Source organism: Ruegeria sp. Alg231-54, from assembly GCF_900143525.1.
GTDB lineage: Bacteria > Pseudomonadota > Alphaproteobacteria > Rhodobacterales > Rhodobacteraceae > Ruegeria.
On the sequence record NZ_FREZ01000014.1, the window covers coordinates 1 to 56,608 of the forward strand.

At 57.3% G+C, this 56,608-nt stretch carries 56 protein-coding genes and 1 pseudogene (1 of these 57 cut by a window edge); 28 read left to right on the plus strand and 29 right to left on the minus strand.

From position 1 onward, the window contains the following. Both DHN12_RS19685 and DHN12_RS19690 read left to right on the plus strand, forming a co-directional pair. Positions 1-265 (plus strand): annotated as a pseudogene (locus DHN12_RS19685) (bifunctional methylenetetrahydrofolate dehydrogenase/methenyltetrahydrofolate cyclohydrolase); the annotation flags it as partial. Positions 266-482: 217 nt separating this feature from the next. Beyond that, complete coding sequence (locus tag DHN12_RS19690) at positions 483-1,220, plus strand: LytTR family DNA-binding domain-containing protein (protein ID WP_108861710.1); 738 nt, start codon at positions 483-485, stop codon at positions 1,218-1,220. Positions 1,221-1,222: 2 nt separating this feature from the next. Here DHN12_RS19690 and pdeM read toward each other — a convergent pair whose 3' ends face one another. From pdeM to DHN12_RS19765, 15 genes are all read right to left on the minus strand, one after another. Beyond that, complete coding sequence (gene pdeM, locus DHN12_RS19695) at positions 1,223-1,885, minus strand: ligase-associated DNA damage response endonuclease PdeM (RefSeq protein ID WP_108861711.1); 663 nt, start codon at positions 1,883-1,885, stop codon at positions 1,223-1,225. A gap of 41 nt (positions 1,886-1,926) precedes the next feature. Next, positions 1,927-4,338 carry a ligase-associated DNA damage response DEXH box helicase gene (locus DHN12_RS19700; RefSeq protein WP_108861712.1) on the minus strand — a complete coding sequence of 804 codons (2,412 nt, stop codon included), beginning with the start codon at positions 4,336-4,338 and terminating at the stop codon, positions 1,927-1,929. Positions 4,339-4,378: 40 nt separating this feature from the next. After that, the gene (locus DHN12_RS19705) at positions 4,379-5,686 is read right to left on the minus strand and encodes an ATPase (RefSeq protein ID WP_108861713.1); all 1,308 of its coding nucleotides are present in this window, start codon (positions 5,684-5,686) and stop codon (positions 4,379-4,381) included. 116 nt (positions 5,687-5,802) lie between these two features. Beyond that, the gene (locus tag DHN12_RS19710) at positions 5,803-6,348 is read right to left on the minus strand and encodes a prepilin peptidase (protein ID WP_108861714.1); all 546 of its coding nucleotides are present in this window, start codon (positions 6,346-6,348) and stop codon (positions 5,803-5,805) included. A gap of 3 nt (positions 6,349-6,351) precedes the next feature. Further along, positions 6,352-7,203, minus strand: coding sequence for a lipopolysaccharide assembly protein LapB (locus tag DHN12_RS19715; protein WP_108861715.1), 852 nt, complete (start codon positions 7,201-7,203; stop codon positions 6,352-6,354). 30 nt (positions 7,204-7,233) lie between these two features. Then, a complete protein-coding gene (locus DHN12_RS19720) occupies positions 7,234-7,815 on the minus strand; it encodes a tetratricopeptide repeat protein (RefSeq protein ID WP_373455768.1) in 582 nt (193 codons plus the stop codon). Positions 7,816-7,822: 7 nt separating this feature from the next. After that, entirely contained in the window at positions 7,823-8,806 is a 984-nt protein-coding gene (locus DHN12_RS19725; protein WP_108861716.1) for a type II secretion system F family protein, read from the minus strand. Positions 8,807-8,816: 10 nt separating this feature from the next. Beyond that, positions 8,817-9,785: a type II secretion system F family protein gene (locus DHN12_RS19730; protein WP_108861717.1), complete on the minus strand. Its 969-nt coding sequence runs from the start codon at positions 9,783-9,785 to the stop codon at positions 8,817-8,819. A gap of 12 nt (positions 9,786-9,797) precedes the next feature. Continuing rightward, the gene (locus DHN12_RS19735) at positions 9,798-11,243 is read right to left on the minus strand and encodes a CpaF family protein (protein ID WP_108861718.1); all 1,446 of its coding nucleotides are present in this window, start codon (positions 11,241-11,243) and stop codon (positions 9,798-9,800) included. Positions 11,244-11,267: 24 nt separating this feature from the next. Continuing rightward, positions 11,268-12,503: an AAA family ATPase gene (locus DHN12_RS19740; protein WP_108861719.1), complete on the minus strand. Its 1,236-nt coding sequence runs from the start codon at positions 12,501-12,503 to the stop codon at positions 11,268-11,270. A gap of 199 nt (positions 12,504-12,702) precedes the next feature. Further along, complete coding sequence (locus tag DHN12_RS19745; RefSeq protein WP_108861720.1) at positions 12,703-13,329, minus strand: OmpA family protein; 627 nt, start codon at positions 13,327-13,329, stop codon at positions 12,703-12,705. Between the two features lie 17 nt (positions 13,330-13,346). Next, positions 13,347-14,753, minus strand: a complete 1,407-nt coding sequence (locus DHN12_RS19750; RefSeq protein ID WP_108861721.1) for a type II and III secretion system protein family protein — start codon at positions 14,751-14,753, stop codon at positions 13,347-13,349. 191 nt (positions 14,754-14,944) lie between these two features. After that, positions 14,945-15,820 (minus strand): Flp pilus assembly protein CpaB, encoded by an 876-nt coding sequence (cpaB, locus tag DHN12_RS19755; protein ID WP_108861722.1) that lies wholly within the window; start codon positions 15,818-15,820, stop codon positions 14,945-14,947. A gap of 159 nt (positions 15,821-15,979) precedes the next feature. Continuing rightward, positions 15,980-16,183, minus strand: coding sequence for a hypothetical protein (locus DHN12_RS19760; protein ID WP_108861723.1), 204 nt, complete (start codon positions 16,181-16,183; stop codon positions 15,980-15,982). 90 nt (positions 16,184-16,273) lie between these two features. Next, on the minus strand, positions 16,274-16,519 hold the full coding sequence (locus DHN12_RS19765) for a Flp family type IVb pilin (protein ID WP_108861724.1): 246 nt from the start codon (positions 16,517-16,519) through the stop codon (positions 16,274-16,276). Between the two features lie 353 nt (positions 16,520-16,872). Here DHN12_RS19765 and DHN12_RS19770 point away from each other — a divergent pair, with 353 nt between their 5' ends. After that, positions 16,873-17,733, plus strand: a complete 861-nt coding sequence (locus DHN12_RS19770) for a lytic transglycosylase domain-containing protein (RefSeq protein ID WP_108861725.1) — start codon at positions 16,873-16,875, stop codon at positions 17,731-17,733. A 42-nt stretch (positions 17,734-17,775) separates the two neighbouring features. On the opposite strand, the gene DHN12_RS19775 is transcribed toward DHN12_RS19770, so the two are convergent. From DHN12_RS19775 to tldD, 5 genes are all read right to left on the minus strand, one after another. Beyond that, on the minus strand, positions 17,776-18,402 hold the full coding sequence (locus DHN12_RS19775) for a CoA transferase subunit B (protein ID WP_058276937.1): 627 nt from the start codon (positions 18,400-18,402) through the stop codon (positions 17,776-17,778). Then, positions 18,402-19,106, minus strand: a complete 705-nt coding sequence (locus DHN12_RS19780; RefSeq protein WP_108861806.1) for a CoA transferase subunit A — start codon at positions 19,104-19,106, stop codon at positions 18,402-18,404. The genes DHN12_RS19775 and DHN12_RS19780 overlap by 1 nt, the downstream gene beginning before the upstream one ends. Before the next feature lie 103 nt (positions 19,107-19,209). Further along, positions 19,210-21,849: a type I DNA topoisomerase gene (gene topA, locus DHN12_RS19785; RefSeq protein WP_108861726.1), complete on the minus strand. Its 2,640-nt coding sequence runs from the start codon at positions 21,847-21,849 to the stop codon at positions 19,210-19,212. 174 nt (positions 21,850-22,023) lie between these two features. Continuing rightward, positions 22,024-23,157 carry a DNA-processing protein DprA gene (dprA, locus tag DHN12_RS19790; protein WP_108861727.1) on the minus strand — a complete coding sequence of 378 codons (1,134 nt, stop codon included), beginning with the start codon at positions 23,155-23,157 and terminating at the stop codon, positions 22,024-22,026. Positions 23,158-23,397: 240 nt separating this feature from the next. Further along, entirely contained in the window at positions 23,398-24,819 is a 1,422-nt protein-coding gene (gene tldD, locus DHN12_RS19795) for a metalloprotease TldD (RefSeq protein ID WP_108861728.1), read from the minus strand. Positions 24,820-24,995: 176 nt separating this feature from the next. Here tldD and coxB point away from each other — a divergent pair, with 176 nt between their 5' ends. The 11 genes from coxB to DHN12_RS19845 all read left to right on the plus strand — a co-directional run bounded on the left by coxB (position 24,996) and on the right by DHN12_RS19845 (position 34,991). After that, positions 24,996-25,907, plus strand: coding sequence for a cytochrome c oxidase subunit II (gene coxB / locus DHN12_RS19800; RefSeq protein WP_108861729.1), 912 nt, complete (start codon positions 24,996-24,998; stop codon positions 25,905-25,907). 85 nt (positions 25,908-25,992) lie between these two features. Beyond that, positions 25,993-26,949: a heme o synthase gene (gene cyoE / locus DHN12_RS19805; protein WP_108861730.1), complete on the plus strand. Its 957-nt coding sequence runs from the start codon at positions 25,993-25,995 to the stop codon at positions 26,947-26,949. Then, positions 26,946-27,107 (plus strand): hypothetical protein, encoded by a 162-nt coding sequence (locus tag DHN12_RS24660; RefSeq protein WP_170561014.1) that lies wholly within the window; start codon positions 26,946-26,948, stop codon positions 27,105-27,107. Before cyoE ends, DHN12_RS24660 begins: the two co-directional genes overlap by 4 nt. Continuing rightward, positions 27,107-27,682, plus strand: a complete 576-nt coding sequence (locus DHN12_RS19810) for a cytochrome c oxidase assembly protein (protein ID WP_108861731.1) — start codon at positions 27,107-27,109, stop codon at positions 27,680-27,682. Before DHN12_RS24660 ends, DHN12_RS19810 begins: the two co-directional genes overlap by 1 nt. A gap of 22 nt (positions 27,683-27,704) precedes the next feature. Continuing rightward, positions 27,705-28,520 (plus strand): cytochrome c oxidase subunit 3, encoded by an 816-nt coding sequence (locus tag DHN12_RS19815; RefSeq protein ID WP_058272267.1) that lies wholly within the window; start codon positions 27,705-27,707, stop codon positions 28,518-28,520. Positions 28,521-28,690: 170 nt separating this feature from the next. Beyond that, positions 28,691-29,368, plus strand: a complete 678-nt coding sequence (locus DHN12_RS19820; RefSeq protein WP_108861732.1) for an SURF1 family protein — start codon at positions 28,691-28,693, stop codon at positions 29,366-29,368. Beyond that, on the plus strand, positions 29,365-30,753 hold the full coding sequence (gene thrC / locus DHN12_RS19825) for a threonine synthase (protein ID WP_108861733.1): 1,389 nt from the start codon (positions 29,365-29,367) through the stop codon (positions 30,751-30,753). Before DHN12_RS19820 ends, thrC begins: the two co-directional genes overlap by 4 nt. Then, positions 30,750-32,012 (plus strand): pitrilysin family protein, encoded by a 1,263-nt coding sequence (locus DHN12_RS19830; RefSeq protein ID WP_108861734.1) that lies wholly within the window; start codon positions 30,750-30,752, stop codon positions 32,010-32,012. The genes thrC and DHN12_RS19830 overlap by 4 nt, the downstream gene beginning before the upstream one ends. Next, positions 32,012-32,596, plus strand: coding sequence for a GNAT family N-acetyltransferase (locus DHN12_RS19835; RefSeq protein ID WP_058272263.1), 585 nt, complete (start codon positions 32,012-32,014; stop codon positions 32,594-32,596). The genes DHN12_RS19830 and DHN12_RS19835 overlap by 1 nt, the downstream gene beginning before the upstream one ends. 122 nt (positions 32,597-32,718) lie before the next feature. Next, positions 32,719-33,537, plus strand: a complete 819-nt coding sequence (locus DHN12_RS19840) for an MBL fold metallo-hydrolase (RefSeq protein WP_199913557.1) — start codon at positions 32,719-32,721, stop codon at positions 33,535-33,537. Between the two features lie 38 nt (positions 33,538-33,575). Next, positions 33,576-34,991 (plus strand): FAD-binding oxidoreductase, encoded by a 1,416-nt coding sequence (locus DHN12_RS19845; RefSeq protein WP_108861735.1) that lies wholly within the window; start codon positions 33,576-33,578, stop codon positions 34,989-34,991. A 34-nt stretch (positions 34,992-35,025) separates the two neighbouring features. Here DHN12_RS19845 and DHN12_RS19850 read toward each other — a convergent pair whose 3' ends face one another. Together DHN12_RS19850 and DHN12_RS19855 are read right to left on the minus strand one after the other, a co-directional pair. Beyond that, positions 35,026-35,508 carry a fasciclin domain-containing protein gene (locus DHN12_RS19850; RefSeq protein ID WP_108861736.1) on the minus strand — a complete coding sequence of 161 codons (483 nt, stop codon included), beginning with the start codon at positions 35,506-35,508 and terminating at the stop codon, positions 35,026-35,028. Positions 35,509-35,678: 170 nt separating this feature from the next. After that, entirely contained in the window at positions 35,679-36,218 is a 540-nt protein-coding gene (locus DHN12_RS19855; RefSeq protein WP_108861808.1) for an adenine phosphoribosyltransferase, read from the minus strand. Positions 36,219-36,517: 299 nt separating this feature from the next. Here DHN12_RS19855 and DHN12_RS19860 point away from each other — a divergent pair, with 299 nt between their 5' ends. Next, on the plus strand, positions 36,518-36,700 hold the full coding sequence (locus DHN12_RS19860; RefSeq protein WP_108861809.1) for a hypothetical protein: 183 nt from the start codon (positions 36,518-36,520) through the stop codon (positions 36,698-36,700). A gap of 4 nt (positions 36,701-36,704) precedes the next feature. Here DHN12_RS19860 and DHN12_RS19865 read toward each other — a convergent pair whose 3' ends face one another. Further along, a complete protein-coding gene (locus DHN12_RS19865) occupies positions 36,705-37,334 on the minus strand; it encodes a LysE family translocator (protein ID WP_108861737.1) in 630 nt (209 codons plus the stop codon). Positions 37,335-37,385: 51 nt separating this feature from the next. Further along, positions 37,386-38,402 (minus strand): DUF418 domain-containing protein, encoded by a 1,017-nt coding sequence (locus DHN12_RS19870; RefSeq protein ID WP_108861738.1) that lies wholly within the window; start codon positions 38,400-38,402, stop codon positions 37,386-37,388. Between the two features lie 212 nt (positions 38,403-38,614). Here DHN12_RS19870 and DHN12_RS19875 point away from each other — a divergent pair, with 212 nt between their 5' ends. Further along, entirely contained in the window at positions 38,615-39,481 is an 867-nt protein-coding gene (locus DHN12_RS19875) for an alpha/beta hydrolase (protein ID WP_108861739.1), read from the plus strand. Positions 39,482-39,490: 9 nt separating this feature from the next. Here DHN12_RS19875 and DHN12_RS19880 read toward each other — a convergent pair whose 3' ends face one another. After that, a complete protein-coding gene (locus DHN12_RS19880) occupies positions 39,491-40,363 on the minus strand; it encodes an S-methyl-5'-thioadenosine phosphorylase (RefSeq protein WP_108861740.1) in 873 nt (290 codons plus the stop codon). A gap of 200 nt (positions 40,364-40,563) precedes the next feature. On the opposite strand from DHN12_RS19880, the gene DHN12_RS19885 reads away from it, so the two are divergent. Beyond that, entirely contained in the window at positions 40,564-42,198 is a 1,635-nt protein-coding gene (locus DHN12_RS19885; protein WP_108861741.1) for a SulP family inorganic anion transporter, read from the plus strand. A 29-nt stretch (positions 42,199-42,227) separates the two neighbouring features. On the opposite strand, the gene DHN12_RS19890 is transcribed toward DHN12_RS19885, so the two are convergent. Together DHN12_RS19890 and DHN12_RS19895 are read right to left on the minus strand one after the other, a co-directional pair. Next, positions 42,228-42,869 carry a CatB-related O-acetyltransferase gene (locus DHN12_RS19890; protein ID WP_108861742.1) on the minus strand — a complete coding sequence of 214 codons (642 nt, stop codon included), beginning with the start codon at positions 42,867-42,869 and terminating at the stop codon, positions 42,228-42,230. Beyond that, positions 42,869-43,474, minus strand: coding sequence for a flavin reductase family protein (locus tag DHN12_RS19895; RefSeq protein ID WP_108861743.1), 606 nt, complete (start codon positions 43,472-43,474; stop codon positions 42,869-42,871). Before DHN12_RS19895 ends, DHN12_RS19890 begins: the two co-directional genes overlap by 1 nt. A gap of 71 nt (positions 43,475-43,545) precedes the next feature. On the opposite strand from DHN12_RS19895, the gene DHN12_RS19900 reads away from it, so the two are divergent. The 5 genes from DHN12_RS19900 (at position 43,546) to DHN12_RS19920 (ending at position 46,582) form a co-directional block, all read left to right on the plus strand. Continuing rightward, positions 43,546-44,040 (plus strand): GNAT family N-acetyltransferase, encoded by a 495-nt coding sequence (locus DHN12_RS19900; protein ID WP_058276957.1) that lies wholly within the window; start codon positions 43,546-43,548, stop codon positions 44,038-44,040. A 52-nt stretch (positions 44,041-44,092) separates the two neighbouring features. Next, positions 44,093-44,836: an EcsC family protein gene (locus DHN12_RS19905; RefSeq protein ID WP_058272251.1), complete on the plus strand. Its 744-nt coding sequence runs from the start codon at positions 44,093-44,095 to the stop codon at positions 44,834-44,836. Positions 44,837-44,960: 124 nt separating this feature from the next. Next, positions 44,961-45,425: an NUDIX hydrolase gene (locus tag DHN12_RS19910; protein WP_108861744.1), complete on the plus strand. Its 465-nt coding sequence runs from the start codon at positions 44,961-44,963 to the stop codon at positions 45,423-45,425. Between the two features lie 71 nt (positions 45,426-45,496). Continuing rightward, positions 45,497-45,940 (plus strand): DUF1178 family protein, encoded by a 444-nt coding sequence (locus DHN12_RS19915; protein WP_108861745.1) that lies wholly within the window; start codon positions 45,497-45,499, stop codon positions 45,938-45,940. A 3-nt stretch (positions 45,941-45,943) separates the two neighbouring features. Next, complete coding sequence (locus DHN12_RS19920) at positions 45,944-46,582, plus strand: SDR family NAD(P)-dependent oxidoreductase (protein ID WP_108861746.1); 639 nt, start codon at positions 45,944-45,946, stop codon at positions 46,580-46,582. Here DHN12_RS19920 and DHN12_RS19925 read toward each other — a convergent pair. Next, on the minus strand, positions 46,576-46,929 hold the full coding sequence (locus DHN12_RS19925) for a hypothetical protein (protein ID WP_108861747.1): 354 nt from the start codon (positions 46,927-46,929) through the stop codon (positions 46,576-46,578). The genes DHN12_RS19920 and DHN12_RS19925 overlap by 7 nt on opposite strands. Positions 46,930-47,094: 165 nt before the next feature. Here DHN12_RS19925 and DHN12_RS19930 point away from each other — a divergent pair, with 165 nt between their 5' ends. From DHN12_RS19930 to DHN12_RS19955, 6 genes are all read left to right on the plus strand, one after another. After that, positions 47,095-48,333, plus strand: coding sequence for an aspartate kinase (locus DHN12_RS19930; RefSeq protein WP_058272246.1), 1,239 nt, complete (start codon positions 47,095-47,097; stop codon positions 48,331-48,333). 46 nt (positions 48,334-48,379) lie between these two features. Then, positions 48,380-50,623, plus strand: a complete 2,244-nt coding sequence (ptsP, locus tag DHN12_RS19935; protein ID WP_108861748.1) for a phosphoenolpyruvate--protein phosphotransferase — start codon at positions 48,380-48,382, stop codon at positions 50,621-50,623. 117 nt (positions 50,624-50,740) lie between these two features. Continuing rightward, positions 50,741-52,186 carry a glucose-6-phosphate dehydrogenase gene (zwf, locus tag DHN12_RS19940; RefSeq protein ID WP_108861749.1) on the plus strand — a complete coding sequence of 482 codons (1,446 nt, stop codon included), beginning with the start codon at positions 50,741-50,743 and terminating at the stop codon, positions 52,184-52,186. Positions 52,187-52,188: 2 nt separating this feature from the next. Beyond that, positions 52,189-53,994 carry a phosphogluconate dehydratase gene (edd, locus tag DHN12_RS19945; protein ID WP_234416706.1) on the plus strand — a complete coding sequence of 602 codons (1,806 nt, stop codon included), beginning with the start codon at positions 52,189-52,191 and terminating at the stop codon, positions 53,992-53,994. Positions 53,995-53,997: 3 nt separating this feature from the next. Beyond that, positions 53,998-54,630, plus strand: coding sequence for a bifunctional 4-hydroxy-2-oxoglutarate aldolase/2-dehydro-3-deoxy-phosphogluconate aldolase (locus DHN12_RS19950; RefSeq protein ID WP_108861751.1), 633 nt, complete (start codon positions 53,998-54,000; stop codon positions 54,628-54,630). Positions 54,631-54,681: 51 nt separating this feature from the next. Further along, entirely contained in the window at positions 54,682-55,878 is a 1,197-nt protein-coding gene (locus DHN12_RS19955) for an alanine--glyoxylate aminotransferase family protein (protein ID WP_108861752.1), read from the plus strand. Here the strand turns inward: DHN12_RS19955 and DHN12_RS19960 are convergent. Beyond that, a protein-coding gene (locus DHN12_RS19960) for a pyridoxal phosphate-dependent aminotransferase (RefSeq protein WP_108861810.1) crosses the window boundary here: on the minus strand, positions 55,875-56,608 show its 3' portion. The gene runs 367 nt beyond the window's last position; the window shows 734 of its 1,101 coding nt (coding positions 368-1,101); the start codon falls outside the window, past its right edge — the gene reads right to left on this strand; the stop codon is at positions 55,875-55,877. The genes DHN12_RS19955 and DHN12_RS19960 overlap by 4 nt on opposite strands.

A 56,608-nucleotide genomic window follows, 5' to 3' on the forward strand; every position in this document is an offset into this window, starting at 1 on the left:
CGTTGGCCGCCCAGAAATGGTGCCGGGCGACTGGATCAAGGAAGGCGCCACCGTCATCGACGTGGGCATCAACCGCATTGAACGCGACGGCAAGAACAAGCTGGTCGGCGACGTCGACTACGCCAGCGCCGCAACACGCGCCGGCGCCATCACCCCGGTCCCCGGCGGCGTAGGTCCCATGACCATCGCCTGCCTGCTGGCCAACACACTCACCGCCTGCTGCCGCGCAAACAAACTGCCAGAACCAGAAGGCCTCACAGCCTGACCTGTTTCGCTGGGGCGCAAAAAATGCGCCCCAGCGAAACTCAATTTCGCACAAGTGTGAAAATTGGCCATGATGTCAACGTGCTAAATTTCCCCCCTTTAAGGTTTGAATGTCTGAATGGGGCGTGTTAGCCGGGATTTCCCAGCCGTTTGCAGTGTGTGAATGTTAGCTTTCCGGGGCTTTTGGCTGGGTCCCTGAAAGTGGTTTTTGATATGGTATGACTTCAAAGCTAAGACCCATCTTCAGCCTGTGCAGCCCACAACGCGTGGTGGCCGGAGCGTTCTTCCTTCCTATGCTGGCTTACGCTTTTCCGCCGTTCCAGATGTCGGATTTGCCGTTTGTCATAAGCTTCTTATTTTGGTTCGGGGTGATGGGCATCGCTGTAACGTCGACCTGGATGGCCCGAAAACTGATCCGCGAATCCGGGACTGTTCTGAACCTGCCGGTGCGTGACCTGGCAATCGCTCTGTTTGTATTGCTGTTGTTTATCCCGTCCCTTTGGGTGCTGGCCGTGGTTCTGTTTTCCATTGGGGGCCACTCCGCACCCGGCATTCCGCGGGTTGTTGGATACAGTGCGTTGTTTACCGCTGGCCTGATTCTGACCAGCCGGGCGGAACCCAAAAGCGCTCCACCATCATCCCCGGCACCGCGGCTTGCGCGACGGTTGCCTGCGTCTTTTCAGGGGCAAATTTATCGCCTGAGCTCGCGCAATCACTATGTGGATGTGGTCACATCAGAGGGCACCTTTGCGATCCGATTACGGCTCTCTGATGCGGTTGGGGAAATGGAGCCCTTGCGCGGGCATTGTGCGCACCGGTCCCATTGGATCGTGGATGACGCAGTCACAGGCACTGAGAAGGTGGCCGACAGAATCTATTTGAAGCTGGTAAACGGTGACCTGATACCTGTCAGCCGGAAGTACAAGCCGATGCTTGAGGACGACGGGTTGATATGATCTCAGCGTGGCATTGGGATGATTTGTGGATGAGGGCCGGTCAGGATGGCCATTGCCCGGTCGCTCATCAAGTCACTCAGAACTTTCTTGGAACTTCGCAGCCCGCCTGTATAGGTGCCATAGGCCGGCAGGATAAGTCGTGCATTATCCATCAAAAACGCAGGGCGTGTGATCGTCCGACCGCGTGCCCTAATGCGGGTCTTGGGATGATAGTGCCCCGAGATTTCGTCGTGACCACTGGGTTGGGCGATATGTCGGAAAACCAATGGGCCTGCCGTGTATTCAGCCAGATGTGTTCCGCTCAGATCTATTGGACCCGGGTCGTGGTTTCCTTCGATCCAAATCCATTGTCGGCCTGCTTGCAGGGCCGTCAACGAGAGCTTCTCGGCGGTGCCCAATGCAGCCAACGCATCCAAATCGTCAAAGCTGTCGCCAAGGCAAATGACAGTTTGCGCGCCGGTTCTGTCGATGTCGGCTGCCAGCCGGGTCAGGGTGTCCTGACTGTCATAGGGCGGCAAAGAGGGACCACCGCGCCGCGCCATACGTTCGGATTTGCCAAGATGCAGATCGCTGACGCATAACAGTTTCCGGTTTGGCCACCACAACGCACCAGATCCCAATGCGCGCAGGTCTTGTTCAGCAAAGGAAAACGCCAGCTCGTTCATGGTACGTTCTTCACCTGTTTTGATCCTTGGCGCAAGCTGAATTACTTCGCGTCTAGTCCCGCAGCCTGTAGCAACCGGGCGCTTTCCTCGGCCAACAGGCGTTCTTCGGCGGCACCTTTGACCGGTACTTTGCCAACCTCCAGAAACAACGGCGCGGCGAGGGGAGAGACCCGATCCAGCCGAACCAGATCTATCCGGTCACCAATTCGTTCAATCATTGTCTCGATACGTCCAAAATCCACTAGTCCGCGCATTGCTTCCTCGCGGGTGATCTGCATCAGCAGGTGGTCGGGATCATACTTCAGCAACGTGTCGTAAAGTATGTCCGAGGAAAACGTAGCCTGACGCCCGCTTTTTCGTTGCCCGCCTGTATTGCGCTCGATCAGGCCTGCGATCGTGGCTGAGGCGCGAAAGGTGCGTTTCATGACAGCGTTGCCCGCCAGCCATGTCTCAAGCCCGTCACGAAGTTCGCCCAGTTGGAACAGAGGGCGTGGGTCGGTCACAGCATCCAGGCCCCAAACCAGCGTCGCATAGTCGGTGGCAACAAAACCAAGCGGCGCCAGCCCGGTTTCCTCCATCCGTTTGGTCAATAAAAGCCCAAGGGTCTGTTGCGCATTGCGCCCGGCAAAGCCGTAAACACATAAATGTTCGCGGCCATCATTGGGAAAGCTCTCGATCAACAATCGGTCGCGTTGCGGCAATCGGGACATATCCCGCTGCAACGCTAACCACTCGGCTGTGTGTGCAGGTAGTTGTGGCCAGTCTGGCTGTGCGAACATGCGCAGGATACGGTCGCTGAGTTGGGTCGAGGTCGCGAACTTGGTGCCCGAGAACGTGGCGATTTTGGGTTTCTTGTCGGCCCGACGGCTGACTTCCACCACCATTTCGCGCAGCCCCTCGTACCGTACGATCTGTCCGCCAATCAGAAACGTGTCGCCGGGCGTCAGAGAGGCAGCAAATGCCTCCTCGACTTCACCCAGCGGTTTGCCCCCGCGATTGCGCTTTAGGCGGACCTTCAGCGTGTCTGTGTCCTGTATCGTGCCCAGGTTCATGCGAATACGCTGTGCTGCCCTTGGGTCTCTTAGCTGCCATTTCCCGTCTGGCCGCTGCAACAGCCGCTGCCAGCGATCATAGGCGCGCAGCGCGTAGCCGCCGGTTGCACAAAAGTCCAGACAAGCGTCGAATTTAGCGCGGTTGAGATCAGCGAATGGGCCTGCTGTTGTCATCTCGGCATACAATGCGTCCGCATCGAACGGACCCGCTGCGGCCGCAATTAAAACGTGCTGACACAACACGTCCCTTGGGCCCGGTCCGCGCGGTTCGCCATCCAGATCATGGGCCTTTGCCGCCTCCAACGCGGCGACGCACTCTACGACTTCAAACCGGTTCGCTGGCACTAATAGGGCTTTGGACGGGGCGTTGTAACGATGGTTGGCACGACCAATGCGCTGAACCAGACGTTTGACGTTCTTGGGCGCGCCAATCTGGATCACCAGATCCACATCGCCCCAGTCGATGCCCAGATCTAGACTGCCGGTGCAAACAATGGCACGCAATTCGCCACGCACCATTGCAGCCTCGACCCGTTCGCGCTGTTGCCGATCCAGGCTGCCGTGGTGAATGCCAATGGGCAGCCCGTCATCATTGGCAAGCCAGATATTGTGAAAGAATATTTCGGCCTGCGCGCGGGTGTTGTGAAAGATAAGCGTGGTCTTGTGCCGTTTGATCTGCTCAAGAACGGCGGGGATCGAATAGGCCGCCCCTCCGCCGGACCAGGGCGGCATCTCTTGCGTCTCAAGCATTTGGATATCGGGGTCGGGGCCGGGATCAGCCTGAATGATCTTGCAAGGATCGGGGTGGCGGGCCAAAAACTGCGCGATGGCGTCGGGGTCTTCGACTGTGGCCGACAGGCCGACGCGTCGCAGGTCAGGGCACAAGCTTTGCAAACGGGCTAGCGCCAACATCAACTGATCGCCACGCTTGCTTTCGGCCAGGGCGTGAATCTCGTCCACAATCACGCGTTGGACGCCTGCAAACATCCGCGGGGCGTCTTCGTACGAAGTTAGTAAGGCCAGGCTTTCAGGCGTCGTCAGTAGGATGTGCGGAGGGTCCACGCGCTGACGTTTCTTTTGGGTGGCCGAGGTATCGCCTGTCCGGTCTTCAATGCGGATGGGCAGGCCAATATCGTCCGCCGGGCCGCGCAGGTTGCGGCGAATGTCGGCTGCCAACGCTTTGAGCGGTGAAACATAGAGAGTATGCAGCCCGGGGCGATCATTTTCCGCCAACTCGGTCAGCGTCGGCAGGAAACCGGCCATCGTTTTACCACCGCCGGTTGGCGCAATAAGCAAAGTGGCCGGGTCCGCAGCCCGGTCAAACATCTCTTGCTGATGTGGATGGATGGACCAGCCTTTGGTGTCAAACCAATCCGTGATCCGGGTGGGAATCTGCGTCATGAACGCAGACTACCCGGCCTGTCCCGGAAATGGCACGGCGTTAATTTACGATTATCTCGTCTTTGACGAACATGTTAGCCCAGGCCCTGTCGATCAGGTCGGGGCTCATCTGATAGGGGATGCCCTCGAATTCGCAGATCGAGATCATCTGGTCGATCAGGAAGATCGGCTGATAGTTGGCATAAACGTTGTTGATGGTCGGGTACTTGACCTTCAGCAAGTGCACCAGAGCGGATTCATCCAGCGGCATGCCGCGTTTCCGCGCCACCATTGCAAAGATTTTTAGGAAGTCTTCTTGAACGGGACCACCGATCTTAATCTTGAAGAAGATCCGGCGCAGGGCCGCTTGGTCGAAGATCTCATTCGGGTGGAAGTTGGTCGAGAAGATGACCAATGTGTCAAACGGAACCTCAAACTTTTCGCCAGACTGCAGGCCAAGAATGTCCTTGTTCTCTTCCAGAGGAACAATCCAGCGGTTGATCAGCGCCTGTGGCGGTTCCTGCTGACGACCAAGGTCGTCCACGATAAAGATGCCGCCGGTTGATTTCAGCTGCAGTGGCGCCTGATAGGTACGTGCAGTCGGGTTGTAGACCAGATCCAGCATTGAAAGCGAAAGTTCACCACCCGTTACCACGGTCGGGCGTTCGCACTGAACATAGCGTGTGTCGAACCGCTTGCGACGGCGCAGGCTGTTGGGGTCATCCGCCTCTTGCTCGATCGCAGTGTGGACGATCGGATCATAGACCGTGATCACCTGACCTGCATACTCGATGGCACGGGGAACATAGACGTTGTCCCCCAGCGCGTCGCGAATACCGTTCGAGATTGAGGATTTACCGTTTCCCGGAGGGCCATACATCAGAATTGACCGGCCGGCGCTGACCGCGGGGCCCAGATGGTCCAGCAGGCTGTCGGGCAGAACCAGATGTCCCATCGCACCGGTTAGCTGATCGCGGGTCACCTGAATATTGCGGATTGACTGACGCTTGACCTGTTCCCGGTATACGTCCAGCGGAACCGGCATGGCACCGAAGTATTCAGATTGGCTCAGCGCGTCCAGAGCGCGGGCTTTACCGGCATCGGTAAGCTGATAGCCCATCTCGTTACCGCTGTTGGCGTTTAACGTACCGGTCGCTTCGAGCAGTTTTTGTTCGCGGGCAATGTCCACAAGTTCTTGCGTGACCGCACCAGGCAAACAGATCGCTTCCGCGATCTCCGTGACCGTATCCACGTTTTTTCGGAATATTGTCTTGAGCAGAATGTCCCGCATCATCACGATGGGCAGTTTCATTTCGGCCATACCCTTTGGGGCAGGGGGGGCCATAACCGAGGTCGTCTGCATATTCATGAGCGTTGCCCGTCTATCCACTAATCACGCCAAAAGCCCCACACGGGCCACTTGCGTAAAATCTTAACCTGATTTGTGTCAGCACCAAGGCACTGAAAAGGCGGACTGATGATAGTTTATGAGCCGGAAACAGTACCGAGAATCAGATAGATCGCCAAGCTGGCCCCCAAAGGAAAACCCATCGGAAATTTCTTGCCCCGATCCCAGCTTTCCCAGTCCGGGGCAATTGCCCTAAGGCGCGTGTGCTTGGCCAGCCTATGCGTCACATATGCACCCAGCATGGCACAAGTGGCGATTAGCGTCATAAGCAGATAGTCACCGGCCCAGACAAAGGCCGAGGCGGCAGCTAGAAACTTGGCGTCACCTGCGCCCATGGCACCAGCCGCGTTGAACAGGATGCCGAAAAACAGAACGACAAAGATGTGCAGCAATTGCCATAGATAGGGTGGCAGCGTCAGGGCAATCGGGCCCACGCCGCCGGTCGTCCACGCGGTGGACCAGGGCGGCAGCACAATCAATCCGACAACAGCAAAAATCGCGATCAAAGCGATCACGGCGTGATTTTTGATCAACATGCTACGCAGATCAGTGAAGGCCACGTAAAAGCAGATAGGCAACACAAATGGCAAAAACCATGCGGCTGCCGTCGCTGGGATATTCATGAATCAGGCCTCTTCAAGCGCGCGAAGCGATCGAACGGCTTCCTCATAGTGCTGCGGGTGGGTTGCGATGGCTTCGCGGAACAGGTTCTTGGCCGTTGTGATGTCGCCTTGTTTGATCGCAGAAATGCCCATTGTATTAAGCAACATGGCCCGCTCAATCTGCGTCAGAGGAACAACTGGCATGTTATAGTTGCCCTGCGCGGCCCTGGCCAACACGAGGTTGTTCTTAGCGGTGAACAGCGACTTGTCCTGACGGATTGCTTCGGAAAACAATCGTTCAGCATCGGCGTAGTCACCGCGCGACAGCTTGGAGTAGCCCCAGTTGTTCATAACGCTGCCAGGGCGCGTGGTCAGACCGACGGCTGTTTCGTAAAAGTGATCCGCGCGTTTCCAGTCTTTGCTGGAGTCTGCAACGACCGCCTCAAGACGGTAACGTTGGAACGTTTCATAGGTTGGAGGAACCGAATCCAGCGTCGACTTGGCTGTTGACCAGTCACCCGCGCGGACCGATGCGGCGGCGTATTCGACCCGGTCGACGTTGCTCGCGCCCTTCATGGTCGCCACTTTTTTCCACGCCGAAGCGGCTTCGGTCGTGCGTTTGGCGCGTGTAAGAGAAATCGCGAGGCCCCGTTGCAGGTCGATCCGGCCAGGGTTTTTTGCGGCGGCCCCTTTGAAATAGGTCACAGCCTCGTTCGGATCAGCCGCGGTCAGAAGAACCTCGTTCAGGTTGGTTTCGTCAATGACGTTCACCTCCTGATAGGTGCGTTCGACCTTTTCTTCTTCGGTTTCCTTTTCGCAGGCGGACAGAACCATCCCGCAGATCACTATCGTCGGAATCAAGAATTGTTGGCGCATTTTTTGCGTCCCTTACTGCTCTTGCCAATGTTACGGGAGCTTGCGCAGCATGAATTGCCCGTCGCCTTGCTGCTCCAGTTTATATTCTTGTTTTTCCGGGGTAGTATTAACAGGATTTTCCATTTTTGCGAGTGCTAAGCGCAGATTGTCCAAGATTGCGTCACTTTCGCCATTGTCCAAAGCAAAGGCGCGCCTGAACATCTGCTCTGCCTCAGGGTATTCGGCCTTTTCCATCAGCACAACACCCAGATTATTCCACGCAATGGGCCAGTCGGGTTCATCCTCTATCGCGCGGCGCAGCAGTTCTTCTGCTTGCCCCAAACGCCTGAGACCCAGGTTTGCAGTTCCCATTGACGTCAGAAGTTCCGTTGTCATCCCCTGATCCAGCGCGGCGCGGGAAAAGGAAGTCAGCGCAAGCTCATATTCGCCCGATACCATCAGTCGGTTTCCGACCGTAATCGGATCAACGGCATCGGCTTTGGGGTCAACGCCCGGAGCGTCCAGACCGTTTGAAAGGCCCATTTCTGTGCAAGAGGCCACCATGGCAAGAACCATGGTGGCCTGAAAAATGCGGCGCAGCCTGAAACTGGTACACCTGAGATTTATTTCCATCGGGACGTTATCCACCGGCTTTTGCAAACTCCGCGATACCTTTTGCCGACGGGCCGACGAGAATGACCAGCAACGGCGGTACCGTCAGCATCATTGTGGCAAGTGTCATTTTGGTTGGCAACTTATTCGCGGCCTCTTCGGCGCGCATAACCCGCTTGTCACGCATTTCACCGGCATAAACCCGCAGGGCTTCGGCGATTGACGTACCAAACGTGGCCGACTGGATCATAACAGTCACGAACGAACTGACGTCCTGAACACCGCAGCGTGTACCAAAGTCTCTGAGAACGCTGTCCCTGTCCTTACCTGCCTTCAGTTCGTGTGCGACAACCTCGAACTCCGAGGCAATATCCGGGTAAGAGACTTTCATCTCAGCCGCGACCCTAACAATCGCCTGATCCAGCGACTGCCCCGCTTCGACGCAGACCAGCATAAGGTCCAGAGTGTCGGGGAAACCTGCAACGATGGCTTCCTGGCGTTCGGCAACGCGTCGCGTAATCCAATAGCGTGGGAGGAAGTAGAACGCACATGCCGGGATCAAGACGCGCATGGCCATCTGGGCCGGGGTGAATTCCTGATCGCCGGCAAAAACCGTGACCAAAAGCACGCCAATCGAAATGCCGATCAAACCAAGGGCAAATTGAGCAAAGTGAAAAAAGCGGACCGCGTCCTTGGATTGATACCCCGCCTGGCGCAGTTTGAGCTCCATCGCGGACAGTTCTTCTTTGTTCTGTGGTTCCAGGAAATTCGCAAATTTCTGAAGCTGCTCGTTGCGGTTGGATTGTCGTAGTTTGTCCTTGTTGCCTTTCTTGCTTTCCTTGGGCGCTGCATGTGAACGCTGCAGTTTCTTGAGAGGGTCCTCAGGCTGGTTCAGCATCAGTGGCAAGGCCACAAGGATCATGAACAACCCCAGAACACCAACCACGATAAGGGGTCCAAACGGTCCCAAATGCTCCGTCAGGACTTCATTGATTCGAGTCAGAAATTCCATACTTAAGCCCTCAGACTTTGATATTCGTAAGAATGCGCATGACGATCAGGTTCAGTGTCAGCATGATGGCCACAAAGAAACACATCGGAATGAACCACTCATGGTCAACAACTTCGTCATAGTAGCCCGGATCTTTCACCAGAATAAACAACAGGCAGAATAGGGGGAAGCCAGACAGGAATTTGCCGGACCATTTGGCCTCGGCCGTGATCGCATTAACTCGGCGGAACAGGCGGAACCGAGCACGGATAACCTTGGCCAAGCCCGCCAAAATCTCGGCCAAGTTACCGCCGGCCTGTTGCTGAATTCCGACGGCGACGGACAAAAAGCGCAAATCCTGCATTCCCAGACGTTCTGCCATGTCCTTAAGGGCTTCACCGACGTCACGACCGTAGGCGCATTCGTCAGCAATCACGCCAAACTCTGTTCCAAGCGGATCCTGCACTTCATTTGCAACAATCTGAATTGTCGAAACAAATGGGTTGCCAACACGAAGAGATCGCACCATCAGCTCGACGGCGTCTGGCAGTTGTTCTTCCATCAAGCCCATACGTTTCGAGGCTTTGTGATTTACCCACGCATAGACACCACCAACACCAATCCCGATCGAAAGCGCAATCCGCAAAACCATCTCGGTTCCCGTGCCGATGCTCAATCCGACATAGGCAAAGCCAGAAACCAGCATCATGATCATGATCAATTGGCGCGGTGAAAAGGCGATAGCAGCTTTTTGTGCCTTGTCGGCCAACAGCGAATAGAGCGGGATGCTCTGGGATTTCATATGCTGCTGCATTTCCTTGCGCAGCTGTTCCAGGACCTGTTCGCGTCCGACGCCTTTCTCAAGCATATCCAGACGCCGGTTCACGCGGCTGTTCAGGCTGATGGACTTGCCAAATGCGACAAGATAGATGCCCTCGACTAGGAGAAGAACTCCGACGAAGATCACAACATAGATAAGAGCCTCTACGGGCAGTTGCATATCCGGATCTCCTTAGACGGTCGTAGGTTCGTAGATGGATGGAGGCAGATCAAAGCCCCACAGACGGAAGCGTTCGGAATAGTGGCTGCGAACACCGGTCGCGGTAAAATGGCCAATGATCTTGTTGTCTGGCGTCAGACCAACGCGTTGGAACTTGAATATTTCCTGCATAGAAATCACGTCACCTTCCATCCCGGTAATCTCGGTGATTGAGGTCATCCGACGCGAGCCGTCCTGCAAGCGGCTGGCCTGCACAATCAGGTTCACAGCTGATGAGACTTGGCTGCGGACTGCTTTGATCGGCATCTCGATCCCGGCCATTGCGATCATGTTTTCGAGACGCGAAATCCCGTCTCGGGCCGAGTTGGCGTGGATCGTGGTCATCGAACCGTCGTGGCCCGTGTTCATGGCCTGCAGCATGTCGATCACCTCGGCGCCACGCGTCTCGCCTACGATGATGCGGTCAGGCCGCATACGCAGGGCGTTTTTCAGACAGTCACGCGGGCTGACTTCGCCTTTGCCTTCGACGTTAGGGGGGCGGCTTTCCATCCGTCCCACATGGGTCTGCTGCAGCTGAAGTTCCGCCGTATCCTCGATGGTCAGGATGCGTTCGGCGTCATCAATAAAGCTGGACAAAGCATTCAGCGTCGTCGTTTTACCCGAGCCTGTACCACCCGAGACGATGATATTCAGGCGCGTTGAAACAGCTGCCTGCAAATAGGCGGCCATTTCTTCTGTAAAAGCGCCGAAATTGACCAGATCGTCGATGGCAAGCTTGTCTTTTTTAAACTTACGAATGGAAACCAGCGACCCGTCAACGGCGATAGGTGGCACCATTGCGTTGAAACGCGACCCGTCAGCCAAGCGGGCGTCAACATAGGGGTTGGATTCATCGACCCGACGACCCACGGCGGATACGATCTTGTCGATGATCCGCATCAGGTGCTTTTCGTCCTTGAACGTGACGTCGCTGATTTCTAGCTTTCCGTACCGCTCAACAAAAATCTGCTGAGGGCCGTTAACCAAGATATCGTTGACGCTGTCGTCTTGAAGCAGAGTCTCAAGGGGCCCCAGACCAGTGACTTCGTCATACAGTTCTTTGTTTAGCTGTGACCGGTCTTCGCGGTTTAGAACGATGTCACGGGATTCGAGAATCTCGCTCGAGATCGCGCTGATTTCCGCCCGAAGCTCTGATTCCCCGGCCTTTTCAAGCGCCGCGAGGTTCAGGTTTTCCAACAGCTCCCGATGCATCTCAATCTTGATTTCACCTAGGCGCTCTTTGCGCTTGCGATCCCGGTCCGAGCCGACCGGTTCAGCGGCCTTCTTTTGAATTGGGCGGCGTGCGACGGCGTTGTCAGTGGATGCTTTTTTCGGAGCAGGCGTTTGCGCCGCAGCCTCAGGCGTTGGAGCAGCCTCGACCGGCTGCGCTGCTGGCTGCTTCTTGTATCTTGAAAACACGGCGACTACCCCTCTGAAATACGGTTACGCGGCCTCGGCGCTGCTGCTGCCCAAACTGTGAAGCGATTTAGCAAGTTTTGCGATTTCCCGACGCAGCGGGTTTTTGGCGGCGGATTTGGCCAGCGGCAATCCGTGATCACCGCTTTGCATGACGGGTTTGCCACCATCCGGCAATTGCAGGTCAATTGAAATGCCCAGGCTTTCGCCCATGCGCTTGACCCGGCCTTTGCCATTCAAGTCAGTGAATTTCGGGGCTCGGTTCAGAGCGAACCGGAGCTTGTTGAACGGCAGTTCCTCGGCTTGAAGGGCGCGTTTCAACCGCAGCGCGTTCTGAGCGGATCGCATATCCAGTTCGATCATGGCAAAGTACACATGTGCAGCCTGAAGAACCGTTTCCGACCAATGAACAAGGGTTGTCGGCATGTCGACAACCACGTAGTCGAATTTCCTGCGGGCAATTTCGATGACGCGCTCGATGTCTTCGGGTGTGATCAGGTCCAACGGAACCATATCGGACGGTGCAGTCAGGACCTCAAGCTTTTCCTCATAGGTTTGTAGGGCCTGGGAGAAGACATCGTCATCCATCGAGTTTGTGTCCGACAGCATCTCAAATATGGTTTCGCGTCGGGGAAGGTCCAGATAGGTCGACACGCTGCCATATTGCAGATCCAGGTCGATGACGCACACAGAAGGTGCCTCTTTATCTGACGCAGTTGCCAGCTCCCAGGCGAGATTGACCGCCATAGTCGTTGATCCCACACCGCCTGCCAGCCCATGGACCACAAACAGCGCGCCTTCTTTCGAATCACCGTGAGCGGCAGGAGCTGTCGCAACCGCAGTCGCTGCTACCGGCTCAGGTTTGTTCATGCGCTCGATGGCTTCCTGCAGCTCTCCCTCGGGAAGAGGGTAGGGGACAAACTCGTCCGCGCCCTTGCGAAGTAGTTGGTGCAGAGATGCAGGTGTGACGTCTTCGGCGATCAGAACGATTTTTATCTTTTTCTCTTTGGCCTGCGAGATGATCTCGCCCATCAGAGAAAGGTTGTCCTCATCTTCTCCGTCAATGGCAAGCGCAACGAATTCAAGGCTTTCCGCCTCGGGTTGGCTGAAAAAAGCCAGGGCTTCGGCAAAGCCAAGGTCGCCCCAACGTTCGCCCAAAATGGTCTCCATGTCCTCGATCAGAAGATCAAAATTTTGGACGTCACGGCTGATCGTGCAGGCCAGAATGGCAGTTCCGTCATCTTGCGTTTTGGCGCTCGTCATTCACACAATCCTCGTCGTCTGGGCCTGCTCGCTGCCCGAACATGTCTGGTTCGGTTCAGTTCGCTGTTGCCCGGTCGCGGCCAATTCAGGCCGCACTTCACCTAATTGTTGAAAAGATGGCTTGGAACTTAGGCAAGATTTTGGCGCAAAAGAACCAATTGTAGGGAAATGGGCGACGATGCCGCCCATTTCTTATGGATTATTCAGAATCGCTGCCGCCAACATCGTCACGCTGGATGTAGCTTGCTCTCGTGGCGCTGTCGACATATTCGCGATAGACGATAGCTGCGTATTTTCCATCCAGTACCAGCGGGTTGCGTTCCATGAAGCCGGACACTTCAGTCACAGTACGCCTGTTGCGGCGATCTCGATTGGGGGTGTCGACCAGGGGCCGTGTTTTTCCGAAGGAAACAACAGCTTCCAGGCGTGAACGCGAAATCCCTTGCTGCGTCAGGAATGCAACAGCGGCGTTTGCGCGGCGTTGCCCAAGCGACTGGTTATACCCGGTAGAGCCTACAGCATCGGTATGGCCATAGACGCGGAACCTCACTTCGGGGAACTGCTTGATCCACGCCGCTTGCCGCAACAAGACCCGCTGTGCCTGAGCGTCCAGCTGAGAACTGTTAAACGCAAAATTGATCTGCGTAGGCACCTCTGCGGCAAACCGCCGGCTCAGGATTTGGGCGTATGTCAGCTCACCGTTCATGACTTGAACGTTGTTTAGCGTTGCGTTGCCAAAAGCGCCTTGGTCAACCTCGTACCCCGCTTCACGCGTACACGCGGCAACGGCGACCGACAGACCCAGCGTTATTATCCACTTCTGCATTGGTCCTATCCTCTCAATCATTCCAGGATGTAGCCGTAGGAGCTGCCAAAATCTTGTCTGGCGACTTCAGATGCGCCCCCCGAACCTACCCGTGTGGTTCGCGCCGTTTTTCCGTTCAGGAACAAGTCAAACTCAGTAGGCGGTTTGACGCGGTCGGTCGGCAGGGCCAGAGCTTCACCACGTGTGGGTGATACCAGATGTGCTGTGACGATGACGACCAGTTCAGATTGCTCACGCTGGTATTCCGCGCTGCGGAACAAAGCACCCAGCACAGGGATGTCGCCGACCCATGGGATTTGGCTGTTCAGGTCCGCGAAGTTGTCCTGAATCAGCCCTGCAATTGCAAAGCTCTCTCCGTCTCGCAATTCAACTGTCGTCTTCGTCTGACGCGCAATGAATGTTGGCACGTTGTTGCCTGCAATTGTAAAGTTGGAGTTTGGGTCAATAGTTGACACCGATGTTCCCAGCTCGAGGTTTATCAGATCACCGTCCACCACGCGTGGCGTAAAGAGGACCTGCACACCAAAATTCCGGTATTCAATTGCAATTTGGCCGTCATCGGCCGGAACCGGAATCGGGACTTGGCCACCCGCCAGGAATTCGGCTTCCTGACCCGACAGGGCTGACAAGTTGGGCTCCGCAAGAGTTCGGGCAAGCCCTTTGGTTTCAAGCGCTTCCAACAGCAAACGTACCTGTGTTGAACCCGCGCCGAAGCCAAACAGGATAGCTCCCGTATTTGTCTGTTGGATTGGGATGTTGTTGTTGAGCGCGTTCGCCAAAGAAGTGGCATTGTTCAGTGTGTTGAAACCGCCCGTCACGTCGCCACCACCAAAGCCCAATGATGTGGTCAGGCTTTTGGCAACCGACCTGTTCATTTCGGCAAAGCGAACTTTCAGCATGACCTGTTGAACACCGCCAACAGACATCAGGTTCGAAACCCGCTCGGGCGCGTAACGTTCTGCTAGTTCCAGGGCACGGGCCAATTTAGCCGAGCTGGAGATCGTGCCAGAAAGAACGATGCCGTCGTTGGCAGTACGCACTTCGATTGGCTCACCCGGTAGAATCTGCCGCAGCCTTTCTTTGAATTCAGACACATCCGGTGATACACGGACCCGAACATTGGCCAGCAGGTTGCCAGCCCCATCGAACAAAGTCAGCGTGGTCAGGCCAGGTGCCTTACCCAATACATAGATGGTACGATCAGAAAGCGACGAAATGTCAGCGATGCCTGCGTTGGCGATGCTGAGTTCCGCAAATGGTGTTTCGCTTTCAACGACAATTGCGCGGTTCATCGGAACGTCCAGCGTTTCCGCTGTACCGTTCTTAACCACGCGAAGTGTTTCAGCCTGGACAGCAGTGCTGGCCGAACTGATAACTAACGCCAACCCCAGAAGGGTTGCGTTGAACAAAGATTTTATTTTCATGTGACCTGCCTCTCCGATCACGCCTCGTTTTAGGTCTAACGCCTTATGTGTGACAACACTGCGCGAATTACGATTTTATTGCAATAATCAATGGTTTCTGGAATTTTCCTTATGTGGGTAATGCGCAACAATCGAAACGAAACAAGCCGCGCTGATGGCGCGGCTTGTGGCTTTAACGTTTTGATTTTACGCTAGTTTGTGCAGGGCGTTGGTATTCCGGTATCTACGATCTCGCCGCCGCGGCGCGCTTTGACTGTGCAAACCCTTTTCTGGACTTTGACTGGTGCGGGTGCTGCTTCTTCGATTCCCAGCAGTTTTCTTTGGTCGACTTCAATCGCTGTTGCTATGGTCTCATCCTGGACACCAACCAATGCCAGTGATAAACGACCTGTATTCTGAGCTTGGGCAAGAGCTGCAACTTGTTCAGGAGTTACAGCCACAGTGACCGTCCTAGCGATTGTTGTGCCGGTCACGTCCGATCCTGCAATCTGGTCCACAGCGAACAGTTCAATATTGTTCTGGATAAGCCGCGTGATTTCACCTTCACCGCCGGCACCTCTTAAGGATCCGGTCCAGTATATATCGACGCTATCGCCCGGGCGCAGGAATCCAGATACACCAGATGCGACATCTACACTGATTGCAAAGGCGCGCATGCCTTTTTCTAGGCGAGACGTCAGGCCGGCGGATTCGCCAGGTTGAGTGACTTTGACGGTCAGAAGAGCCTCGTCTTTTTCCATTGCACGCAGGATAAAGCGGTCACCTCTTGCATCCTCGGGGAACAATACTGCCATATCCGCAAAAGTCCCTTCGGGAATCGCGGCCTCTGGCCATTGCACGACGCGCACATCTTCCTGCGAAAGACGCTCTCCATATTTCATGGCCCGGTTTGCGACCATGACTGGAACTGTGGGAATGGTCTTAACATTTGCGAGCGCGTTTTGAGTCGCCAATCTTTCCCGCTCAAGTTCCGACTGGGTTTGTTTGATATAGTCTCGCGCCATGTATACGGCGCCACCGGCCAGAGCGACCCCAATAATCAGAACAAGTCCAAATACTAGCCGCATTCGCGTCCCCTCGTATTAGTCTATTTAAGTTAGTTCGTCATAGGCTCTACGACGAAGATCATCATTGATTAAAGGGAGATTGTGTCGAAAAGGGGGACAATCATGTACTTTTTTTCGAAGCCGTGGTATTGTCGACAACCTTCATGGTCTGGGTCTTTACTAGTTGTCGAAATCGAAAACGATTTCCTGAACCTCTATTTTGGACAGTGCGTCTCCGGTTTGAGAATCCACATGTTGAACCCCATCCGAAATGCTCAGAACGACAATCGTACCGAGGCCGACCAGGCCAGCCGTCAATATCACCCAATCGACGGTAATAGCCCCGTCTTCATGTTCTGAGAATTTTGCTATTCTGTTCAACATTGGAGTGCCAAGGTTTGAGATATTGAATCAAATAGGGCCAAGCCTAAAGAAGCTTGGCCCCACAGCAAATAATCTAGATTTGCATAGTTATTACGGGGTGCCGCCGGTGGTGGTGGTGGTGCTGCCGCCGCTGGTGGTTGATCCAGGAACTGCGTCCGCGGAAACCGAAATCCCGGTCAGTGCGGTGTTGATCTTACCGGACACGGCCTGAGTACCAGTACCGACCTGAGTGTATGCAACAGCGGCCAGGCCAACAACGGCTGCGGTCAGAACGACCCAGTCAACTGTTACGGCGCCGTCTTCGTCTTTGCGGAAGTTCTTGATGAACTTGATCATGTTACGTCCCTCCTAAAGGATCTAAAAAAGTCAATTAAACCTAGGCGTCTATCAGAGCTTTCTCTCTCAGTCCGCTCCCGATCGTCTCGGTATGGCACTATGATTGACCGCTGTGCGTGGCAGGAATTGGGCCAAACCCCATTTTTTTTTGATGAAGTTTAACTTTTTGGTAGTTATTCTGGTAAGTTTTTGAAAGAAAACAATAAAAAATTTCACCACTCAGAGGTTGCCTAGACGCCCCGATGCAAATTTGCGGCAAATGAGGCGAAATTGCCCCATTTCGCATTGTTTTTCTGGCCTTGCGGGCAAATTCGAGGTTCAACTCAACCAAAAGAAAAACATGAGGCAGGCAAATGAAACTCCGGCTCGCAATGACTTGCGCCGGTTTGGCGGCGTTGATGCTGTCTGGCCCAGTGCCAGTCGTGGCGAACGAGGTTGAGCCAAGAGGCGTTTACAAACGGGTCAAGGCCCCAAAGCCTGGCACGCGGCCACGCGTCACGGTCCAGATTACGCCCGATGAGCATGCGAAGACCCCGTCTGCCCCTAGTACAGGCGTAGAATTAGTCGAACCTGAAATCATCGCGCGCACGCGTGTCATACCGCCAACTCTTCCCGGTGCGGGCAAAAAACCGGTTGGTTCGTACAAGGCTTTCTGGGAAAGGGTGTCGCCATCATTGACCGAGGCCGGGTCCGGACGGCTGCACGATGCCATGAATGCACTGGCTGCCATCAACGTCGCGGCACCGCGTTTACAGACCCTGCAAAATATCGCCCAACAGCGCCGCGTGGATATTCTGCGCTCGACCGTGGGAACAAATGTCTCACCGGCATTGGTTCTGGCGGTCATTTCCGTGGAATCCGCCGGGCGCACTGACGCTGTAAGCTCGGCAGGGGCACAAGGATTGATGCAGCTGATGCCTGCAACCGCTAAACGTTTTGGGGTTCAGGACAGTACGCAGCCGTCGCAAAACATTGCGGGCGGTGTGAAGTACCTGAACTGGCTGATGGAAGAATTCGGTAACGACCCGATCCTCGTCCTTGCAGGGTATAACGCTGGGGAAGGGGCCGTACGTAAGCACGAGGGCGTCCCACCTTACGCAGAGACCCGTGATTACGTACCCAAGGTTCTTGCAGCGTTTCAGGTGGCGCGGGCGTTGTGTTCGACACCGCCTCAGCTGATTACGGATGGGTGTGTATTCCAATCGTTGAACTGAAAATGGCCCACCCGAAACGGTGGGCCTTTTCATTGGTGTGAATTAGTTGACGATGTTGGCTTCGGTCGCAGCGCGGATCTCGTCTTCGGTCACGCCTTCGGCAATCTCGATGATCTTCAGGCCGCCATCAACCACGTCCAGAACGCCAAGGTTGGTGATGATGCGGTTCACCACCTTCTTGCCGGTCAGGGGCAGGGTGCACTTCTTCAGCAGCTTGGACTTGCCGTGCTTGTTGGTGTGGTCCATCACGACGATTACGCGACGAACACCTGCAACCAGGTCCATCGCGCCGCCCATGCCCTTCACCAGCACGCCTGGAATCATCCAGTTGGCCAGATCGCCTTCTTCATCGACCTCCATCGCGCCCAGAACGGCGGCCGCGATCTTACCGCCGCGGATCATGGCAAACGATGTGGCACTGTCGAAATAGGCGGTGCGGGACAGCTCCGTGATCGTCTGCTTGCCAGCGTTGATCAGATCCGGGTCTTCTTCGCCTTCAAAGGGGAAGGGGCCCATACCCAGCATTCCGTTCTCGGATTGCAGGGTGATGTCCTTGTCGCCCACGTAGTTTGCCACCAGCGTCGGAATACCGATGCCGAGGTTTACATACATGCCGTCTTCCAGCTCTTGCGCCGCACGTGCGGCCATCTGATTACGATCCCAGGGCATTATGCTTCCTCCTTCTTACGGGTGGTGCGTTGTTCGATGCGCTTTTCATGCTGACCCTGAATGATGCGATGCACGTAGATGCCGGGCAGGTGGATCATATCGGGGTCCAGCGAACCACGCGGCACGATTTCCTCGACCTCGGCGATGCAGATCTTGCCACAGGTCGCAGCAGGTACGTTAAAGTTGCGCGCGGTCTTGCGGAAAATCAGGTTGCCGGTGTCATCGGCCTTCCATGCTTTGACAATGGCCAGATCGGCAAAGATGCCTTCTTCCAAGATGTAAGTCTCGCCATTGAAGTCTTTGTGCTCTTTACCATCGGCGATCACGGTGCCCACACCGGTCTTGGTATAGAACCCGGGGATGCCTGCGCCACCAGCGCGCATGCGTTCGGCCAGGGTTCCTTGCGGGTTGAATTCCAGCTCCAGCTCTCCGGCCAGATATTGGCGCATGAACTCGGCGTTTTCACCGACGTAAGAGCTGATCATCTTTTTGACCTGCTTGGTCTGCAGCAGGATGCCGATGCCGAAATCGTCAACGCCGGCGTTGTTCGAAGCAAACGTCAGATCTTGAGCGCCCGAGTTCTTGATCGCCTCAAGCAGCAGTTCGGGAATACCGCACAGGCCAAAACCGCCTGCCGCGATCATCATGCCGTCCGAAATCACTCCATCGAGTGCCTCGGTGGCATTGGCATAGACTTTCTTCATGGAAAACTCCCCCAATGACATGGTGATGGCGCAGGTTGTGCCGCCACGTCACGGGGAAGTCAATGAAACCAAGGGGTGGGTGGTATTTCTACCTAACCCCCTGTCAGGTGGCGGCCTTTTTGGTCGTCTTCTTGCCAGCAGCTTTCTTTTTCGGAGCCGCATTTTTCTTGGTGCCCTTTTTGGCTGCGCGTTCGTTGACCAGTTCAATGGCCATTTCCTGTGTCACGTCCTCGGGCTTGATATCTTTTGGAATGGTCGCGTTGACCTTTTCCCATTTCACGTATGGCCCATAGCGCCCATCCAGAACCTGCATCGCGCCGCCATCTGGGTGCTCGCCTAATTCCTTCAACGCTTTTGCCGCTGCGCGACGGCCACGCCCGGGGTTGGCGCGCTTTTCAGCCAGCAACTCGACAGCGCGGTTCATGCCGATTTCAAACACGTCGTTGGGGTCTTTGAGGTTGGCGTAGACCGGCTTGGCCTCATCCGCCAACTGATGCATCAGATAGGGACCAAACCGCCCGAAATTCGAACTAATCATGCCGCCCTCGGGGTGTTCTCCAATCTGGCGGGGCAGGGACAACAGCGTCAGCGCCTTGTCCAGATCCATGTCATCCTTGCTCCAACCACGCGGCAGAGACGCACGCGGTGGTTTCTTGTTCTCGGGCGTCGGTTCGCCGCGCTGAACATAGGGGCCAAAGCGGCCGGACTTCAGCCAGATTTCGTCCCCGGCATCTTCGCCCAGCAGGCGTTCCTCGCCTTCGGCACCTTCGCCGGCGATGGGGCGGGTATAGGTGCATTCAGGATAGTTTCCACACCCAACGAACCCGCCGGTTCGCGACGTCTTCAGGTGCAATTGACCCATTCCGCATTTCGGACAGACACGAGGGTCCGAGCCGTCTTCACGCGGCGGATAAAGCTGCGGCGCAAGGGCTTCGTCGAGTTTGTCTAGAACCTCGGAGATCCGCAATTCGGACGTCTCGCCGATAGCAGCCGAGAAATCGCGCCAGAACTTGCTCAGCAACTCCTTGTAGTCACGCCCACCGGCGCTGACGTCGTCCAGTTGTTCTTCCAGATTGGCGGTGAACTCATACCCCACGTACTGCCGGAAGAAGTTCAGGAGGAAGATCGTAACGATCCGGCCCTTCTCCTCGGGGATCAGCCGGTTCTTGTCTTTGCGCACATATTCCCGGTCCTGAATCGTGGTCACGATCGAGGCATAGGTCGACGGTCGCCCGATCCCCAGCTCTTCCATCCGCTTGACCAGCGTAGCCTCGGTGTAGCGCGGCGGCGGTTGCGTGTGGTGCTGCAGGGCCAGAACAGATTCGTTCTCGGACAGAATGGCCTCTTTTGCGGCCTTCTCGGTGCCCTCGCTGGTCGCTTTGGTGAAATGATCGCGCAGGGATGTTTTGGCAAACCGAGCCGGATCGCCCTGCATGATTTGCGGCAGGCGCTTTTCATCATCATCGGCTACGTCGTCGCGGCCTTCTTCATAAACGCGCATGAACCCGTCGAACAGAACAACCTGACCGGTGGCGCGCAGGCCGACCTGGCCGTCATCGCTGCTAATCTCGACCGTAGTGCGCTCCAGTCGCGCAGCAGCCATCTGGCAGGCAATGGTACGTTTCCAAATCAGGTCATACAGCTTGCGCTGATCCTCATCTGTGACCTTCAGGGCCTTGGTATCGCGGGACATATCCGTCGGGCGGATACATTCGTGCGCTTCCTGGGCGTTCTTGGCCTTGTTTTTATAGATACGTGGGCTGTCGGGCACGTATTCTGCACCGTAACGGTCCGCGATGGTGTCGCGGGTGGCCGCCACGGCCTCGGGCGCCATGTCGATGCCGTCGGTCCGCATATATGTGATGTAGCCCGCCTCGTAGAGGCGTTGAGCAACCTGCATCGCGTGACGCGCGCCCATTCCGAACTTGCGGCTTGCTTCCTGCTGCAAGGTAGAGGTCATAAAGGGCGCACTGGGGTTGCGCGCGGCGGGCTTGGCCTCGACCGAAGTAACGCTCAGCGCGCGGCTGGTGATGGCCTGCACCGCCAGTTCGGCCTGCGTGGCGTTGGCCAGATCATGTTTGTCCAGTTTCTTACCAGCCAGCGTGACCAGGCGTGCCTCGTAAGTCTGGCCGCGCGGTGTTTCGAACACTGCCTTCACAGACCAATATTCGACTGGTTTGAACGCTTCGATCTCCATCTCGCGTTCAACGATCAGGCGTAGACATACTGACTGAACGCGACCGGCAGATTTTGCGCCGGGCAGTTTGCGCCACAGAACCGGCGACAAGTTGAAACCCACCAGATAGTCCAACGCGCGACGGGCCAGATAGGCCTCGACCAACGGCATGTCGACCTGACGCGGGTTCTGCATCGCCTCGGTCACCGCATCCTTGGTGATCGCGTTGAAGGTCACGCGGCTGACAGGCGTATCTTTCTTGATCGAGCGGCGCTTGGTAAGGGCTTCTTGCAGGTGCCAGCTGATGGCCTCACCCTCACGATCAGGGTCAGTCGCGAGAATCAGAGCGTTGTCTTCTTTCAGCGCATCGGCGATGGCTTTGACATGTTTGCGGCTGTCGTTGCCGACCTCCCATTTCATCTCAAATTCATGCTCGGTATCGACGGATCCGTCCTTGGGCGGCAAGTCCCGGACATGGCCATACGAGGCTAGCACCGTGTAGTCGGGGCCAAGATATTTGTTGATTGTTTTGGCCTTGGCAGGGGATTCTACAACAACTACAGGCATTTAAGGGAAAACCTCGCTTGACGGAATTGGCGCCTTCTATGATCGTGCAAGATGTGGAGGGCAAGGGCGAATTGTCAATGCGTTCCTTTGAACACAGAATTTATGTTGTAATTTCAATCACGTAACCTGTGCATAAAAAGGACTTGGGCAGAAACCAGGCCTCAACGATGAAGATTATCCTGACAGCGACAGGAGGCCGCCGGGCTGGCGCTGGATCTGTCCCTCGAGTTCCAGATCAATCAACGCCGGCCCGATTTCTCCGGCCGTTGCGGCAATGTCGCGGATCAACTGATCCTCTGCAATTGGCGAGGGGCCCAATCGCGACAGGATTTCACGATGCAGTGCGGTACCTGCGATCACCGGTTTGGCTACAACGTCGGGCACTGCGGGGGTCTCGACCTGACCTGTAGGTGCCCGTTTCGGAAGCGCCTCAATGACGTCTTCGGCGGCTCGCACCAATATCGCGCCGTCCCGGATCAGCATGTTGCACCCGGCAGCTCGTGCATCGAAAGGGTGCCCGGGTACGGCCAGAACCTCGCGCCCCTGATCCAAGGCGTCCCGCGCAGTAATCAGACTGCCGGATTTTGCGGCAGCTTCGACGACGACAACCGCCTGCGCCAGACCTGAGATAATCCTGTTTCTGCGCGGGAAGTGCCGGGCCTGCGGTGTGACGCCCATGGGCTGTTCCGAGACACGCAACCCGGTTTGGCCAATCTTTTCCGCCAAAACAGTGTTTTCGGTCGGATAGACGACATCCACGCCGCCTGCCATCACAGCGACAGTGCCCGTTTCAAGCGCGGCCATATGGGCCGCTGTATCAATGCCGCGTGCCAGGCCGGACACAACGACATAGTCTTGCTTGCCGAGATCCGCGGCAAGCCCCCGCGCCATCCGCGCCCCCAAGGACGAACAATTCCGCGCGCCGACCAGTGCAATCGACCGGCGCTGCAGCAGAGAGCTATCTCCAATCGCCCAAAGCATTGGCGGGGCGTCGGATAGATCGTTCAAGGCATCTGGATAATCGGCGGAGCCAAGGCACAAAAGGTGCGCGTTCGCGGCTTTTGCGGCCTTGAGTTCCGCCTCAATCACGCCGGGGGGGCAAACTTCGTACCCATCAATTCCGGCAGCGCGTGCCATTTCTGGCAGCGCGGCCAGCGCGTTCTGCGCCGAGCCATGTTCCCGCAGCAACCGACGAAACGTCGCCGGACCAACCTTGCGAGAGCGCAACAGACGAAGCCAGGAAAACCGATCCTCTTCCGTGGTGGGTGGGAGTGTGGGGTGATAGGAAGAATGCTGCTCTTCGGTCATCCGATGCTCCGCCTGATTGCAGCACTGGTTTACGATTGCTGGGGTTAACAGCTTGTGAATCTCTTCAAATTATCCGGATAATTTTCGGCGTTTATCACTTAGAGTTATTTAGTGCGTTGAAATGTATGAAATAAACACAATGGCCTTCAACGCGGGCGCCTGACAGGATGTTAAGGCGCCGGCGGGCTGAAAGCGCAGCGTTAACCCTGCGCTCTCGATTTCCCGCCAAGCGATTCCCGGTTATGCGGCCGATCCGCCGACCGTCAGGCCATCCATCAGAACGGTAGGCTGGCCAACGCCGACCGGCACCCACTGGCCGTCTTTGCCACAGGTGCCCATGCCCGGATCCAGCGCCATGTCGTTGCCCAATCCCCGAATGCGTTTAAGGGCGGATGGACCGTCGCCGATCAGGGTCGCGCCTTTGACCGGCGCCCCTATCTTGCCGTTTTCGACGCGGTACGCCTCGGTGCACGAGAACACGAACTTCCCGTTGGTGATATCCACCTGACCGCCGCCGAAACCAACGGCCCAGATTCCGTCCTGGATTTCCGCAACCAAAGAGGCCGGATCAGCCTCACCGCCCAGCATCACAGTGTTCGTCATCCGCGGCATGGGTTTGTGCGCATAGCTTTGCCGCCGCCCGTTTCCGGTGGGGGCCACGCCCATCAGGCGCGCGTTTTGGCGATCCTGCATATAGCCGGTCAGGACGCCATCTTCGATCAAGACTGTCCTGGAACTGGGTGTGCCTTCGTCGTCCAAAGAGATCGAGCCGCGACGATCCGGGATTGTGCCGTCATCAACAACGGTCACGCCTTTGGATGCGATCTGCTGCCCCATCAAACCGGCAAAGGCCGAGCTTCCCTTGCGGTTAAAGTCCCCCTCCAAACCGTGTCCGATTGCCTCGTGCAAGAGGATGCCCGGCCAACCGGGGCCAAGCGCGACCTCCATCACACCGGCAGGGGCCGGGATCGCGTCGAGATTGACCAAGGCGATCCGCAACGCCTCGCGCGCTTTGTCCTGCCAATCCGACGGATCGATCAGGCCGTCTAGCCCGACGCGCCCGCCACCCCCGGCCGAGCCACTTTCGCGGCGACCGTTCTGTTCGACGATGACCGAGATATTGAGGCGGGTCATTGGCCGCACGTCGCGCATCAGTACGCCGTCCGGGCGCAAAATCTCGACTTCTTGCACGGCTGCGGCGATTGTCGCGCTAACCTGCACAACGCGGGGATCCATGTCCCGGGCATAGGCGTCGATCTCGCGCAGCGTTTCGATCTTGACCGGGAATTCAGCGGATTCAATCGGGTCCTCGTCCGTATAAAGGCGAGTATTGGTAGCGCGGGGACCATCGGCCAGCGTGCCGCCACCGTCTCCGACCGCAAGGCGCGCGGTTTGTGCCGCCCGTTTCAGCGCCGGAATTGAGACATCGGTGGAATGCGCATACCCGGCAACTTCGCCCTGCACCGCCCGCAGGCCAAACCCTTCGGATGCGTCATATGATGCTGTCTTCAAGCGCCCGTCATCAAAGACCAAAGCCTCGGATTTTCGCCGCTCGACAAACAGCTCTCCGTCTTCTGCCCCAGAGGTGGCGGATTGCAAAACCGCAAGCGCCTCGTCTTGCGGAATAGCGCTATCAAATGGGCGAAACGGGTCATTGGACATCTGTTGGGACCTTCCGAGTTTGATCCAGATCAAAAATAGCGTCTGTTTGACGCAAGCATTTTGCTTTATCTACCCGACGGAATATGGTTTTTAACGCGGCCAAAGACAACGGGAGAGGTGCGACTGATTCACACCTTTTCGCCAGAGAAGCAAAGATCAGACGATCAGGACAGAAAATGAAGAATGCTTTGATGCTTTCGGGGTTGATGACAGCCCTCTCCAGCCTTCCCGCAATGGCTCAGGAGCTTGAGATTATTGGTAAGCCGGTTGATGGCGGCCTTGGGTTCCAGCCCGCGGCCACCAGCCTGGCCTCGGGGATTCAGCGGCTGGATGATATGATTCTGGTGATCATCACCGCGATCTGCCTGTTTGTTGCAGGTCTGCTGATCTACTGCATCATTCGATACAATTCGCGTAACAACCCTGAACCGGCGCGATTCTCGCACTACACCCCGGTTGAGATTGCCTGGACCCTTGGCCCGATCCTGATTCTGGTCTTCATCGGTGCCTTCTCGCTGCCAGTTCTGTTCAATCAGCAGGAAATTCCCGAAGGCGACATCACCATCAAAGTCGTTGGGAACCAGTGGTACTGGACCTACGAATACGTTGATCACGATTTCGCCTTCGACAGTTATCTGCTGGGCCATCCGGCCACATTGGATGAAGGCGCCCGCCCGGCTGATGCGGATGTGACTCCGTTTGTTCTGAACGACGCGATGCGTGCTAAGCTGGCGGATGCGGGCTACAGCGACGACGAATGGCTGCTGGCCACTGATACCGCAGTTGTCGTTCCTGTTGGCAAGATCATTGTGATGCAGGTTACCGCTTCAGACGTTATCCATTCGTGGACCATCCCGTCCTTCGGCGTAAAGCAGGACGGTGTTCCGGGTCGTCTGGCCGAACTGTGGTTCGAGGCCGAAAAGGAAGGCATCTATTTCGGTCAATGTTCCGAACTGTGCGGCAAGGATCACGCTTATATGCCGATCACCGTCAAAGTGGTCAGCGAAGAGGCGTATGAGCAGTGGCTGCAAGGCGCACTGGAAGAGTATGCAGGTCAGCCCGCAACCTATCAGGTTGCATCCAAGTAATGACCCGCGCGGGCTGAAAAGCTCGCGCCAAAGGTAATGCAGGCTGCGCGGTATCCGCGCAGCTTTCGCCCCAGAAGGACCGGAAATGAGCGACGCAAGCATCAATGCCAGCACAGTAAGCGCCCAATCCCACGCGGATGAGGCCAGCTTTGGCGATTTCTTTGCCTTGCTGAAGCCGCGCGTGATGTCGCTGGTCGTGTTCACCGCTTTGGTCGGCCTTCTTGCGGCACCGGTCCCTGTTCATCCATTCGTCGGCTTTTGCGCCATCCTGTTCATCGCCATTGGCGGTGGCGCATCCGGCGCTTTGAACATGTGGTGGGACGCCGATATCGACCGCGTGATGAAGCGTACCAAAGGCCGACCGATCCCCTCTGGCAAGGTCCAGGAGGGTGAGGCGATGGCAATCGGGCTGGCCCTGTCGGGGCTGTCCGTTATTATGCTGGGTCTGGCAACCAACTGGTTTGCTGGCGTTTTCCTGGCCTTCACGATCTTTTTCTACGTTGTCGTCTATACGATGTGGCTGAAACGCTCGACGCCGCAGAACATCGTAATCGGCGGCGCGGCAGGGGCTTTTCCGCCGGTTATCGGCTGGGTTGCTGCAACCGGGTCGATGTCGATCGAGCCGTGGTTGATGTTTGCCCTGACCTTCATGTGGACCCCACCGCATTTCTGGGCGCTGGCGCTGTTCATGCGCTCGGATTACGACGATGCGGGTGTTCCGATGCTGACCGTCACACATGGTCGCCGCGCCACGCGCTGGCACATTCTGGTATATACCGGGCTGCTGGCCATGCTGGCTGTTGGAACCGCATTCTCGGGTATTGGCGGTCCGATATACCTGACAGTCGCTGTGGTCTTGAACGCGCTGTTCCTGCGCGGAGCGTGGCAGATTTCGCGCCGGAACGAGGATGACTCCGAGGCCGACAATTTCAAGGTCGAACGCGCGTTCTTCAAGCTGTCGCTGCTGTATCTGTTCCTGCATTTCGGTGCTATCTTGGTCGAAGCACTGCTGAAACCCTATGGGTTAGGAGGTTGGTCATGAGCCTGCGCAAGAGCCACGAACTTCACCAACGCCGGTTCAGCCGTAACCTTGGGGTCGGCCTGACGCTGGCTGCCTTTATCGTGATCATATTTGGTCTGACGGTCGTAAAGGTTTCAGGAACAGATTTCAGCTTGGCGACGCAAGAGGTACAGAACTGATGGCTCTGTCAGGTCCGCAGAAAACTGTTGCGCAGACAGTTGGCGTGGTTGTCCTAATGGGCAGTCTGGCGTGGGCATCCGTTCCGTTTTACGATTGGTTCTGCCGCGTCACCGGTTTTGGTGGCACCACCGGTGTTGCTGCGACTGCGCCCGAGGATATTCTGGATCGCAAGGTTACCGTCCGCTTTGACGCCTCGAAGGCGAAAGACATGGCGTGGGAATTCAAGCCAGTCGTGCGCGAGATGGAAGTGCGCATTGGCGAAACCGGACTGGCCTTTTACGAAGCCTACAACCCGACCGACCGCCCCATTGCCGGGCAGGCGTCCTACAACGTGACACCGTATTCGGCCGGCGGGTACTTTCAGAAAATCGCCTGTTTCTGCTTTGAAGAGCAGGTGCTGCAACCCGGTGAACGTGTTGAGATGCCGGTCACCTTTTTCGTCGACCCTGAATTGGTCGAGGATCTTGAAGCTAAGTATGTTCATACGATTACACTGTCGTATACATTCTACGAAATTGACCTGCCCGAGGGCGTTGCCGCCCTTGAGACGCAGGCTGATATAACAACGAACTAACGCCTGTAGGTGAGGGACGCTGATGGCACACGCAAAAAACCATGATTATCACATTCTGGCCCCGTCGATCTGGCCTCTGATCGGCGCGATCGGCGGCTTTGTGATGCTGTTCGGAGCCGTCCTGTGGATGCACGGGGTTACCTCGTGGATGTTCTGGGCCGGCCTGGTGGCCGTTCTTTACACCATGTTCGCATGGTGGTCCGAGGTTGTGGTCGAGAGCCGCCAGGGCGATCACACACCGGTTGTCCGCATCGGCCTGCGCTATGGCTTCATCCTGTTCGTTATGTCCGAGGTGATGTTCTTCTTTGCCTGGTTCTGGTCGTTCTTCAAACATCGCATGTACCCGATGTACGACTATGCCGGTACCGAATACATCCAACCTGACATTCATGCGGTTGACCCGTTCCACCTGCCGCTGATCAACACTCTGGTCCTGCTGCTGTCGGGCTGTGCGATCACCTGGGCGCACCACGCGCTGGTGCACGGCAATGATCGCAAGGCGCTGGTGCAAGGGCTGGCCATCGGTATCGCTCTGGGTGTCGCGTTCACCGGTCTGCAGGCATTTGAATACTATGAGCTGCTGGCGCATGAAGGCTGGAAATTCGGCGGTGATCAGTTCTATTCGAACTTCTTCATGGCAACCGGCTTTCACGGTTTCCACGTTCTTATCGGTACCATCTTCCTGTCAGTGTGCTTAATCAGGGCGCTCAAGGGTGACTTCACGCCTGAGAAACACGTCGGGTTTGAGGCGGCTGCCTGGTACTGGCACTTCGTTGACGTTGTCTGGCTGTTCCTGTTCTTCGCAGTATACATCTGGGGCCAGGCGCCGTTGATGTAGCGCCAGACGGGCGAACAAATTGCAAAAGCCGCCCTTTTGGGGCGGCTTTTTCTCTATTCGGGGCGCAAGATTGCGCCCCATACAATTGCAAGGTTGCCTTTCTGCGGCTGCAGCCCTTAACAAGACGCCGGCTCTTGCAGAGCCTTCGAACAACACAACCTGGTCCTGACATGCGCCGCATTCTCTTTCTGATGATCTTTGGCATTGCCGGTCTGGCGATCCTTGTGTCGCTGGGTGTCTGGCAAATGCAGCGGTTGGCGTGGAAACAAGGCGTTTTAGCCGAAATTGAAAATCGGATTTCAGCCGATCCGGTTGATTTGCCTGACACCGTGTTGCCTGATGCTGATAAGTACCTGCCGGTCACAATTGCGGGCGAGATCGAGCCGGGCGAGATCCACGTTCTTGTCTCGGTCAAACAGGTTGGGGCGGGCTATCGCATCATCCAGTCTTTTAGCACAAATGACCGGACAATTCTTGTGGACCGGGGCTTTGTTCCTGTGACCGCGAAGCACGATCAAAGGCTGAATGGACCGATGGAGATTACTGGAAATCTGCACTGGCCGGTCGAAATTGACGGCTACACGCCTGAGCCGGATATTGACGACAATATATGGTTTGCCCGCGATGTACCGAACCTGGCCGCCGCACTTGGGGCTGAGCCTGTTCTGCTAATCGCGCGGTCGCAAACCGACCCCAACATTACACCCTTGCCTGTTTCGGTGACGGGTATCCCGAATGATCACTTGCAATATGCAATAACATGGTTTGGCCTGGCTTTGGTCTGGGCCGCGATGACCGGATATTTTCTGTGGCGCAGCCGCGCCCCTTCTGAGAGTGACGCGACATGAAATACATCTCGACCCGCGGGCAGGCGCCCGAACTGACGTTTGAAGAGGCGATGCTGACCGGATTGGCTCGTGACGGTGGTCTGTACCTGCCTGCCGAGATCCCGGTGATGACGCAGGATGAGATCGCGGCACTGGCCGGACTGCCCTTTGAGGAAATCGCGTTCCGGGTGATGTGGCCCTATGTCAGCGGATCTTTCGGTAAGAGTGAGTTCAAAGAGATCATCGGCCGCGCCTACGAAGGCTTCGGCCATGACGCCCGCGCGCCATTGAAGCAGTTGAACAAAAACCACTTCCTGTTGGAGCTGTTCCACGGGCCGACCTTGGCCTTCAAAGACTTCGCCATGCAGCTGATCGGTCAGCTGTTTCAGGTGGCGCTGAAGCGCCGTGGCGACCGTGTGACCATCGTTGGAGCGACCAGCGGTGACACCGGATCGGCTGCGATTGAAGCGTTCCGGGGGCTCGACGCCGTGGACGTGTTCATCCTGTTCCCGCATGGCCGAGTTTCTGAAGTGCAGCGTCGGCAGATGACGACACCTGCGGACAGCAACGTGCATGCGTTGGCCGTGGACGGCGATTTTGACGATTGTCAGGCCGCGCTGAAGGACATGTTCAACGACTTCGACTTCCGCGACGGCGTGAAGCTGGCTGGCGTGAATTCGATCAACTTTGCCCGTGTTCTGGCGCAGATCGTCTACTACTTTTCCGCTGCTGTCAGCCTCGGCGCACCGCATCGCAAGGTCAGCTTTACGGTGCCGACAGGTAATTTCGGTGACATCTTCGCGGGCTACCTTGCAAAGCGCATGGGCCTGCCAATTGACCGTCTGGTTGTCGCAACCAATCAGAACGACATTCTGCACCGTTGCCTGTCGGGCGAGGGGTACTTTAAGGGCGACACCATTCCCTCGATTAGCCCGTCGATGGACATTCAGGTCAGTTCGAACTTTGAGCGTGCGCTCTATTATGCGTATGGCGAGGATGGCGGCGCCGTCGCGCAGTTGATGGATGAATTGAAGAACGGCGGCTTCAATGTCAGCCAGGGCGCAATGGAAGCGCTGCGCGAAAGCTTTGACTCGGGCCGTGTATCCGAGGATGAGACGTTGGCGACAATCAAGTCCACTCTGACCCACAGTGCGGAACTGGTTTGCCCGCATACCGCCGTGGGCATCAAAGTTGCAGAAGAACATCGCGCGGCCGACGTTCCGATGATCACACTGGCCACCGCGCACCCCGCAAAATTTCCGGCAGCGGTCGAGAAGGCAAGCGGCACGCATCCGCCTCTTCCATCCCGCATGTCTGATCTGTATGAACGTCCGGAACGGGTGACCCGCATCGCCAACGATCTGGGCACTCTCGAGGATCATATCAGAAGGCATATCGCTGAGTGACTGTCAGACAAGACCAACTGAAGAACGGATTTCGTATCGTCAGTGAACATATGCCGGGGTTGCAATCGGCGGCCATCGGCATCTGGGTGACCGCCGGTGGGCGGCACGAGCGGATTGAACAGAACGGTATTGCGCATTTCCTTGAGCATATGGCTTTCAAGGGAACCCAGCGCCGTTCAGCTTTGCAAATCGCCGAGGCGATTGAGGACGTGGGCGGATATATCAACGCCTACACTTCGCGCGAAGTGACGGCTTATTACGCGCGTGTTCTCAAAGACGATGTGGCGCTGGCGATGGATGTCATCGGTGACATCGTTCTGAACCCGATCTTCGACCCGCGTGAGATCGAAGTTGAACGCGGTGTGATCCTACAGGAAATCGGTCAGGCCTATGACACGCCCGACGATGTGATCTTTGATTGGTTGCAAGAGCAGAGCTATCACGATCAACCGCTGGGTCGAACCATTCTGGGTCCGACCGAACGGGTCAGTGCGTTTTCGCGCGAAGATTTGTCCGGGTTTGTGGCTGAACACTATGGTCCTGAGCAGATGATCCTGTCTGCTGCTGGTGCCGTTGATCACGATGCGCTGATGAAAACCGCTGAGGCGTTGTTTGGCCATCTTAAACCCTGCAAGGGGTTGATCCCGGAAACCGCCCGTTTCACTGGCGGCGAAGCGCGGCAGGAGAAAGAGCTGGAACAGGCCCATTTCGCGCTGGCGCTGGAAAGCCCCGGCTATCGCGACGATGCGATCTATACCGCACAGATTTATTCGACGGCGCTGGGCGGCGGCATGTCCTCTCGCCTGTTCCAGGAAGTGCGCGAAACACGCGGGTTGTGCTACACGATCTTTGCGCAGACCGGAGCTTATGCCGATACCGGCACGACGACGATTTACGCCGGAACGTCAGCAGATCAGGTGGCAGAGCTGGCCAGCATAACGATTGATGAGATGAAGCGCGCCGCCGAAGACATGAGCGCCGAAGAGGTTGCCCGCGCCCGCGCGCAGATGAAAGCCGGTATGCTGATGGGGCTGGAAAGCCCGTCGAACCGGGCGGAACGTCTGGCGCGTTTGGTGCAGATCTGGGACCGGGTTCCCTCGCTTGAGGATGCCGTGGCCAAGATCGACGCCGTCAGCACCGAAGATGTGCGTGCCTTCGCCGAGCAGATGGCAGTGCAGGCCCCTGCTGCGCTGGCGCTTTACGGTCCTGTCTCGGGCGCACCCACGCTGGCGCAATTGCAGGAGAGGCGTGCGGCGTGATGCTGTTGGGCAGACGCAAGCTGAAACTTGAAACCGAGCGCCTGAGCTTGCGCCCGCCCGCGCATTCCGACTTTAACGACTGGGCGGCGCTACGGCGCGCGTCACAGGAATACCTAACGCCGTGGGAGCCGATCTGGGCCAAGGATCACCTAAGCCGCAAGTCCTTTACCAACAGGGTTTATTGGGCGCAGCGCTCCGTGGCCGGTGGGACGGCGATCCCACTGTTTTTGTTCCGTCGCACGGATGATGTGCTTTTGGGGGCCATCACGCTGGACAATGTCCGTCGCGGCCCGGCGCAGGCAGGAACCTTGGGATATTGGACGGGCCAGTCTTTTGCCCGTCAGGGTTACATGCGCGAGGCCATTGGTGCGATCGTTCATCACGCATTTACCCGACTGGACCTGAGCCGGATCGAGGCCGCTTGCCTGCCCGAGAACAAACCATCACGTGGGTTGCTGGAAAGTTCGGGGTTTAAATACGAGGGCGTTGCGCAGTCGTACCTGCAGATCAACGGGCGTTGGAGGACGCATGTGTTGTATGCCAGTTTGCGCTCGGACCGGCGCGGAAAGACGGACGCGGGGTAGGCGCCGTTGCAGTGTCATTGGGGGCTCTGCCCCCGTCGCGGCATGCCGCGTCTTCCCCGGGGTATTTTTAGCCAGATGAACAAGGGGCATGACTTAGCGAGCGCTTGCGCTACAATTCGGGCATGCGGTGGATTGTTGTAGGGCTGATGATGATTGCGGGCGGGGCTGTGGCGCAGGAGCGGCGGCCGAGCCATTGCATTGCCATCGCGGATGCCGCACCGGGGATTGAGTATATTCACAAAGCAGCCTGGCAGGATCCGGTGCCCGAGTTTTCGGTTCGGATCAGCTATATCGCTCATGCGTCGTTTATGATTCAGACGCAGGATGGGTTGAACGCGGTGACGGACTTCACCGGTTTCATCGGCAGCGCGGATCTGATCCCGGACGTAGTGACGATGAATCATGCCCACGGCACCCATTGGACCGCCCACCCGGATCCTGCAATCCCGAATGTATTGCCGGGGTGGGGCGAGTTTGGGCAGGGGATCGAACACTATCTTGATCTGGGAGAGATGCTGATACGCAATGTCTCGACCGATATTCGATCCTCTTATGGCGGTGTGGAAGAGCGCGGGAATTCGATCTTTGTGTTCGAAGTTGAAGGGCTGTGCATAGGCCATCTGGGTCACCTGCATCATGTGCCGTCGGATGAACAATTTGCCGCCCTGGGGCGTTTGGATGTTGTGATGGCTGCGGTGGATGGTGGAACGACGATGCCGCTGCCGGAAATGATCACGGTTTTGAAGCGGCTGAAAAGCTCTGTCATCATTCCAATGCACTGGTTTTCCAGTTTCTCACTGGACCGTTTTCTGGTCGATATCCGCAACGACTTCCCCGTTGAGCGCAAAGGTGTGTCCGAGATCACCGTGTCTCTGCGCACGTTACCTGATCGCCCGACGGTCGTGGTGCTTGAGCCGCAATACCTCATCGAACTGGAATAAGGCTTGTCGGGACGTCGGGACTTGGGCAAGGAAAGGGTATGAAACTGAACCCTGCCGATGACATTCTTGCCCAGTCGATCCGTGCTGCCTTGGGCGACGATGTTCTGCACCCCGTTGAGGAACGATATCTAGAGGAGCCGCGCCGCAGGTTTGCGGGCCATGTGGGCGTTCTGGCGCTACCGAGGTCGGTGGAACAGGTTTCGACGCTCGTTCGGCTCGCCTCGGATGCTTCGGTTCCCGTCGTGCCTTATGGCGGCGGCACCGGCTTGGTTGGCGGGCAGGTGATGGTCGAAGGTCCGGCCCCGTTGCTTATTTCTCTGGAGCGGATGTCAGCCATCCGGGCGGTTTATCCGACCGAGAACATTCTTATCGCCGAGGCCGGTGCCATTCTGGCCGATGTTCAGGCTGCTGCGGAAGAAGCTGATCGATTGTTCCCGTTGGCATTGGCGGCGCAAGGGTCTTGCCGGATCGGTGGAAATCTTGCGACGAATGCGGGTGGCGTCAATGTATTGCGCTATGGCAATGCGCGTGACCTGTGTCTTGGGTTGGAAGCAGTTCTTCCGAATGGTGAAATCTGGCACGGCCTCAGCCGTTTGCGCAAGGACAACACTGGGTATGATCTGCGCAACCTGCTGATCGGGGCGGAAGGTACACTGGGGATCATCACAGCCGCGTCGTTGAAGCTGTACCCGCAGCCGGCCGAAACCGGCACAGCGATGTTCCAGGTGGCCTCTCCGGATGCTGCCATTGAATTGCTGGCGCTGGCACGCGATCAGGTGGGCGAGGGGGTCAGCACCTTTGAGCTGATCCACAAGCAAGGCCTGCAATTCTTGTCCGAGGTTTTGCCCGATATCCGCCAGCCCTTTGACGTCCAGCCTGAATGGATGGTGCTTATTGAATTGGGCCTTTCTGGCAGTGCGTCACCGTCAGACGCGCTGATGGCGCTGTTCGAGGCTGCAGAAGCGCGCGGGTTTGTAGCTGATGCGGTCGTAGCTCAAAGCGAAGCGCAACGAATGGAACTTTGGGCGGTGCGTGAGCATATCCCTGAGGCCAACCGATTGATCGGTTCGGTCTCAAGCCATGATATCTCGGTCCCGATTTCGGATATCCCAGCGTTTATCAAGCGTGGGTCCGAGGTGGTGAATTCGTTGGGGACATTCCGTATCAATTGCTTCGGACATTTGGGTGACGGCAATCTGCATTACAACGTGTTTCCGCCGCAGGGGCACAGCCGCGCGGAATATGATGCCCAGCGGCATAGTGTAAAGCGCGCGGTGCATGATCTGGTGCATGAGTTCAGTGGCTCGATTAGCGCTGAACACGGCATAGGGCGTTTGAAAACGGATGATCTAAGTCGCTATGGCGATCCGATAAAGCTATCTGCGATGCGTGCTATCAAAGCTGCCCTTGATCCAAAAGGAATCATGAATCCGGGAGCCGTTCTAAAGGCGTAGGCGCGGCCCATTTAGTACAGGCCGCGCGCTGGGTTCACGATGCGGGCAGGATAACTTTGTCAATCACGTGGATGACGCCGTTCGATGTTTCGATGTCTGCCTGAACAACGTTCGCGTCGTTGACCATTACGCCGTTATCAAGGTCAATCTTGACTTCTCCGCCCTGTACGGTTGCGGCTGTCATGTCATCGGACAGATCGCCTGACATCACTTTGCCGGGCACCACGTGGTAGGTCAGGATGGCGACCAGTTGATCCTTGTTCTCGGGCTTCAGAAGGGTTTCGACTGTGCCTTCCGGCAGGGCGGCAAACGCGTCATCAGTGGGGGCAAAGACGGTGAAAGGCCCTTCACCTTTCAGCGTCTCGACAAGCTCTGCGGCCTGAACGGCAGCGACGAGAGTTTCAAAGCTGCCTGCGCCGACTGCGGTGTCGACAATATCCTTGGAGTGACCATCAGCATAAGCGGCTGTTCCTACGAAAAAGCTTGCGACACCGGCAATTGCGAGTTTGCGAAACATGGTATGATATCCCTTGTTGGAATGCCCTTGGTGGCATCAACCGGGATACGGGGTGGCATCAAAGGGAGATCACTGAATATGTCGATAAGTTCGGGTTGATTCAATGAAAAACCGCGCTAAGCCAACGCGGTTTCAAGTTTCAACTCACGATCTTGTGAATGCGCAGCCTGTCAAAGGCCTTCGAATTCGCACAAGACTTGGACATCCATACCCATATCCTCCAATGCCTTGCGTCCGCCTAACTCTGGCAGGTCGATAATGAACGAGCATGAGACAATCTCGCCCCCCAACCGTTCGATCAGTTTGATGCCCGCGGCAGCAGTGCCACCTGTCGCCAGCAGATCATCGACGACGAGGATTTTTTCACCCGGTTGGATGGCGTCGTCGTGGATTTCGACAATCGCCTCGCCGTATTCAAGCTTGTAGTCTTGGCTGATCGTGGTTCCCGGCAGCTTGCCCTTTTTGCGGATGGGCACGAATCCGACGCTTAGCTGGTGCGCGATTGCGCCGCCAAGGATAAAGCCACGCGCCTCGAGACCAACGACCTTGTCGATGCGCTCACCGGCATAGGGGTGCAGCATTTGATCAATCGACATGCGGAAACCGCGCGGATCCGCGAACAGGGTCGTGACGTCCCGGAACATGATCCCTTCATGTGGGAAATCCACGATGGTCCGAATGTAATCTTTGACCGACTTGTTTCTGGACATGGCCATCCCCTCTGGCGCCAAAACACGCTGGGCTGTTTGGCCCATTGGTGTGAGTCATGCAAGGAAAGATTGCCACCCAAGGCGTGCGGCATTTGGACTGGCGGTAGTCGCGATACAGTGCATCGACCGGCCGTGTCAGATATGGTTTGTGCCCCTTGCCCTGATCTTTTGAAAAAATCGCTTGAGCGACATGAAGGTTCGTTGCCATAACCTTCTTTTGCTGTTAGGTGCTCGTGAATTACAAGTTCTATGCGAAGTATATACAAAGACTATCTTGCAGGTCTGCGATTTTGATGGGAATGGGACGCGTGGGAACGAAAGACGGCAAGGTTTCAACCAAGAAAAACAGTCAGTTGGTCCTGCGGTTGGACAAGGATGAACGGGACGAGTTTGTTCAGCTATGCAAAGAGTTGGATACGTCGGCCGCGCGAGAAATCCGGCGGTTCATTCGCGGTTTCATGAAGGAACACGCTGAGGGCTGAGCCCTCAGGCCGGGCGGCGCAGGACAGCCGTGGCCACTCCCATCCCGATTAATGCCAGCCCTCCGAACCGGGTCATTGCGGTGATGACGCCAGAACGGCCGATCATCTGGCGCAGCCGATCCGCCAAAAGGGCGTATGCCAGCGAATTCAGCCATGCCAGCCCCACGAAGGTCGCGATCAGGATAGCAAATTGCGGTCCAAGCGGGTCAGCCGGGCGCAGAAACTGAGGAACGAAAGCAATAAAAAACGCGATGGATTTCGGGTTCAACGCGGTGACCGCGGCGGCATGGCCAAATACGCTATGTGCGGTGACATTGCGCCCGGTGTCCACAGTCTCAAGCCCGCCTGATGGCGCGCTGCGCAACAGTTTGATCCCCAGCCAGACCAAATAGGCGGCGCCGACCCATTTGAGGGCTGTGAACAAAGTGGCCGAGGCCAGGACCAGCGCGCCAAGCCCCAAAAGAGAGGCCGTCATAGCTACCAGATCCCCGACAGCTACACCCGTCGCCGAGGCGACAGCCACGCTGCGCCCCTTGGACAGGGCATAGCTGAGCACCAGCAGGACCGTCGGTCCTGGGATCAATAGTAGGGCCGTGGATGCAGCGACAAAGGCGAGCCAAAGGTCAAGGGACATCGGAAATCCTGTAATGCGTTTTGCGCAGCAAGCCCGGACCAGCGCGCAAGGTCAAGCCCTGCGTGGTTGCGTTGTCAGACGCATCAGCGCCTCAAGCGGACCGCGTTTGAATTTGCGGGACCACAATAGGGCAAAGATCGAGGACGCGGCACAGAACGCAACAGCGTAACCCGCGATCTGCGGGGCGTTCAGTGACCCGTTCAACAACCCGGCCTCCTCCAGTATGCCCATGCCGATCAGGATGTGCGCCACATAGAGCGTCAGGCTTTGCCGACCGGGCGCGGTCAGGGCTGGGCCGATGCGCAACTTTTCGATCTTGGGCCACAGCTTCAACAGCAATCCGACCACCACGCAAGCCGAGCCGGTTCCGGCAATAATGTAGAACGGTCCCGGTGGGATGGACGCGGTTCCCAGATAGATCACCAGATCAGGGTCCGAGGCCAACATTTGCGGGAATAGGGCAAATACGGCAGCTCCGAACCCCCACATGATCAGCCTGTGTTGAATGCAGATCGTGTGCAGTTCTGACCGTCCAATGGCCATTCCGATCAACAGGAACGCCGCCCAGGGAAGGACCGGGTGCCAGCCGTTGAAAAACAGGTTGCGCAAGAAACCGGGCAGGGTCCAAAGATCGGCGTATGTCAGCGTGTCCCAGTCCCAGCCAAGGTCGTAGTTGAAAATCATGACGGCGATGACAGCCAGCGCCACCACCCCAACTGAACCCAGCCACAATGCACGGGTCGGTGCCGTCAGGAAAGCAGCGCCAACAACGAAGTACACCGCGTAGAAATGCAGGATATCGGCGTCAAATACGGTCATGTTGATCAGACCGAGCACGAACAAGAACACCGCGCGCCGCAGCAGCACCGATGCTGAAACAGAAGACAACCCAATTCCGATACCGGCCAGGATGACAAACAATGCGGCTGCGCGGCCTTCAAGCAATTCGATCAGGGTCGAGGCCCAGTCATTGCCAGGGGCGACCTGAGCGGCAATGCGGAAATTTACCAGAACCATTCCGCAAAACGCCAGAAACCGGGCTGCGTCCAATGCCTCAAGTCGTTTCATGCTATCCCTCTGTTTCGCCAGCGTTTTGACGGTGCTGTGCGAACCACAGATCGGTGCACTACAGGCGATTTTTCAAGATGCTGGGCGAAAAAGAACCAGTGCCGTGCAACGCGGCAACAAGTTTTAAGATTGGATTAAGTGTAGCCCGTGCGGCTTGAAACGGTTCCTTGGGCCACCGACCTTGGATTGGACGCAACACTTCGGAGAGGCCGATGGTTCAAACAGATCAAACACGCGCGAACGCGGCACCTGAAACCAGCCACTCACGGCTTGCCCATGTAAAGGGCGCGCTGATCCTTTTGGTTCCGGTCCTCGCAGTGATCTATGCGGGCATCGTTGGGTATATGTATGTGAACCAGCAATCGCTGTTGTTCAAACCGGACGGAGAATTACCAGCGCCCAACACGGTAGGGTTGGCTGATGTGGAGTCCGTTTCCTTCACAATGTCCGATGGCGTTACGCTGACCGCGTGGTCCGCCCCGCCCGCGACCGATGATGCGCCGACGGTTTTGTTCTTTCATGGTCAATCGGGCAACCTGGGCGACAGGGACGATCGGATGAGAGAGATCCTCAACAGCGGCTTCGGCCTGCTGGCCCCCAGCTACCGTGGCTATCCGGGCAGCGAGGGCGAACCGTCCGAGATGGCGCTGATTTCCGACGGCATCCAGATGTATGACCAGTTGGATCGCCAAGGTGCGGACGTTGTGTTGCACGGCCAAAGTCTTGGAACAGCCGTTGCGACCGCCGTAGCTGAACAGCGCCCAAATGCACAGTTGCTGGTGCTTGAGGCACCCTTTACGGCTACGGTGGACGTCGCGGCGGAAAGATATCCCTGGCTACCGGTGCATGCCCTGATGCGGGATCAGTTCGCGACCCGTGATCTGATCGAGAACGTCACCGTTCCGACTTTGATATTCCACGGGACCGAGGATGAAACGGTTCCACTGCATCACGGCGAAGCTTTGGCCGCGATGGCCGGGGAGACGGCGCAGATCTATGTCATCCCGGACGGCACACACAACGACCTCTGGTCGCACGGATTGTGGGATCAGGTTCAACAGTCTTTGCCAGCCAACTAAAGTTGCCGGTCAGAGAATCCGACCAGCAACAGCATCCAATTTTGCCAACACGGTGGGATCACGTTTCTCCGGTGCGGTCAGGATGGCATATTCCAGTGCCCTGTCGCAGCCATGAGGGCAGGGCGCGCGGTCAGCGCCCAGCAGATCGGGCAGACCTTTGACAAGCGCACGGCCTTTCTCGGCATTGCCGGTCAGCGTGGCGATGATGGAGGTGACGTCCACCTCACCGTGATCCGGGTGCCAGCTGTCGTAGTCGGTGACCATGGCGATCGAGGCATAACAAAGCTCGGCCTCGCGGGCGAGTTTGGCCTCGGGCATGTTGGTCATACCGATTACGTCGCAGCCCCAGTGTTCGCGGTACATCTTGGATTCCGCCAGTGTCGAGAATTGCGGCCCCTCCATCGCCAAGTACGTACCGCCGCGATGAATGGCGATGCCTGCAGCCTTGCCGGCAGTCTCACACGCGTCCGACAGGCGCGGGCAGGTGGGGTGCGCAACACTGACATGAGCGACGCAGCCGGTGCCAAAAAAGCTCTTCTCGCGCGCAAACGTCCGGTCGATGAACTGATCAACGATCACGAAATCGCCCGGTGCCATATGCTCGCGGAACGACCCGCAGGCCGAAACCGAGATCACGTCCGTCACGCCCAGCCGCTTCAGCGCGTCGATATTGGCGCGGTAAGGAACGTCGGTCGGGGAATGCACGTGACCACGCCCGTGACGGGGTAGGAACGCCATGTCCACGCCATTCAGCGATCCGGTCAGGATCTGATCCGAAGGATCGCCCCATGGCGTTTCGACTGTGACCCATTCTGCTTTTTCCAAACCGTCAATGTCGTAAATGCCTGATCCGCCGATGATGGCGATTTTGGTCTGGGTCATGGCTGCTCTCCGTGAAAAACTGTTGAAAGAGTTCTGCGTGGCAGCCGCGGGTTTGGCAAGTGGCTTCAAGGGTTTGTGTAACTTGCTTGCTAGCTATGCGGTTTACGCATATCAGGGTCCCGCTGGGTGCAGTATCTAATGTCAGGTATGACAGGTAAAAGGCATCTTTCGCGCGAACAAACAACCCCACAGGACGTCTCATGCCCCGAGCCATGCTGGCAAGCTTTGCCAATCGTATAGCCAAACCCGATCTCCGCTGGATGCCGGACGAGGGGCTGACGGTTTCGCGCTTGCGGATTGAGCTGTTGTCGGGCCTGACCGTTGCGTTGGCTCTTGTGCCCGAAGCAGTAGCATTTGCCTTTGTCGCAGGTGTGCACCCGTTGGTCGGGTTGTATGCCGCGTTCATGGTGGGCTTGATCACGGCGCTGATCGGCGGTCGACCTGGTATGATCTCCGGCGCAACCGGTGCTCTGGCTGTTGTGATGGTGGCGTTGGTGGCTGAACACGGGGTGGAATACCTGTTCGCCACGGTGGTTTTGATGGGCATTTTGCAGGTCATTGCCGGCGCGATGCATTGGGGCCGGTTCATCCGACTGGTGCCGCATCCGGTGATGCTGGGCTTTGTGAATGGTCTGGCCATCGTGATTTTTCTGGCCCAGATGGGCCAGTTCAAAGTTCCGGGCACCATGGAAAACACCGGTCACGGCTTAAGTGGTGGCGAATGGCTTTCGGGTCTGCAGATGTATACGATGCTGGGTCTGGTCGCCCTGACGATGGCCGTGATCTGGGTCACGCCGCGGATTACACGTATCGTGCCCGCGCCATTGGCCGGTATCTTTGTCGTTGCCGCGCTGGTGATTGGCTTTGGTCTTGATGTGCCGCGCGTCGGCGATCTGGCCTCAATCGAGGGCGGTCTGCCCGCATTCCACATCCCGATGGTGCCGCTGAACTGGGAGACCTTTGAGATCATCCTGCCTTACGCTGTCATTCTGGCCGCCATCGGCTTGATTGAATCCCTGCTGACCCTGAACCTCGTTGGTGAAATCACCGGCAAGCGCGGAGGGGCCTCGCAAGAATGCATTGCGCAGGGTGTGTCCAATGTGGCGACTGGATTCTTCGGCGGTATGGGCGGTTGTGCTATGATCGGTCAGTCGATGATCAACGTGAAATCGGGCGGTCGTACACGCATTGCTGGGATCGCTGCGGCGCTGTTTCTGTTGATCTTTATCCTGTTTGCCTCACCCCTGATTGAGCAGATTCCGCTAGCAGCGCTGGTGGGTGTGATGTTCATGGTGGTAATCGGAACCTTTGCCTGGAACTCGTTCAAGATCATGCGCAAGGTGCCCCTGATGGATGCGTTTGTCATCGTTTTGGTGACTGTTGTGACCGTGATGGAAGACCTTGCGGTTGCCGTGGTTGTCGGCGTGATTGTCTCGGCGCTGGCCTATGCCTGGAACAACGCCAAGCGTATCCATGCCGTCACGCGTGAGTCTGCCACGGAAGAAGGTGCAAAGGTCTATGAGATTCAGGGGCCGCTGTTCTTTGGCTCATCCGATGGTTTTACCGAGCTGTTCGATGTTCAGAACGACCCTGACACTGTAATCGTGGACTTTGCCGAAAGCCGCGTCGTGGATCAATCCGCGCTGCAAGCCATCGAAAACATCGCTGGAAAATACGAGGCTGCGGGCAAGCGCGTCATGCTGCGCCACCTCAGCCGGGATTGCCACAAACTGCTGAACAAGGCCGGCCACCTTATGGTCGATAGCGACGATGACCCGGACTACGAACTGGCCGTCGATTACTCGGTCCGCACGGGTGTGCTGGGCGGGCATTGATTGCAAAAGGCGGCCACTTCGGCCGCCTTTTACTTTGGAGCAATTCGTTCCAATTCTTCAATATTACCAGACAGAAGCGCCTCTTCGGCTTTGGCGATCTTCTCGGCGGGCCAATCCCACCAGTTCAATGCCAAAAGCCGGTCGATGGTGTCCTTTTCGAACCGGAACCGCCGCACTTCGGCAGGGTTTCCGGTAATGATCGCATAGGGCGGTACGTTTCCGCGAACAACAGACCCGGCACCAATAATTGCCCCCGAACCGATTCGCGCACCGGGCAGGATCATTGCGCCATAGCCAATCCAGACATCGTGGCCGATGAGAGTGTCGCGCGTGTCCGGCTGAAACCCGGTCATTCCGTCCGGGTCAAACACTGGAAACGGAAAGCACGTCAATCCATCCATTGAATGATTGGCCGATGATGTGATGAAACGTACACCATGGGCGATCTGACAGAACTTCCCCAGCACCAGCCTTTCTTGCGAAAACGGAAACAGGTAGGGGGCAAGTCGTTGCGCCCATTCGTCTGACGGCTCAAAATCCGATGCGTAGCTGTATTCTCCGGCCTGAAACCTGGGATGGTCAATCGCTTCAGACAGGAAAACTGTGCCCTTGTGATCAGAGCCATCAGGGAGCGTGATCGGGTATCTGCGTAAGGGGTCAGGAAGCGGCATTAGTCATCCGGTCGTGAAAGGCTGAACAGCTCGGTGACCACTGAATAGTCCCGGTACCCAAGCCTTGCCAGCGGTTGGAATGTTGTGACGTCGAACATGCCGTCTTTCAGGCAATCGTCGCGCAGATGTACGCCGGTTACTTCTCCGAACACTACCCGATTGGCCTCGCCCGGAAGGGACACGATCTGGGTTAGCTTGCATTCCAGCGCTGCCGGAGCCCCTTCGATCCGGGCGCATGGGATGGTTTCGCATTCCAAGGGTGTCAGGCCTGCATGGCCAAATTCGTCGACATGTTTCGGCAAGCCTGCTGAGCTGGCATTCATTGCGTCGCGATGTGCGTGGGCCACGACGTTTACACAAAACACCCCCGTTGCCTTGATATTGGCAAGGCTGTCTTTCGTGCCGTCTTGATCGTGTTTGGTTCCGGTTGAAGCAAACATCACCTGCGGCGGGGTGTAAGCAACGCCGTTGAAAAACGAATACGGAGCCAGATTGTTGATCCCATCTGTGTCACGCGTGGAAATCCAGCCGATCGGTCGTGGCGTGATAATGGCGTTGAACGGATTGTGCGGCAGGCCGTGGCCGTCTTCGGGGCGATAGAACATAAGATCTCCAAGCGTTTGCCCAAGGCGTACCGAAGTGCTAGGGCGATTGCCAGCTAGGAAAAGAGGGCAGGGTGCAGCAGTTCGTGATCAGGCCGGAGGAGCCGGATGATTGGTGGGAGGTCGAGGCACTTTATGACCTGTGCTTTGCGCCGGGGCGTGAGGCGCTGTCCTCGTATCGTCTGCGCGATGATGTTCCACCCGTGTCGGGCCTTTCGCTTGTTGCGCGCGACGGGCAGGGCATTCTGGCCGGGGCGATCCGTTTCTGGCCCGTGCATGTGGGCGATCACGACGCTTTGTTGCTGGGCCCCGTGGCGGTGCACCCGACCCATCAAGGCGAAGGTCTGGGAGGATTCCTGATCCATCAGGGGCTTGAGGCCGGTCGCGAAATAGGCTGGCAAAGGGCGATGCTGGTGGGCGATGCGCCTTATTATGCGCGTTTCGGGTTCACACGACTTTCCGGTGTGGAAATGCCCCCGCCAACAAACCCAGACCGGGTCTTAGGCGCGGAATTGAGCCCCGGTGAATGGTTGAATGTGCGTGGCGAGGTGACCCGCTGGACGCGCTGAGCTATTGAAACCCTGCCGTTCAGCCCCGATGTTTAACGTCAGGAGGGCTTATATGCAGGACGTGCTTCTAGTCGAAAAGCTGGATACCGATGCCGAATTGGATCGGTTGGCCAAGTATTACAGAACCGCCGGAGGTCCCGGTGTTAAACTGTTGAACAGTTTGGGGGGGTCGGCGGAATCCTTACTGGAACAACTTCCTGTATCTGTGCGGGAGGGGCTGACAGGGGCCACCGAACAGGCGCTTTGGCTAGCGATGCACGCAGCCGAGGGTTCGCGTCGCGCCGTTCCTGATCAAAAGCCGTGGGTGAACACGGCTGTCGCAACGGCGATGGGGGCTGCTGGCGGCATGGGTGGCGTGTCGACTGCCCTGATGGAATTGCCTGCTACGACCGCCATGCTATTGCGTGCCATTCAGGGTGCGGCGTTCCGCGAAGGGTTCGATCCGTCCGAGGAAGGCGTCAAATTTGATTGCGTTCGGGTCCTGTCTGCAGCTGGACCACTGTCTTTTGACGATGGCGCAGATCTGGGCTTCTTTTCGGTCCGCCTGACGTTGACTGGCCCAGCGATGCAGAAGCTAATTTCAGCGGTAGCGCCGCGTCTGTCCATTGTACTGGGCCAGAAGCTGGCGGCGCAATCGATACCAGTTCTGGGTGCGATCGCAGGTGGTGGTACGAACTACGTCTACACCCGGTACTATCAGCAGGTGGCGCGCGTTCACTTCGGGTTGCGGCGACTGGCAATCGATGCCGATATCCCGCATGAAGATCTGGTTCGGAAGCTGGCTGCCCGCGTTTGAAACCGACCTAAATGCTTGGAAGAAACCGCACCATATGGTATTCTGACCCCAGCCGGCCGCTAAATGTATAAAAACCTCAAAGGTCGGCGATTGAGGATGAAAGCAGTTTGAAAGGTGGTGCGGCGTGATCGGTGCGAGGCAACCGACGTGTCTGCGGGGAAGCGAACAGCACCTGCGGCTTAAGCATCAATCGGCAGCGCTCTGCTATCGCATCAAACACGGAAAGCTCAGGGTTTTGCTGATCACAACGCGCAAATCCAAGCGCTGGATCATACCGAAGGGCTGGCTGATCGAGGATATGACACCGTCGCAAACCGCCAGACGAGAAGCTTGGGAAGAGGCTGGGGTTAAAGGCAATTGCGCAATCAAGCCCATGGGTCGTTTCTCATATTTGAAACCCCGCTCCAGTACGAACCCCGTATTGTGTCTGGTGGATGTCTTTCCCCTCTGTGTTACGTCCATTGCGCCTGAATTTCCTGAACGGGCCCAACGAAAGCGAGAATGGGTTTCGCCTAAAAAAGCGGCCTCTCTGGTGAAATCGCGGGAACTGTCCCTTTTGTTACGCCGTCTTGGCCCGATTCTACACTGAGTCGCCTTGCGAAGGGCTTGATCTTGCCATGTCTGTCGGTATCTATTTGCCTACCGGAAAATGGACGGACCATGATTCAATATTCGCTGAAATGCAGCCGAGACCATACATTTGACAGTTGGTTTCAATCGGCCGCCGCTTACGACAAACTCGCCTCCGCAGGTATGGTGACCTGCGTTGTGTGTGGTGACGCGCAAGTAGATAAGGCTATCATGACCCCTCGCGTTCGTCCGGCCCGCAATGCCCAGACAACTGAACCACAAAGCAAACAAGTGGATGTCGCGACCCCGTCGCCAGATATCGAGAAGGTGCTGGCCGATCTGCGCCGCAAGGTCGAGGAAAACTCGGACTATGTCGGTAAGGATTTTGCCAAAGAGGCGCGTAAGATCCATTTGGGCGATGCGCCCGAACGCGCGATCTATGGCGAAGCCAAACCCGATGAGGCCAAAGCGTTGATCGAAGACGGGGTGCCAGTTTCGCCGTTGCCTTTCCTACCCACCCGTAAAACGAACTGACCCATGCATATCGTCATCACCGGGGCTAATCGCGGAATTGGACAAGCTCTGGCAGATCGTTATCGCGCGCAGGGCCATGACGTAACCGGAACCGCGCGGGATTCCAGTGCGCAGCTTGTACTGGATGTGACAGACCCGAAGCAGCAGGCTTCTATGGCAGAAGGGCTTGCGGGTCGTCCGGTTGATCTGTTGATCTGCAACGCCGGGGTCTATCTGGACAAAGGCCACGGCATAGACGGCTATCCTGCCGACATGTGGGCGCAGAGTTTTGCGACCAATGTGACGGGCGTGTTTCTGACCGTGCAGGCGCTTTTGCCCAATCTTCAGGCCGCGAAAGGCAAGGTTGCGATCCTGTCGTCCCAGATGGCGTCGCATACGCGCGCGCCCGGTGGCAGCTATATCTATCGCGCGTCCAAGGCGGCGGCTCTGAATCTGGGGCGCAATCTGGCGACGGATCTGCGCGCGGATGGAGTCGCCGTTGGCATCTACCATCCGGGTTGGGTGCAGACGGATATGGGGGGCACTCAGGCTGCGATCACTGTTGATCAGGCTGCCGACGGGTTGCTTGACCGCTTTGGCGCATTGTCACTTGCCACAACCGGGTGTTTTGAAACCTGGGACGGTCAGCCGCACGATTATTGACGTTTCAACGCTGCCGTGGGGATTTCGTAAACTTCATCCGGATCGATGAAGACCACCGTTAAATCGCCCCGTGTTTCATGGCTGATCCGGGCAGGTGAGCTGCTAGAGGTCGGGATGCCATCCGTGAAATAGATGCTGCGCACTTCGGCGCCGCCCAGTCCCACTGCCAGGGTCGTGGTCCCGTCGTCATGGTGTCGCAGTTCGGCGTGGCAGCTGCTTAGCGCCGCACCGGCTTTGGCACAGGGCACCGTGCCCAAAGCATTCTTGCCGTCGGTTGCTGCCAGCGTTGAAACCTGCGCAAAGGCGGATGAAGACAAAAGGGCGAAGACTGCAGCAACGCGGAACATGGAAAACCTCTGGGAGTAATTGCGGGGTGCAGGCTGACAGCCTCTGTGTCGGTTGTAAAGCGGTCAGATGCGGCCATCCGACCGGTTTTGAACTCTTGCCCTCGCGCCCCCCCTCGCATAAGACGCACGGGATCAGAAATCCAAGGCGCGGAGACACTTGCCCCCATGCCCTTACTCGTGATGAAATTTGGCGGCACGTCGGTTGCCAACCTTGACCGTATCCGCCGCGCAGCGAAGCGCATCGGCGTCGAAGTGGCGAAGGGGTATGACGTGATCGTCATCGTCTCGGCCATGTCCGGCAAGACAAACGAGCTTGTGGGCTGGGTCGACGAAACATCGCCACTATACGATGCGCGCGAATATGATGCCGTCGTGTCCTCGGGTGAGAATATCACCGCTGGCCTGATGGCGTTGACGTTGCAGGAAATGGATGTCCCGGCCCGCAGCTGGCAGGGCTGGCAGGTTCCGCTGATGACCACCAGCGCCCACAGCCAGGCCCGGATCGAAGAAATTCCGACCGATAACCTGAACCAGAAGTTTGGTGAGGGCATGAAGGTTGCCGTCGTCGCCGGGTTCCAGGGCATTAGCCCCGAAGGCCGTATCACGACCCTGGGCCGGGGTGGGTCGGACACCACCGCCGTGGCATTTGCCGCCGCCTTCGGTGCCGAGCGGTGCGACATCTACACGGACGTTGACGGTGTCTATACCACCGACCCGCGCATCTGCGAGAAGGCACGCAAGCTGGACCGCATTTCGTTCGAGGAAATGCTGGAATTGGCCTCGCTGGGGGCAAAGGTGCTGCAGACCCGTTCGGTTGAATTGGCGATGCGGTATAAGGTGAAGCTGCGCGTTCTCTCAAGCTTTGAAGAACAATCCGACGAGGCCGGTACGCTGGTCTGCGATGAGGAGGATATCATGGAATCCAATGTTGTGGCCGGTGTGGCCTATTCCCGCGACGAAGCCAAGATGACCGTTGTATCGGTGGCTGACCGCCCGGGCATCGCGTCGATCATTTTTACCGCGCTCAGCGATGCGGGCGTGAATGTCGATATGATCGTGCAGAACATCTCGGACGAGGGGCGCACGGACATGACCTTCTCCTGCCCCACCGATCAGGTGGCACGCGCCGAACAGGCATTGCTGGCAATCAAGGATGCGGGTGAGCTGAACTATGCCGAACTGGTCGCGGACCAGGATGTTTGCAAGGTCTCGGTCGTGGGGATCGGCATGCGCTCGCAGTCGGGTGTGGCGGCCAAGATGTTCAAGATACTCTCGGATGAGGGGATCAACATCAAGGTCATTACAACCTCTGAGATAAAAATTTCCGTCCTAGTCGACAGGAAATACATGGAACTTGCTGTTCAGGCACTGCATGATGCCTTTGAATTGGACAAGGCGGCCTGAGCATTTCTGCCAAAGGTCTCGCCTGATTCCGTAATTTGGGTGGGATATGGCGCAAGGCACCGAAACAGAATCCCGCAAGCTGCTGGGGCGGCTGCGCGAAGAGATGGCAAGCGAAGCCGCCGGTCAGGAACGTCTTGACCGGATCACGCATTTGATTGCCGACAGTATTCGGGCCGAGGTGTGCTCGATCTATCTGTTCCGGGATGCAGACACCCTTGAGCTTTGCGCGACCGAAGGGTTGTCGCCAGAGGCGGTTCACAAAACACGTATGCGGTTGGGTGAAGGCCTTGTGGGTCATGTCGCGCAATCCGGCAAGGTCGTGAATACTGCAGACGCGCCTTCGACCAAAGGGTTTCGGTACATGCCGGAAACTGGTGAAGAGAGGTTCTCGTCTTTCCTTGGGGTGCCGATCCAGCGTTTGGGTGAAAAGCTGGGCGTACTGGTCGTTCAATCCCGTGATGCGCGCGTGTATTCTGCTGACGAGGTCTATGCGCTGGAAGTGGTCGCCATGGTCTTGGCCGAAATGACCGAGCTTGGTGCCTTTGTGGGCGAGGGCGCAGCGCTTTCACCCCGGCACCAGCAATCGGTGCAATTTGAGGGTGGACCAGCACAGGAAGGATCTGCAGAAGGGCATGTCTGGTTGCATGAACCCCGTGTTGTTGTCACCAACCCGATTGCCGACGATCCCCATCGCGAACGCGAACGTCTGAACGAAGCCGTGGATGAGCTGCGCGTGGGTGTCGACAAGATGCTTGAGATTTCGCAGGGCGGTGACACGGAGCAATTGCAGGTTCTGGAAGCCTATCGCATGTTTGCCAATTCCAAAGGCTGGATGCGTCGGATGGAAGAGGACATTGCCCTGGGCCTTAGCGCTGAAGCCGCGGTTGAGAAAGAGCAATCGCAAGCCCGCGCCCGCATGGGGCAGGTTACCGATCCCTATCTGCGTGAACGGCTGGCAGACCTGGATGACCTCAGTAACCGGCTGCTGCGTATCCTGACCGGGCAGGGGGGCACCAACGGAGCCGACCTGCCACCCGATCCGATCCTGGTTGCCCGAAATATCGGGCCTGGGGATCTGCTGGAATATGGTCGCTCGTTGAAAGGGATCGTTCTTGAGGAAGGCTCAGTCGGTAGCCACGCAACGATTGTGGCTCGCGCCCTGGCAATTCCACTGGTGGTTCACGTTGGGCACATCACCACGGAGGCATTGAACGGAGATCATATTCTGGTCGATGGCGATCAGGGCATGGTCCAACTGCGTCCGGAAGATACAGTTGTCTCCGCGTTTCGCGATAAAATTGCCATGCAGGCCAAAGCTCAGGAACGCTATGCCTCGATTCGTGATACTCCGACAGTGACGCGCGATGGTGAACGGATCAATCTGGTTATGAATGCGGGCCTGATGGCGGATCTGCCGTCGTTGGGCAATTCCGGGGCCGAGGGTGTGGGCCTGTTTCGCACCGAGCTTCAGTTCCTGATCCGCAACCAGATGCCCAAGCGGTCCGAGCTTGTGACACAGTATCAACGCGTCATGGATGCTGCTGGCGACATGCGCGTGGTGTTCCGCACACTGGATATCGGGTCGGATAAAGTTCTGCCCTACATGAAGCACGTCGAAGAGCCGAACCCGGCTTTGGGCTGGCGCGCTATTCGCGTTGGTCTGGACAAACGCGGCGTGATGCGGATGCAGTTGCAGGCGTTGATGCGTGCAGCCAATGGGCGACCTTTGACAATCATGTTCCCGTTTGTGGCGCAGGCCGAAGAATACCGTGAGGCACGTTGGGAAGTGAAAAAGACCATCGAACGCGAAAAGCGCCTTGGTCATGTGCTACCAGAATCGATCGAAGTTGGCGCAATGCTGGAAACGCCGTCTCTCGCCTTTGCCCCGCAGAAATTCTTTGATGAGGTCGATTTCGTCTCGATCGGGGGCAACGACCTGAAACAGTTCTTTTTTGCCGCTGACCGCGAAAACGAACTGGTGCGCCGACGCTATGATACGCTGAATGTCAGCTTCCTGACCTTCATCGAACGGATTGTCGAACGCTGCAATATCTCGAACACGCCGTTGTCTTTCTGTGGCGAGGATGCCGGGCGACCGGTTGAGGCGCTATGTCTGGCAGCTATGGGTATTCGGACCTTGTCCATGCGCCCTGCGTCGATAGGCCCGGTCAAAAGCGTGCTGTTGCGCGCCGACCTGCAGTCACTGCGTAAGATCATCGCTGACGCCCGCCATCGTGGAGACCAATCGGTTCGATCCTCGGTAATGGAGTGGTTGCGGAATCAGGGTTGATTTTCCAGTTGCGCTTCCCTATTCAGTGCCTGAATGTTAGCGGTAACAATGCTTGCATCACAAGGACCAGTGATAACTTCGCCTGAGTGATGCCAGCAGATTTGAAGGAGCCCATAGATGGTTTCACGCGTAATCCCGGTAGACCCGTTCGATCTGGTGCTATTCGGCGCGACCGGCGATCTGGCGCAGCGCAAGATCTTGCCCGGGCTCTATCATCGGTTCGAAGTCGGCCAGATGCCCGAAGACGCAAAGATCATCGGCACGGCGCGGTCCGACATGAACAGTGACGGGTTCCGTGACCAAATACGCGCCTCGATGAAAGAATTTGCGCCTGCGTTCAAAAAGGACGTTCTGGAACAGTTTCTGAGCCATGTTGAATACGTTCCCGTTGACGCACTGGGAGACTCCGGTTGGACAGACCTTGCCAATACCTTGCGTCCTGACGTTGTACGCGCGTTCTACCTGTCGGTTGGCCCCAGCCTTTTCTCCGGTATCGCAAAAAGGCTCAGCGATCATGGTATGGCGACGCCCGACAGCCGTATCGTGGTCGAAAAACCCTTTGGCCACGACCTCGCTTCGGCCCAGGCGCTGAACTCCGGGCTGCGAGCCTGCTTTGAAGAGCATCAGATATATCGGATCGACCACTATTTGGGAAAGGAAACGGTCCAGAACCTGATGGCGCTGCGCTTTGCCAATTCCCTGTTCGAACCTCTCTGGAACGCGACACATGTCGATCATGTTCAGATTACAGTGGCCGAGACTGTTGGCGTCGAAGGGCGCGGAGCCTATTACGATCAGTCCGGTGCAATGCGGGACATGGTGCAGAACCATCTGGTTCAGCTATTGTGCCTGACTGCGATGGAACCTCCGTCCAAATTTTCGCCCAACGCCGTGCGTGACGAGAAGGTCAAGGTGATCGAGGCGCTGGAGCCCGTTGCGCCGTCTGACATCGCACGCGGTCAATACCGTTCGAGCAAGGGCGGCGACGGTTATTTGGATCATGTTGGCAACCCCGCAAGCCGCACCGAAAGCTACATCGCTCTTAAGGCTCATATCGGCAACTGGCGCTGGGCCAGTGTGCCGTTCTATTTGCGAACTGGAAAACGCCTGCGGGCTCGCGAATCCGAAATCGCGGTGTTTTTCCGGGATCCGCCGCATACGATCTTCCCCAATGTCGGCCCGCTGCACGGCAACGTGCTGGTGATCCGCCTGCAACCGGACGAAGGTATTACCCTGCGCACGACGATCAAAGAACCGGGGCAGGGCGGGTTCCGCCTGTCAGATGTTGCACTGGACATGAGTTTTGCCGAGGCGCTTGGGGACGAAGCACAATCGCCGGATGCATATGAGCGTTTGGTGATGGACGTTATCCGCGGCGACCAAACCCTGTTCATGCGCGGGGACGAGGCCGAAGCCGCCTGGGCCTGGGTTGATCCCATTATTCACAGTTGGGAAGAGCGTGGAGATCGCCCCGCAAAATATGATCAGGGCAGTTCCGGCCCAGAAGAAGCGCTGATGCTGATGCATCGCGATGGGCGCCGCTGGCGTCAGATCGGAGGGTAATCATGGTACATTCAGTCATCACCGACGTCACTCAACGTATCATCGACCGCAGCGCCGAACTGCGCGGCCCGCATATTGAGCGTATGGAGCATGCCCGATCCAAGGGACCGGCGCGCGCGCATTTGTCTTGCAGCGGTCAAGCCCACGCCTATGCCGGTGCGGGAGAGGATCAGCAAGCGATGGCCACTGATACGGCCGGTAATCTGGGCATCGTCACCGCCTATAACGACATGCTTTCTGCCCACCAGCCTTTCGAGCGATATCCCGGCCTGATCCGCGATGCGATCCGAGCCGCAGGTGGCACTGCACAAGTTGCGGGTGGCGTGCCAGCCATGTGTGACGGTGTCACCCAAGGCGAGGCAGGGATGGAGTTGTCTCTGTTTTCCCGGGACGTGATTGCCCTGGCGACCGGAGTGGCGCTGAGCCACAACACCTACGATGCGGCCGTTTTCTTAGGCGTCTGTGACAAGATCGTGCCCGGTTTGATTATCGGCGCACAGGCGTTCGGCCACCTGCCCGCTGTGTTCCTGCCAGCCGGACCGATGACCAGCGGTCTGCCCAACGATGAAAAAGCCAAGATTCGCCAGAAATTTGCCGCAGGAGAGATCGGCCGTGACGAGCTTATGGCCGCTGAAATGGCCGCGTATCACGGACCGGGCACTTGTACTTTTTATGGCACCGCGAACACCAATCAGATGCTGATGGAATTCATGGGCCTGCACTTGCCGGGCTCCAGCTTTGTGAATCCCAACACGCCTCTGCGGGACGCACTGACCGAGGAGGGCGCGCGCCGCGCCCTGTCGCTGAGTGCGCTGGGCAATCATTATACGCCGGTCTATCAGGTTTTGGATGAGTGGGCGTTTGTGAACGGCATCGTGGGGCTGATGGCCACGGGTGGGTCAACCAACCTGCTGATCCATCTGATCGCAATGGCGCGCGCAGGTGGTATAGTGTTGGATTGGCAGGATTTTTCTGACATTTCCGCCGTGGTGCCTTTGGTTGCGCGGGTTTATCCAAACGGTCTGGCAGACGTGAACCACTTCCACGCAGCGGGTGGTCTTGGGTACTGCATTGGAACGCTACTGGAAGACGGGCTGCTGCACCCCGACACTCTGACTGTCGCGGGGCAGGGGCTGCAGAATTATACCAAAGAACCGAAGCTGAAGAACGGTGAGCTGGTTTGGGAAGACGGTGCCGGCCACAGCCTGAACGAAAAAATCGTCCGCCCGGCGAAAGACCCGTTCCAACCCACTGGTGGTTTGTCGCGCCTGACTGGCAATTTGGGCACCGGCGTGATGAAGGTTTCGGCCGTCGCCCCGGAACATCAGGTTGTCGAAGCGCCTGTACGCGTGTTCCATGATCAGGATGAGGCGAAAGCCGCATTCAAGGCCGGAGAGTTCACCGGCGACGTCATCGTTGTTGTCCGGTTCCAGGGACCCAAAGCAAATGGCATGCCCGAGCTACACTCGCTGACGCCGATCCTTTCGATCTTGCAGGGCCGTGGGCAAAAGGTGGCGCTTGTAACCGATGGTCGTATGTCCGGCGCGTCTGGTAAAGTCCCTGCGGCGATCCACATCTGTCCCGAGGCGCTGGATGGCGGGCCGATCGCTTACCTGCAGGATGGCGACATCTTGCGCGTCGATGCGGTGAAGGGCGAGTTGGAGATTCTGACCCCCGGGGTTCTGGACCGTACGCCTGCCACTGCTGATCTGTCGGCCAACCAACACGGCGTAGGGCGCGACCTCTTCGCTACCTTCCGGCAAAATGTCGGATCAGCAGACACCGGCGCCAGTATTTTCGGAGTTTGACCCATGTCCAAAACCCAACGCACACGTGAAATCTGCGCACTTGCGCCCATTGTTCCTGTCCTTGTCGTCGATGACACGGCTCAGGCGCGCCCATTGGCCGAGGCGCTTGTCGCAGGTGGTCTCCCCGCGCTTGAGGTTACTCTGCGCACCCCCGCCGCGCTGGACGCGATCCGCGCGATGGCGGATGTGCCGGGCGGCGTCGTCGGCGCAGGAACTTTGGTCACGCCCGAAGATGTGCGCGCCGCGAAAGAGGCAGGCGCGCAATTCGGGGTCTCGCCCGGTGCCACCGACATTCTAATCGCGGCCTGCGAGGCCGAAGGCCTGCCCTTGTTGCCCGGCGCTGCCACGGCCAGTGAGGCGATGCGTCTGTTGGAAAAGGGCTATGACATGCTCAAGTTCTTCCCGGCCGAGGCATCGGGTGGTGCGCCTGCGTTGAAAGCGATCGGCGCACCGTTGCCGCAAATCAAGTTTTGCCCGACCGGTGGCGTCTCCCCCGAAAATGCGAGGGATTACCTGTCCTTGTCCAATGTGGTCTGCGCGGGCGGAAGCTGGGTTGCACCTAAACAGATGGTCATTGATGGGGATTGGGCCGGTATCGAAAACCTTGCGCGCGCGGCCTCCAAGCTGATGGATTGACGCCGCTTAAAGCTGCGCTAGGGTGGGCGTCAATTCATACAGGTTGATCCCATGACAAACTCCATTTCCCTGGCGCAAGGGCGCGAATATCTGGCGATTCCAGGACCTTCGGTCATTCCAGACGCGGTGTTGCAAGCCATGCACCGCCCGTCGCCGAATATCTACGAAGGCGAGTTGATCGAGATGATGCCGTCACTGACCCGCGATCTGTGTCGCGTGGCGCGGACCGAGCATAGCGTTGCTATCTATATCTCTAACGGCCACGGAACGTGGGAAGCGGCGCTGTCCAACGTCATCGCGCCCGGTGAAACCGTTCTAGCCCCCGCATCTGGCCGATTTACCCATGGCTGGGCCGAGATGGCCGAGGGTATCGGCGCCAAGGTTCAATTGATCGACTTCGGCTCGTCCTCGGCATGGGATTTCGACCGAATTGCCGGGGTGTTGCGCGACGACAAAGCCCACATGATCAAGGCGGTGCTGGCCGTTCATGTCGACACCTCAAGTTCAATCCGGAACGACATTCCAGCACTACGCGCCTTGTTGGACGATCTGGGCCACCCGGCGCTTTTGATGGCGGATTGCATTGCCTCGCTGGGGTGTGACCGGTTCGAAATGGATGCCTGGGGAGTCGATGTTACGGTTACGGCTTGCCAGAAAGGGCTGATGACACCCGCTGGCACCGGCTTTGTCTTCTTCAATGACAAAGCACAGGCCAAACGGGCCGCTATGCCACGAGTTTCGCAGTATTGGGACTGGCAGACACGATCCAACCCCGACCTGTTCTATCAGTATTTCAACGGCACCGCGCCAACCCATCACCTCTACGGTTTGCGTACGGCGCTGGACATGATCCATGCCGAGGGGATGGAACAGGTTTGGGCGCGCCACGAACGCCTTGCTAAGGCGATCTGGGAAGCATGTGAAATCTGGGCGCAAGGTGGCGCGCTGCATCTGAATGTTTCTGATCGTCATCACCGCAGCCACGCTGTCACCGCCTTGCGACTGACCGAGGGGCGCGGCACGCCATTGCGCAAGTTCACAGAAAACCAACTGGGGTTGACCCTTGGTATTGGTCTGGGGATGGACGACTGGGAAGGATGCTTCCGTCTTGGCCATATGGGTCACGTCAACGGCCAGATGGTTATGGCTACGTTGGGCGGTGTGGAAACAGCCTTGGCCGCGCTGGATATCCCTCGCGGCAAAGGCGCGTTAGAAGCTGCAGCTGCGGTGCTTGCGTCGAAGACCTAACGCCGCGCCTCGGCAAGCGCTTTTGGCAATGCTGTGGCAAAAGCATCCAGATCGGATGCCTCGCCGCAGCTGACGCGGATGCAGCGATTTTGCGGGGCGGCAAAGGGCATACGCAAGAAAATGCCCTGCGCAACCAGCGAGTCCAGAACCGCCTTGGCAAAGGCTCCATCCTTCCCGCAATCAATGGCAACGAAGTTGGTGGCCGAGGGCAAGGGCGCCAAACCGTTCTCTCGTGCAATATGGCCAATCCGGTCACGCGCTTCGGTAATCTTGGTCTGAACATGATTTAGCCACTCGGCATCCTTCAGTGCGGCCAGCGCACCGGCCTGCGCGGCTCGGTTCATTCCGAAATGGTTGCGCACCTTGTTGAAGGCCGAAATCAGGCCGGGTGCGCCGATGGCATACCCAACCCGCGCGCCGGCCATGCCATAGACCTTGGAAAAAGTCCGCATCCGGATCACCCGCGGATCGTCTGCTGCCACAGGGGCGGCGGTGCCTTCGGGCGCACATTCCACATAGGCCTCGTCCAATACAAGCAAACACCCGTCCGGCAGATCGTCCAGCGCCGCCACGATTTCCGCTCCGGAATGCCAGCTACCCATCGGGTTGTCAGGATTGGCCAGATACACCAGCTTGGCATCCACTTCACCCGCCTTGGCAAACAGCGCCGCCGGGTCCTCGTGGTCGTCGCGATACGGCACTTTGTGGAGCGTTCCGCCGAACCCCGTCA

Coding starts and splice junctions, on each gene's coding strand:
- DHN12_RS19690 (WP_108861710.1), top strand. CDS start 483: ATGACTTCAAAGCTAAGACCCATCTTCAGCCTGTGCAGCCCACAACGC.
- pdeM (WP_108861711.1), bottom strand. CDS start 1,885: ATGAACGAGCTGGCGTTTTCCTTTGCTGAACAAGACCTGCGCGCATTG.
- DHN12_RS19700 (WP_108861712.1), bottom strand. CDS start 4,338: ATGACGCAGATTCCCACCCGGATCACGGATTGGTTTGACACCAAAGGC.
- DHN12_RS19705 (WP_108861713.1), bottom strand. CDS start 5,686: ATGAATATGCAGACGACCTCGGTTATGGCCCCCCCTGCCCCAAAGGGT.
- DHN12_RS19710 (WP_108861714.1), bottom strand. CDS start 6,348: ATGAATATCCCAGCGACGGCAGCCGCATGGTTTTTGCCATTTGTGTTG.
- DHN12_RS19715 (WP_108861715.1), bottom strand. CDS start 7,203: ATGCGCCAACAATTCTTGATTCCGACGATAGTGATCTGCGGGATGGTT.
- DHN12_RS19720 (WP_373455768.1), bottom strand. CDS start 7,815: ATGGAAATAAATCTCAGGTGTACCAGTTTCAGGCTGCGCCGCATTTTT.
- DHN12_RS19725 (WP_108861716.1), bottom strand. CDS start 8,806: ATGGAATTTCTGACTCGAATCAATGAAGTCCTGACGGAGCATTTGGGA.
- DHN12_RS19730 (WP_108861717.1), bottom strand. CDS start 9,785: ATGCAACTGCCCGTAGAGGCTCTTATCTATGTTGTGATCTTCGTCGGA.
- DHN12_RS19740 (WP_108861719.1), bottom strand. CDS start 12,503: ATGACGAGCGCCAAAACGCAAGATGACGGAACTGCCATTCTGGCCTGC.
- DHN12_RS19745 (WP_108861720.1), bottom strand. CDS start 13,329: ATGCAGAAGTGGATAATAACGCTGGGTCTGTCGGTCGCCGTTGCCGCG.
- DHN12_RS19750 (WP_108861721.1), bottom strand. CDS start 14,753: ATGAAAATAAAATCTTTGTTCAACGCAACCCTTCTGGGGTTGGCGTTA.
- cpaB (WP_108861722.1), bottom strand. CDS start 15,820: ATGCGGCTAGTATTTGGACTTGTTCTGATTATTGGGGTCGCTCTGGCC.
- DHN12_RS19760 (WP_108861723.1), bottom strand. CDS start 16,183: ATGTTGAACAGAATAGCAAAATTCTCAGAACATGAAGACGGGGCTATT.
- DHN12_RS19765 (WP_108861724.1), bottom strand. CDS start 16,519: ATGATCAAGTTCATCAAGAACTTCCGCAAAGACGAAGACGGCGCCGTA.
- DHN12_RS19770 (WP_108861725.1), top strand. CDS start 16,873: ATGAAACTCCGGCTCGCAATGACTTGCGCCGGTTTGGCGGCGTTGATG.
- DHN12_RS19775 (WP_058276937.1), bottom strand. CDS start 18,402: ATGCCCTGGGATCGTAATCAGATGGCCGCACGTGCGGCGCAAGAGCTG.
- DHN12_RS19780 (WP_108861806.1), bottom strand. CDS start 19,106: ATGAAGAAAGTCTATGCCAATGCCACCGAGGCACTCGATGGAGTGATT.
- topA (WP_108861726.1), bottom strand. CDS start 21,849: ATGCCTGTAGTTGTTGTAGAATCCCCTGCCAAGGCCAAAACAATCAAC.
- dprA (WP_108861727.1), bottom strand. CDS start 23,157: ATGACCGAAGAGCAGCATTCTTCCTATCACCCCACACTCCCACCCACC.
- tldD (WP_108861728.1), bottom strand. CDS start 24,819: ATGTCCAATGACCCGTTTCGCCCATTTGATAGCGCTATTCCGCAAGAC.
- coxB (WP_108861729.1), top strand. CDS start 24,996: ATGAAGAATGCTTTGATGCTTTCGGGGTTGATGACAGCCCTCTCCAGC.
- cyoE (WP_108861730.1), top strand. CDS start 25,993: ATGAGCGACGCAAGCATCAATGCCAGCACAGTAAGCGCCCAATCCCAC.
- DHN12_RS24660 (WP_170561014.1), top strand. CDS start 26,946: ATGAGCCTGCGCAAGAGCCACGAACTTCACCAACGCCGGTTCAGCCGT.
- DHN12_RS19810 (WP_108861731.1), top strand. CDS start 27,107: ATGGCTCTGTCAGGTCCGCAGAAAACTGTTGCGCAGACAGTTGGCGTG.
- DHN12_RS19815 (WP_058272267.1), top strand. CDS start 27,705: ATGGCACACGCAAAAAACCATGATTATCACATTCTGGCCCCGTCGATC.
- DHN12_RS19820 (WP_108861732.1), top strand. CDS start 28,691: ATGCGCCGCATTCTCTTTCTGATGATCTTTGGCATTGCCGGTCTGGCG.
- thrC (WP_108861733.1), top strand. CDS start 29,365: ATGAAATACATCTCGACCCGCGGGCAGGCGCCCGAACTGACGTTTGAA.
- DHN12_RS19835 (WP_058272263.1), top strand. CDS start 32,012: ATGCTGTTGGGCAGACGCAAGCTGAAACTTGAAACCGAGCGCCTGAGC.
- DHN12_RS19840 (WP_199913557.1), top strand. CDS start 32,719: ATGCGGTGGATTGTTGTAGGGCTGATGATGATTGCGGGCGGGGCTGTG.
- DHN12_RS19845 (WP_108861735.1), top strand. CDS start 33,576: ATGAAACTGAACCCTGCCGATGACATTCTTGCCCAGTCGATCCGTGCT.
- DHN12_RS19850 (WP_108861736.1), bottom strand. CDS start 35,508: ATGTTTCGCAAACTCGCAATTGCCGGTGTCGCAAGCTTTTTCGTAGGA.
- DHN12_RS19855 (WP_108861808.1), bottom strand. CDS start 36,218: ATGTCCAGAAACAAGTCGGTCAAAGATTACATTCGGACCATCGTGGAT.
- DHN12_RS19860 (WP_108861809.1), top strand. CDS start 36,518: ATGGGACGCGTGGGAACGAAAGACGGCAAGGTTTCAACCAAGAAAAAC.
- DHN12_RS19865 (WP_108861737.1), bottom strand. CDS start 37,334: ATGTCCCTTGACCTTTGGCTCGCCTTTGTCGCTGCATCCACGGCCCTA.
- DHN12_RS19870 (WP_108861738.1), bottom strand. CDS start 38,402: ATGAAACGACTTGAGGCATTGGACGCAGCCCGGTTTCTGGCGTTTTGC.
- DHN12_RS19875 (WP_108861739.1), top strand. CDS start 38,615: ATGGTTCAAACAGATCAAACACGCGCGAACGCGGCACCTGAAACCAGC.
- DHN12_RS19880 (WP_108861740.1), bottom strand. CDS start 40,363: ATGACCCAGACCAAAATCGCCATCATCGGCGGATCAGGCATTTACGAC.
- DHN12_RS19885 (WP_108861741.1), top strand. CDS start 40,564: ATGCCCCGAGCCATGCTGGCAAGCTTTGCCAATCGTATAGCCAAACCC.
- DHN12_RS19890 (WP_108861742.1), bottom strand. CDS start 42,869: ATGCCGCTTCCTGACCCCTTACGCAGATACCCGATCACGCTCCCTGAT.
- DHN12_RS19895 (WP_108861743.1), bottom strand. CDS start 43,474: ATGTTCTATCGCCCCGAAGACGGCCACGGCCTGCCGCACAATCCGTTC.
- DHN12_RS19905 (WP_058272251.1), top strand. CDS start 44,093: ATGCAGGACGTGCTTCTAGTCGAAAAGCTGGATACCGATGCCGAATTG.
- DHN12_RS19915 (WP_108861745.1), top strand. CDS start 45,497: ATGATTCAATATTCGCTGAAATGCAGCCGAGACCATACATTTGACAGT.
- DHN12_RS19920 (WP_108861746.1), top strand. CDS start 45,944: ATGCATATCGTCATCACCGGGGCTAATCGCGGAATTGGACAAGCTCTG.
- DHN12_RS19925 (WP_108861747.1), bottom strand. CDS start 46,929: ATGTTCCGCGTTGCTGCAGTCTTCGCCCTTTTGTCTTCATCCGCCTTT.
- DHN12_RS19930 (WP_058272246.1), top strand. CDS start 47,095: ATGCCCTTACTCGTGATGAAATTTGGCGGCACGTCGGTTGCCAACCTT.
- ptsP (WP_108861748.1), top strand. CDS start 48,380: ATGGCGCAAGGCACCGAAACAGAATCCCGCAAGCTGCTGGGGCGGCTG.
- zwf (WP_108861749.1), top strand. CDS start 50,741: ATGGTTTCACGCGTAATCCCGGTAGACCCGTTCGATCTGGTGCTATTC.
- edd (WP_234416706.1), top strand. CDS start 52,189: ATGGTACATTCAGTCATCACCGACGTCACTCAACGTATCATCGACCGC.
- DHN12_RS19950 (WP_108861751.1), top strand. CDS start 53,998: ATGTCCAAAACCCAACGCACACGTGAAATCTGCGCACTTGCGCCCATT.
- DHN12_RS19955 (WP_108861752.1), top strand. CDS start 54,682: ATGACAAACTCCATTTCCCTGGCGCAAGGGCGCGAATATCTGGCGATT.